The organism is Pseudomonas sp. X4, from assembly GCF_040784925.1.
GTDB lineage: Bacteria > Pseudomonadota > Gammaproteobacteria > Pseudomonadales > Pseudomonadaceae > Aquipseudomonas > Aquipseudomonas putida_Z.
The window spans coordinates 5,553,982-5,608,564 of sequence record NZ_CP160798.1; the positions used below are offsets into that span (position 1 = coordinate 5,553,982).

Sequence of the window (54,583 nt, forward strand, 5' to 3'; positions counted from 1 at the left end):
CATACCGGTGGCGATCTGGTACCCCACCCCACCTGTCGGCCCCCAGGCCAGGCCGCTGGCATCCAGTACCGGGGCGACCGAGGCCAGGGCCTGCAATGCAGGCCAAGGGCTTTCAGCTTGCCAGCGCAGCGCTTCGGGGCCTTGCTGATACTGGATATCGGCCAGCCGCATCAGTACACCCGACCGCTGCGCCCTGCCCTGGCCACGCAGCCCCACCGCCACCCAGCCGTCCGCACAAGTGGCACGGCGCACCACCACCGGCTGGCCGCTCAGCAGCGCATCCTGCGCCCAACGCGGCGCATCAGCAGGCAGGCCCGATACGGGCATGCCCCAGAGCAGGTCGTGCGGCCTTGGCGCGTTCATCTCAAGCGCCCTGCCACTGGCGGCGCAGCTGTTCACGCACCTGGCGCGAGGCGCTGCGGTTTTCGCCCGCCAGCCGCAACGACAGGTCGCTCGAACTGCCGATGTCGCGCACCGCATCAGCCAGGCAGGCACGTACCTGGGCGATGTCGGCACTGCTCGGCGTCTCGGCGTTGTCCACCGTCAGGCGGCGCCACAGCAGGCCCAGCGAGGCGTAGCTGACCAGGTCGTAGGCCATCGGCGGTACCTCGGCGGCCAGGGCTTCCAGTTGTTCGACGCTGCGCAGGGTGATGCGCGCCGCCGCCGCCTTGCCCATGGCGTGCACCATGACCCCGGCATCGTCCAGGGCGATCAGGCGCTGGGCCTGGTAACCGTGGGCCAGGAAGGCACCAGACATGGCCTTGCCGACCAGCAGGCCGATCACCGGGTGCCCGGCCAGCCGCGCCTGGGCATAGGCCTGCACCGCAGCGGCCAAAGCCTGGTGAATCCCCAACGCCTCCTCACGGCGGCCATAGGCCTGGCTGGGCACGTCGATCACCGCGACGATGGCGCGCTTCTGGCCATGGCGGTCAGCCTCGACCGCTTCGCTCACGGCCTTGGCCAGGCCCCAGCCTTCCAGCAGGCCGACCTCGCCCGAGCGCGCCCGGGGGAACGGGTTGTCGGCGTCCGGCACCACGGCGATGAAACGCGCCAGGCGGTTGTCCAGTTCGCCATCGATTACCCGCAACGACGCGGGGTAGCCGGGCAAGGCTTGCCCGCCGGCCAGGCCCGGCAGCCAGTTCAAGGCACGGTTCATTTGGCTTCTCCTTGGTAAAGGTCACGCACGGCAGCGGCATCCAGTTGCGGGCAGCCATCGCCCAGCCGAGCCAGGCGTTCGAGGAACCAGGCGTGTTGACCGGCGCGATCCCTTGAAGGCTCGTCGAGCAATTGCAGCAAGCGTTCGCGCAATGCCTCGATGTCATCGGCCACATAGGCATCGACCAGGCCGCTGGCGTGGCGCTGCTCGCCGCCGGTCAAGCTCCAGATGAAGGGGCGGTCCTTGGCGTCGTATTCACCGATGCCCGCTTCCTGCTCGATCACCTGCGGGCCGTTGAGGCCCAGGCGGGCTTCGCGGGTGACCAGCAAGTGGCTGCACAGGCCGGCGGCGATGGACATGCCGCCGAAACAGCCGACCGAACCTGCGACCAGGCCGACTACCGGCTGCCAGGCGCGCAGCTCGACAATCGCTGCCTGTATTTCGGCAATCGCCGCCAGGCCCAGGTTGGCTTCCTGCAGGCGTACACCGCCGGTTTCCAGCAGCAGCACGGCGCAGGTGGGGATGCCGTTGCGGTTGTCTTCGATGGCCAGCTCCAGCGCACCGGCGATCTTGGCCCCCCCCACCTCGCCCATGCTACCGCCCTGAAAGCCGCCTTCGATGGCGGCAACCACAGCGTTGCGCCCGTTCAGCAGGCCCTTGGCAATGACCACGCCATCATCGGCCTGGGGCACGATGCCCTGGCGCGCTAGCCAGGGTGACATCAGCCGGTCGAACGGGCCCAGCAGTTCACGGAAGCTGCCCGGGTCGAGCACGGCGCGGGCGCGCTGGCGGGCGCCCAGTTCGACAAAGCTGCGGCTGTGCAGCAGGCGTGCGATATCAGTCATGGGCGATCTCCTCGAAGCCTTGCTCCAGGCGCAGGCGCACCACACCTGGGGTGGCGCCGAAATCATGGATGTCGATGTTCACGGCCGGCCAGGTGCGGCCCTCGAACAGGCGCTGGAACAGCTGCGCCCAGCGGGCAGCGCTGCCGTTGACCGAGGTCACCACCTGGATTTGCAGGCTGCCGGCGGTGCCGGGTTCGATCAGCACTTCAAGGTCGCCGGAGCTGACGCAGCCCACCAGCGTGCGGCCACGCCCCGGGGCGGCAGCGGGGAATTGAAAGGTCAGGGTTTCCATGTCACAGGCTCCCGGCTTTGTCGAGGAACAGGCAGGCGGCCAGCAGATCGGCGGCGCCGCCCGGTGAGGCATTCAGGTGCAGCAGGTGCTGGTCCAGCCGGCGCAGCTGCCGGCGCCCGGCCAGCGTGGCGCTGCCGCCTTCGCTCAGCACAGTACGGGCGCCGTGCTGGACGGCAGCCAACCCGGTCGGGCCGCTGCGCCAGAGCACGCAGGTATCGTTGAGCACGGCCATGATCGCCAGCAGCGCGTCGAGCCGGGCGTGAGGTTCGCTGGCACCGGCGGCGCGGCTGCGCTGCAGTTGTGGCAGGCCGTGGCCGATAACCGCCGGAAAACCTTGTTGCGCCTGTTCGCGGGCGCCGCCAGTGCCATAGCGGCGGCGTACCTGCAGGCCATGGCTGTCTTGGGTGGTCATGGCGGGGTCGTCGAACAGTGCGATGCGACCGGCACGGGCAGCCAGGGTGTTGGCATCGGCCCGGGTGTCGAGGGCCTTGGATGCTACCAGCAGGCCGAGGGCCCAGATTGCGCCGCGGTGGGTGTTGACCCCGCCGGTGGCGGCCAGCATTGCCGCCTCGCCTTCGCGGCCGAGCTGGCCCAGGGTGGCGCGCAGGGGCTGGCCGAGGGTACCGATGGCCTGGGCGGCTTCGGCCATGTTGCGCAGGCATGGCCACAGGGCCAAGGCCGAGGCATGCATCAGGGCCAGGGTCATGTCGTGGTGGGCGCCGTTGCCACGGCGGTCGACCAGGCCGGGTTTGGGGGACAGGTCTGCTTCGTCGATCAGGGCTTCCACGGCCAGGTCGGCCAGGTGGTCGGCCAGGGGTAATTCGGTTGCCTGTGCTGGCCTCTTCGCGGGCACGCCCGCTCCCACAGGGACCGCGCAATCTTCAAGTGCATCACTTTCCCTGTGGGAGCGAGCATGCTCGCGAAGAAGCCCACGCGGTTGCAAGTCGAGTGCTTTCATCACCAGCTCCTGAACCGTGCAGGCGGGTTGTAGAGGCCACCGGACCATTCGACCAGGTCGGCGATGCTGCGCGCGGCCAGCAGCTCGCGGCTGGCGTCGGTGCGGCGGATACCGAGGTCTTCGGGCAAGGCGACCAGGCCTTGCTGGCGCAGGCGCTGAGTGTCCTTGGGGTCGTGCCGCAGGCCGATGGCGGTAACCCCGGCCACGGCGGCGATCATCTGCTGGCGCTCTTCCAGGCTGCGGGCCTTGTACAGGTAGGCAATGCCCTCCTCGGTCAGCAGGTGGGTGACGTCGTCGCCATAGATCATCACCGGCGCCAGCGGCATGCCGGCTTTCCTGGCCACTTCCACGGCATCGAGGGTTTCCACGAAGGTGGGCTTGCCGCCTTCCTGGTAGGTCTCGACCATCTGCACCACCAGCTTGCGACCGCGTTCGAGCATGGTTTCCGGCACGGTCATGTCGAGCCAGGCGGGGGTCGCATGGCGCCGACCACGGGGGTCGTGGCCCATGTTCGGGGCACCGCCGAAGCCGGCCAGGCGGCCGCGGGTCACGGTCGAGGAATGGCCATCGCCATCCACCTGCAGGGTGGCGCCAATGAACAGGTCGACGGCGTACTGCCCGGCCAGCTGGCACATCATGCGGTTGGAACGCAGCGAACCATCACGACCGGTGAAGAACACGTCCGGGCGCTGGGCGATGTAGTCCTCCATGCCCAGCTCGGTGCCGAAGCAGTGCACACTTTCCACCCAGCCGGTCTCGATGGCCGGGATCAGTGTCGGGTGCGGGTTGAGTGTCCAGTTGCGGCAGATCTTGCCCTTCAGGCCCAGGGACTCGCCATAGGTGGGCAGGATCAGCTCGATGGCGGCGGTGTTGAAGCCAATGCCATGGTTCAGCGACTGCACCTGGTGTTTTTCGTAGATGCCGCGAATGGCCATCATCGCCATCAGCACGTGCACCGGCTTGATATGGCGCGGGTCGCGGGTGAACAGAGGCTCTATATAGAAAGGCTGGTCGGCAACCACCACGAAATCGACCCAGGATGCCGGGATATCGACCCGTGGCAGGTCATCCACGCGGTCCACCAGCTGGTTGACCTGGGCAATGACGATGCCGTCGCTGAACGCGGCCGGCTCCACCAGTGCCGGGGTGTCTTCGGTGCTGGGGCCGGTGAACAGGTTGCCATCGCGGTCGGCCATGAAACCAGCCACCAGGGTGACGTTGGGGATCAGGTCGACCAGCAGCCGCGAGTACAGCTCGATATAGGTGTGGATGGCACCGACTTCGAGCAGGCCGTCTTCCAGCAGCTGGCCAATGCGCAGGCTCTGCGGGCCGGCGAAGGAGAAGTCGAGCTTGCGGGCGATGCCACGTTCGAACAGGTCCAGGTGCTCGGCGCGGCTGACGCTGGGCATGATCATGTGCAGGTCGTGCAGGCGCCCAGGGTCGACCTTGGCGAGCGCGCGGGAGAGGAAGTCGGCCTGCTTCTGGTTGTTGCCTTCGAGCACTACCCGGTCGCCGGGAGCCAGCAGCAGTTCCAAGGCTTCGACGATACGCTCGGTGGGCAGCACCACGCCGTCGGCGAGGTGTCGGACCCGGTCAAGGCGGCGCTGCTTTTCGGCGCGCCGCCGCGACCATTGCGGCGGTGGATTCTTGGTTGTTGTCATGGTGACTCCACGGGTTCGCTGTCGTGGGGGTCACCTTAGGGCTGGGGTGGTTGCGCATCAATCAAGCTCAGGCACTGATCGTTACGGTCAGGGTAACGATTTAGCCTATGCGCTGTCGCTCATGGCCCTATCGCCGGCAAGCCAGCTCCCACAGGTACAGCGCAGGCCTTGAAAGTTGTGCGGTAGCTGTGGGAGCTGGCTTGCCGGCGATAGGGCCAGCCCGGCCAACCTGAAACCTTGCTAGAGTGGCGTTATCGCCACACAAGACAAAAATGCAGAATCCGCCTGCAGATTTGTCGATTGTGCAAGGCAAATTCGCATGACAGGATCCTGCGATCCTCCAGCGAACTCCAGACTTCACTTGGAAAATCAATAACAAAGCAGGGAGAACGCAATGACTGCGCACGCTCATACCTCGGCAACCGACCATGTGCTGGCCGAGGTCCGCAACCAGATCGGCCATCTGACCCTGAACCGCCCCGCCGGCCTCAATGCCTTGACCCTGGACATGGTCCGCAGCCTGCGCCAGCACCTCGACCTGTGGGCCGAAGACCCGCACGTGCACGCCGTGGTACTGCGTGGCGAGGGCCCCAAGGGTTTCTGCGCCGGTGGCGATATCCGCTCGCTGCACGACAGCTTCAAGGCCGGCGAAACGCTTCATGAAAGCTTCTTCGTCGAGGAGTACGCCCTTGACCTGGCCATCCACCGCTACCGCAAGCCGGTGCTGGTGCTGATGGACGGCTTCACCCTCGGTGGCGGCATGGGCCTGGCCCAGGGCTGCGACCTGCGCGTGGTCACCGAGCGCAGCCGCCTGGGCATGCCCGAAGTGGCAATCGGCTACTTCCCGGATGTGGGTGGCAGCTACTTCCTGTCGCGCCTCCCCGGTGAACTGGGCATCTACCTGGGCGTCAGCGGCAGCCAGATCCAGGCAGCCGATGCACTGTACTGCGGCCTGGCCGACTGGTACCTGGCCAGCGACCAGCTGGCAGCCCTCGACAAGGGCCTGGACCAGCTGCACTTCGGCGACCAGCCACTCAAGGACCTGCAGAACCTGCTGGCCAGGCTCGGCACCCAGGTGCTCGACGATGCGCCGCTGGAAAAACTGCGCCCGGTCATCGACCACTTCTTCGCCCTGCCCGACATGCCTGCCATCGTCGAGCAACTGCGTGCGGTGAGCATTGGCGACAGCCACGCCTGGGCCGTGGCCACCGCCGACCAGCTGGAAAGCCGCTCGCCGCTGGCCATGGCGGTTACTCTGGAGATGCTGCGCCGGGGTCGCCACCTGAGCCTTGACGACTGCTTTGCCATGGAGCTGCACCTGGACCGCCAGTGGTTCCAGCACGGCGACATCATCGAAGGCGTGCGCGCGCTGATCATCGACAAGGACAAGCAGCCACGCTGGAACCCGCCGACCCTGGCCGCGTTGCAACGCCAGCGGGTCGACCAATTCTTCGAAGGCCTGTGAGCCCGGGAGTACACAGATGCAAGACCTGGAACTGAGCGAAGAACAGATCATGATCCGCGACATGGCCCGGGACTTTGCCCGTGGCGAGATCGCCCCGCATGCCCAGGCCTGGGAAAAGGCCGGCTGGATCGACGATGGCGTGGTACGCAAGATGGGCGAACTGGGCCTGCTGGGCATGGTGGTGCCGGAAGACTTTGGCGGCAGCTACACCGACTACGTCGCCTACGCCCTGGCGGTGGAAGAGATCGCCGCCGGCTGCGGTGCCACCGGAGCGATGATGAGCATCCACAACTCGGTGGGCTGCGGCCCGCTGCTGGCCTACGGCACGGCCGAACAGCAACAGCAGTGGCTGCCACGCCTGGCCACCGGCGAGGTGATCGGCTGCTTCTGCCTGACCGAGCCCCAGGCCGGTTCCGAGGCGCACAACCTGCGCACCCGCGCCGAGCTGGTGGATGGCCAGTGGGTGATCAACGGTGCCAAGCAGTTCGTCAGCAACGCCCGCCGCGCCGGGTTGGCCATCGTCTTCGCGGTGACCGACCCGGAGCTGGGCAAGAAGGGCCTGTCGGCGTTCCTGGTGCCCACCGACAACCCGGGCTTCAAGGTCGATCGCAGCGAGCACAAGATGGGCATCCGCGCTTCCGACACCTGCGCGGTCACCTTCGACAACTGCCGCATCCCTGCCGCCAACATCCTCGGTGAGCGTGGCAAGGGCCTGGCCATCGCCCTGTCCAACCTCGAGGGCGGCCGTATCGGCATTGCTGCCCAGGCACTGGGCATTGCCCGCGCCGCGTTCGAGGCGGCGTTGGCCTACTCGCGTGATCGGGTGCAGTTCGGCAAGCCGATCAACGAACACCAGAGCATCGCCAACCTGCTGGCCGACATGCAGGTGCAGGTGAATGCCGCGCGCTTGCTGATCCTGCATGCCGCGCGCCTGCGCAGCGCCGGCAAGCCGTGCCTGTCGGAGGCCTCGCAGGCCAAGCTGTTCGCCTCGGAGATGGCCGAGCGGGTGTGCTCGATGGCGATCCAGGTGCATGGCGGGTATGGCTACCTGGAGGATTACCCGGTGGAGCGTTACTACCGCGATGCGCGGATCACGCAGATCTATGAAGGGTCTAGCGAGATCCAGCGGATGCTGATTGCTCGGGAGTTGAAGCACTACCCGCTGTAGGAGCGGCCTTGTATCGCGATAGGGCCGCATGGCGGCCCCAGCAAATTGTGCATCGAAGCTGACATCCTGGGGCCGCGTTGCGGCCCTTTCGCGACACAAGGCCGCTCCTACAGGGACCGCGCATCTGTTACAAACCCAACCGCAACGCCTCTCCCACCCCCGCCCCGCGCACATCGTCCGCCGCGCTGACCAGGGCAAAGTTGTAGGCCCCATGCGACCAATACCGCGCCTCCAGCTGGCCATCTACCCGCTGCCCGTCCGGCATGCGCCGATACTGATCACCTGGTGAGCGCAGGAACAAGCTGATGCGCTGGCCCTTGCCATCCTCGAACACCAGCAGCGCCGCCGGCCCCTGCTCATTGCTCAGCAGGCGCGCGCCCACCGGCTTGAAGCCGTAGCCCGCCAGGTCCGGCAACTGGCCCACGCGGCTGAAGTGGCGCCCCAGCCAGTCGCGCAACTGGCCCGGGTCGCTGGCCTGGATATCCAGCGCCTGGCTGCCGGCAAACAAGCGGTGTGCCTGGACGGCATCGGCCATCGGCAGGTCGGCACGCGCCAAGGTCGCGTCGCGCACCTGCCACCCACCCAGGCCACCCACACCCAACGCCAGCAGCAGCACCGCCGCCGTGGCCCAGCGGCGCTGGCGGCGTTGGCGCAATTGCCGGCGCAACTGCCCCAGGTCCAGCTGCGCCGCCCCGGGCACTTCGCCAAACCCGGCCAGTGCCGTACGCAGGCGGCGGGCGTCGGCACGCCAACCCTCGACCTTGGCCGCGGCCTGTGGGTTGGCCGCCAGCCAGGCCTGCACCTCGGCCCGGCGCACAGGCTCCAGGCGCTCGTCGACGTAAGCGTGCAGTTCGTCTTCGCTGGGGATCAGGCGCGTCATTTCAGTCTCCGCAAGGCCGGGGGCTGGGGGCTGCCCTCGGTCAGTTCGCGCAAGGCATTGCGGGCGCGCGACAGGCGCGACATCACAGTGCCAATAGGGATACCCAGGGCCTGGGCGGCCTCCTTGTAGCTCAAACCCTCGATGCTGACCAGCAGCAACAGCGCACGCTGTTCTGCCGTGAGCCGGGCGAAAGCCTGCAGGTCGGCCTGGGCCAGGACAATGGCCTCAAGGTTGCCGCCAACCGGCTCGTCGTCGCGCTCAGCGCGGCCGAACCAGGACAGCCAGCGCGCATGCAGGCGCTCGCGGCGCTTACCGTCGAGGAACAGCCGATAAAGGATGGTGAACAGCCAGGCCCGCAGGGCATCGGCGTCGCGTTGCTGGTCGCGCCGGCTCAAGGCCCGCTCGACCGTGGCCTGCACCAGGTCGTCGGCGCTGCCCGGCTCGCGGGTCAGCCACACGGCAAAGCGGCGCAGGCGGGCCAGCAGCTCGCGCCACTGGTGGTCGTCCAGATCATGCATGGCAAAGTCCCGGCCTCTGGGGCTGTCAGTGTAAGAGGCAGACGCCTGTGAGGAAATTCTATTCCCGGCGAGGGAATAAGTTTTTCCCTGCGCCGTCGTACCGGCACCTTCACCGAACCGGACAATGACCATGAACTCACCCCTGCACGGCCCGGCCAAGGCCCTGCGCCTGGCCGCCATCGGCGCCGTGATACTGGGCGCCGGCGCCGCCTTTGCCTATGCCGCCGGCTGGCTTGGCGAAACCCGCCTGACCCCGCAGCGCATCATCGACACCTTCGAAGCCCAGGCCGGGCATTACCCGGGTTACCGCAAGAACCACGCCAAGGGCCTGTGCGTCAGCGGCTACTTCCAGCCCAGCGGGCAGGCCGCCAGCCTGTCCACGGCACGGGCGTTCAGCCAGCCGCGGGTGCCAGTGATCGGCCGCTTCGCCATCGGCGGCGCCAACCCGTTCGCGCCGGATACCGGCATACCGGTGCGCAGCCTGGCCATCGAGCTGAGCACCGACGACGGGCAGGTCTGGCGTACCGGCATGAACAACCCGCCGGTGCTGGCGGTAAGCACGCCACAAGCCTTCTATGAACAGGTACTGGCGGGGGCGCCAGACCCGGCCACCGGCAAGCCGGATCCGGGCAGACTGCAGGCGTTCTTCGCCGCCCACCCGGAAAGCGCGGCGTTTCGCCAATGGGCGGCAGGCTACAAGCCCAGCAACAGCTTCGCCAGCACGCAGTACCACAGCATCAACGCCTTCCGCCTGATCGACGCAAGCGGCGCAGCCCACCCCGTGCGTTGGCAACTGGAGCCGCAAACAGCGTTTGCCGCCCTGCCTGCCCAGGTCGATGACAAACAGTTCCTGCAGCACGACCTGCAGCAAAGGCTGGCCCAAGGCCCGCTGCGCTGGACCCTGCGCCTGGTGCTGGCGGAGCCTGGCGATGCAGTGGACGACCCTGCCAGCCCCTGGCCTGCCGAACGACGCAGCGTGGACGCCGGCACGCTGGTACTGGAGCAGGTCGACGGCCCCGAGCAAGGTGCCTGCCGTGACCTCAACTTCGACCCACTGATCTTGCCCCGGGGCATCCAGGCCTCCGCCGACCCGATCCTCGCCGCCCGTTCGGCCGCCTACTCGGAATCCTTCAACCGCCGCAGCCGCGAATCGCTCGGCACCGGAGCCCACCCATGAAAACCGACGCCTTCCACCCCCTCGCCCGCCTGTTGCACTGGCTGATGGCCGTGCTGATCCTGGCCATGTTGTTCATCGGTGTGAGCATGGTCGCCGACCTGTCGCCGCGCCACCCCGTGCTGATCGGGTTGCACAAGGCAACCGGCCTGGCCCTGCTGGTGCTGGTGCTGCTGCGCATCGCCGTTCGCCTGACCCTGCCCCACCCAGCCCTGCCGCACGACCTGCCCACACTGCAACGCTGGGCAGCCGGGGCCTCGCACCTGCTGCTTTATGGCCTGATGCTGGCCATGCCGCTGCTGGGCTGGGCCATGCTGTCGGCCGGTGGCTACCCCCGCCCGCTGGGCTTGCCGGCGATCGCCCCGCATGACCTGCAGTTGTACGCCGTGCTGCGCCAGGCCCACGGCTGGGCCGGCTACCTGCTGTTCGCCACGGTGCTGGTGCATGTGGGTGCGGCCTTGGTGCACGCGTGGGTGCGCCGCGATGGCGTGTTGCGTAGCATGTGGCCTGGCCCACTGCGCCGCAGCGAATGACGCTCGGCAGCCCAGGGGGTAGACAATCGATAATAATTCCCAACAAGATCGGCTTTCTATTTGCCGTACCGCCCTGGACTGCCCTATGAATGTCGCAAAGGATCCTGCCACACTCGCACCCGCCAGTACCCTGGACTTGCGCCCCCTGCTGCTGGCCAACATGGCCTGTACCATGTCGATGATGGCCTTCGTCGCCCTGATCGGCCCGATCGCCCGCCAGCTCGGCATGGCCACCTGGCAAGCCGGTGCCGCCGTGACCGTGGCGGGCGTGGTCTGGGTGCTGCTGGCCCGGCCCTGGGGGCGCGCCGCAGACCGCCTGGGACGTCGGCGCATCCTGCTGCTGGGCAGCGCCGGTTTCACCCTGGCCTACTGGCTGCTGTGCCTGTTCGTCGAAGGTGCGCTGCGCTGGCTGCCGGGGGCGACCTTGGCCTTTATCGGCCTGATGGTCGCGCGCGGCTGTATCGGCGCCTTCTATGCTGCCATCCCGGTGGGCTGCAATGCGCTGATCGCCGACCATGTCGAACCGCAACGCCGGGCCCGGGCCATGGCCTCGCTGGGGGCGGCCAATGCCGTCGGCCTGGTGGTGGGGCCGGCGCTGGCGGCGCTGCTGGCGCGGCATAGCCTGAGCCTGCCGTTCCATATCATGTCGCTGCTGCCGGCCAGTGCCTTTCTGGTCCTGCTGTTCACCCTCAAGCCGCAGACGCTGCCGCACAGCCATGCCCCCAGCCCGGTGCGGCTGAACGACCCGCGCCTGCGCCGACCTTTGCTGGTGGCGTTCAGTGCCATGCTCAGTGTCACGGTATCGCAGATCATCGTCGGCTTCTTTGCCCTCGACCGCCTGCACCTGGGCCCTGCCGAGGCGGCCCAGGCAGCCGGCATCGCCCTGACCACGGTGGGTGTGGCGCTGATCCTGGCGCAGGTGCTGCTGCGCCAGCTGGAATGGCCGCCGTTGAAGATGATCCGGGTCGGCGCCACGGTTTCGGCCCTGGGCTTTGCCTGTGGCTCGCTGGCCACCGCGGCGCCTTGGCTGTGGGCTTGCTACTTTGTCGCGGCGGCGGGCATGGGCTTCGTCTTCCCGGCGTTTTCGGCGCTGGCGGGCAATGCCATGCACGCCTCCGAGCAAGGCGCCACGGCCGGCTCCATCGGTGCTGCCCAGGGCATGGGCGCAGTGATCGGGCCGCTGGCCGGCACCCTGGTTTATGCCGTCGATCCACGCTTGCCGTTCCTGGCGGTGGCGGCGCTGTTGCTGCTGGTCGGGTCATGGCCGATGCCCCGCGATCAGCGGGCCTGACAAGCACAGCGCGCAAGCGCGCAGAGTGTGTTTTAATGCGCATCGCTCATTATTATTGACACCTCTGATTACAAGGCGGCTATGGACACGGGGACGCGACTCAAACTGGTGCGTGAACGCAACAACCTCTCCCAACGGGAACTGGCCCGCCGCAGCGGGCTGACCAATTCGACGATCTCGCAGATCGAGCAGAATCGTGTCAGCCCTTCGGTCAGCTCCCTGAAAAAACTGCTCGAAGGCATTCCGATGAGCCTGGCGGAGTTCTTCAGTTTCGACGAGCCGGTGCGCGAAGAGCGCTACGTGTTCCGTGGCGGCGAGCAGCCAGACCTGGGCCGCAACGGCCTGCGCATGCTGCTGGTCGGCGCCAGTGTCGAAGGCCGGCAGATGCGCATGCTGCGTGAACTGTATGCACCGGGCGCCGATTCGGGCGAACCGATCGTGCATGCCGAGGGTGAAGAGTGTGGCCTGGTCACCCGCGGCACCGTCGAGTTGTGGGTCGATGGCCAGGTGAGCGTGCTCAACTCGGGCGACGGGTACTACATCCCCACTACCCTGCCGCACAGTTTCAAGAACATCGGCCCGGACGAGGCCGAGATCATCAGCGCCAATACCCCGGCGAATTTCTGATTGCTTCATGCGTGCGGGATGGCACCGGCTTCGCCGGTGTTCGCGGCTGAAGCCGCTCCCACAGGGAAGGCGCCAACCCTGTGGGAGGGGCGCCTTCAGGTAAGGCTGCCGGCGCCCTGACGCAGGGCCTCTTCGACAAAGTCCAGGCGGTCCTGCCCGAAGAACATCTCGTCACCGACAAAACAGGTCGGCGCGCCGAACACCCCGCGCTCCACTGCCTCTTCCGTCGCGTGCCTGAGCGCGGCCTTCACCTCGTCATCACCCGCCAGCGCGCGAAAGGCCTGCGGGTCGAAGCCGCCTTGGCTCAGCGTGTCGTCGAGGACAGCGTTATCGCCCAGGTTGCGGCGCTGCGCAAACAGCCCATTGAACAGCACCGCCAGCAACGCCTCGAACCGCTCCGGCGAACGCAGCTGGGTGCCCACTGCCCCGCGCATCAGGGTCAAGGTATTGACCGGGAACCCCGGCGGCAACTCGAACGGCACCCCATAGCGGGCGGCGAAGCGCGCCAGGTCGGTGAACATGTAACGGCCCTTGGCCGGGATCATCACCGGCGAGGCGTTGCCAGTGGCCTGGAAAACCCCGCCCAGCAGCATCGGCCGGTAGCGCAGCGTGGCACCCTGGCGGGCACACAGGCCAGGCAGTTGGGTCCAGGCCAGATAGCTGGCCGGGCTGCCCAGGTCAAAAAAGAAATCGACAGTCTTGTGCATGGTTAGGGTCCTTGCTCGGAGAAAGGGGCTTACCAACGTTCCATCCAGGGGCGCAGGTCCAGCTCGAAGGTCCAGGCGTCGCGGGGCTGGGCGTGCAGGAACCAGTAGCTGTCGGCGATGTGGGCCGGGTCGAGGATGCCATCCTGGTCCTTGAGGGCGTAGCGCTCGGGGAAAGTGTCACGGATGAAGGCGGTGTCGATGGCCCCGTCAACCACCACGTGGGCGACATGGATGTTCCGCGGCCCCAGCTCGCGCGCCATGCTCTGGGCCAGGGCGCGCAAGGCGTGCTTGGCCCCGGCGAATGCCGCAAAGCCCGCCGCGCCACGGGTGCCGGCAGTGGCGCCGGTGAACAGGATGGTGCCGCGCTCGCGCTGGACCATGCGCCGGGCCACCGCCTGGGCGGTGAGGAAACCGGCAAAACAGGCCATCTCCCAGATCTTGAAGTATTTGCGCGGGGTTTCCTCGAGAATGCTACAAGGCACATTGGCACCGATATTGAACACAAACGCTTCGATCGGGCCGATATCACGCTCGATGGTTTCGACCAGCGCCGCCACCTCCTCCTCCTTGCGCGCATCGGAGCAAAAACCGTGGGCCTGGCCGCCGGCAGCGCGGATGTCGTCCAACAGCGGCTGCAACTTGTCAGCCTGGCGCCGGGTAACACAGGCAATGTAGCCCTCGCGGGCAAAGCGCTTGGCGATCTCGCCGCCGGTAGCATCCCCGGCGCCAATCACGAGCACCACTTTTTGTTGTTCTGTCATGCCTGCCTCCATTGGTGAATGATCGTTTAGTAAACGAACGCTATGTTATGATCGCCGCCACCGTCAAGCCCGCCTGCAGAGGCACCTGAATGCGCTACACCAACGAACACAAGCAGCAAACCCGCGAGCGGCTGCTGGCCAGCAGCGGCGCGCTGGCCAAACGCGGGGGCTTTTCCAGCACCGGCGTGGCCGGGCTGATGAAGGCGATCGGCCTGACCGGCGGCGCCTTCTACAACCACTTCCCGTCCAAGGACGACCTGTTCACCGAGGTAGTGCGACAGGAACTGTGCAACAGCCCGCTGGCGCGCCTGGCCAACCAGGGCGCCAGCCGCGAACGCCTGGGCCGTTGCCTGCAGCAGTACCTGAGCCTGGCCCACCTGCACAATGCCGAAGGTGGCTGCCCGCTGCCGCCATTGGGGGTGGAGATTGCCCGGGCCGAAGCACCCGTACGCGCCGTGGCCGAGCATTGGCTGGTGGAGCTGCACCAGGCATGGAGCGCGACCCTGGAAGACAGCGAATTGGCCTGGGTGCTGATCAGCCAGTGCGTCGGTGCCTTGCTGGTCGGGCGCATGTTGGCCACGGAAAGCGTGCAGTCGCAGGTACTGGACGCCAGCCGCCACTTTGTCGAGAAGGCCCTGCATGAAGCGGATTAGTCTACTGCTGGGGCTACTGCTGAGCTTGCCTGCACTGGCCGAACAGGCCTGCCCGCCAGGGCAGTACCAGGTGTGCCTGATGGGGTGTTTCTGTGCGCCCATCGACCCTGGGCAGGCCGGGCAGATTTTCAAGGACGTGGAAGTGCTGGCTTCGTCCAGCCTGACCTACGCCTTGCAGCAGGCCCGCGACGAAGCCACCGCCAGCGGCGTCGAGCCGATCCCGTTGCATATCCGTGCGCAACTCGAACCCTGGTACGACTTTGCCGTGCTCGACGCGGCGCGCTTCCGGGTGGGTGACGAACAGCAGATGAGCGCAGCCAATGCGCTGCTGCAGAACCCCGACGTGAACGCCGTGACGCTGATCGACACGATCATCTTCCGCCGCCCCGCCGATGCCGAGGACAACGTGGCGTTGTGGGCACACGAGCTCAAGCATGTGCAGCAGTATCAGCAACTGGGTGTGGAAGAGTTCGCCCGGCGCTACACGCGCAATTACGACGACCTGGAAGCGCCGGCCTACAAGATCGAGGGCGAGGTAAGCAAGGCGCTGCGCGAGCGTGGTTCGGGGCAGGCTAGATAAGCCAGGGGCTGCTTTGCAGCCCTTCGCCGGCAAGCCAGCTCCCACAGGGACTGCACAGGCCTTGAGAGCTGTGCGGTCGAGGTGGGAGCTGGCTTGCCGGCGATAGGGCCCTGTCAGGATGCCGCAGAAGCTTCTTCAGCCACCTGCTCACGGCTGGCATAACGCTGCGCCAGCACCGCACAGACCATCAGCTGGATCTGGTGGAACAGCATCAGCGGCAGGATCATCGCGCCAATGCCACTGCCGACGAACAACACCTGCGCCATTGGCACCCCGGTAGCCAGGCTCTTCTTCGAACCGGCGAACAGGATGGTAATGCGGTCCTCCAGGTCAAAGCCCAGCAGCTTGCCGAGCAGCCGGGTACCGTACAGCACCACTGCCAGCAAAATCCCGCACACGGCAAACAACCCGGCCAGGTGCTGCGGCGATACCGTGTGCCACAGCCCGGTGACCACCGCCTCGCTGAACGCGGTGTAGACCACCAGCAGGATCGAGCCCTGGTCCACCACCTTGAGCCAACGCGCATTGCGCTTGACCCACGCACCGATCCAGCGCCGGGCGACCTGCCCGGCCACGAACGGTACCAGCAGCTGCAGGGTGATCTTCAGCACCGCATCCAGGCCGGAACCGGTATCGCCGCTGGCCCCCAGCAACATCATCACCAGCAACGGCGTGAGGAAGATACCCAGCAGGCTGGATGCCGCCGCGCTGCAAATGGCCGCTGGCACGTTGCCACGCGCCAGCGAGGTGAAGGCGATGGCCGACTGCACGGTGGCCGGCAAGGCACACAGGTAGAGCACGCCCAGGTACAGCTCGTTGCCCACCAGCGGCACGAACAGTGGCTTGAACGCCAGGCCCAGCAACGGGAACAGCACGAAGGTGCAGGAGAACACCAGCAAGTGCAGGCGCCAGTGCCCGGCACCGGCGATGATCGCCTCGCGCGACAGCTTGGCGCCATGCAGGAAGAACAGCAGGCCGATGGCCAGGTTGGTCAGCCAACCAAAATACACCGCGCCGTCGCCCGAGCAAGGCAGCACGGTGGCAATCAGCACCACCCCGAGCAAGGCCAGGGTGAAATTGTCGAATAACATGCGCAAATACTTCATCACAGTTTCCGTCTTGTCATTGTGCAAGGGCAGACGATAAGGTCTTCGGTTTTTCGCCGCTAACGCCGGAACCCCCACCGGTGTCGCTCAACGGACACGCTCCAGCACAGGACCCGCTCATGCCCCTCTCCCGCCTGGCTGCACTTGCAGCCGCCATCACTCTCACCCTGGGCTACAGTGCCGCCCAGGCCGACGACCAGTTGCAGGCCAAGGTCGACCAGATCATCCGTCCGCTGATGCAGGAGCAAGGCATCACCGGCATGGCCGTGGCCATCTATGCTCGCAACCACGCGCACTACTTCAGCTATGGCGTGGCCAGCAAGGCCGACAATGTGCCGGTCAGCCGCGACACGCTGTTCGAGATCGGCTCGCTGAGCAAGACCTACACCGCCACTTTGGCCGCACTGGCCAGCGCCGAAGGCAAGCTGGACCTCGATGCCCCGGCCAAGCGCTATCACCCTGCCCTCGCCGGCGCCCCCATCGGCGACGCAAGCGTGCTGGAACTGGGCGCCTACAGTGCCGACTGCCTGCCGTTGCAGTTCCCGGATGCGGTGCAGACGCCGCAGCAGGTGGTCGATTTCTTCCGTCACTGGCAACCCCGCGCCAAACCTGGCACCCAGCGCTGCTACTCGAACCCCAGCCTGGGCCTGTTCGGTGACCTGGCCGCCCGCGCGCAGCATCAGCCGTTTTCCACGCTGATGAGCGAGGGCCTGCTGAAACAGATGGGCCTGGAAAACACCTATCTGCAGGTCCCGGCCAGCGCCCAGGGGTTGTATGCCCAAGGCTACGACAGTGCCGACAAACCGGTGCGTGTCGGCCCCGGCCCCTACGCCGACGAAGCCTACGGCATCAAGACCAGCGCCAGCGACCTGCTGCGCTATGTGCGCCTGCACATGCAGCCGGAGGGGCTGCCGCCGGCGCTGGCGCAAGCCACGGCCATCACCCAGCGGGGCTACTTCCAGGTCGGCGCCATGACCCAGGGCCTGGGCTGGGAGCGTTACCCCTACCCGGTCACGCTGGGCACACTGGTCGATGGCAACGGCCCGCAGCTTATCCGTGAACCGCAAGCAACCACGCGCTTGCATCCAGCCCTGCCGCCGCTGCCGGCAGCCTGGTACAACAAGACCGGCTCGACCAATGGTTTCGGCGCCTACGCCGCGTTCGTGCCCGCCGAACAGCTGGCCGTGGTGTTGCTGGCCAACCGAAATTACCCGAACGAAGCCCGGGTGCGCGCGGCCTTCGACATTCTGTCCGGGCTTTAGTGCGGGCAGCGATTGTCGAACAAAACGACACAATGTAGTGACCAAAAATATTCACTACAAAATGGTTGACGCCGTTCATCGCCCTTGGGCATGATGAGGCCGTCTCCCTGATCGGGAGCGGTGGCAAGGGTGTTCCAGACGGCCTGCGCGGTAACGCAGGCCGTCCGTGGAGAGGGAAACTGTCCAAAAGGCAGCGTGAGAAAGCCCCTGTTGCGATGCTGCTGTAGCAGCCTTGGTAGTGCGCTACACCGTGGTAGCGCCAACTGTGAAAAATCACCTACGAATGGGTAATGGGGGCTTTATGATGAACTTGAACAACAATCCGACTATCGACCAATTGGCTCAGCTGTTCGCCGTACGCAAGGACAGCCTTGACGACCATCTGCTGTGGGTCAGCCAGACCGGTGAAGTGCGCCTCGACCGCCTGCCACCGAACACCGTCGAAGATGAATTCGAAGAGCACCTGCCCAGCATGCGTGCCCGCTTCAAGGTCTACCGCCGTGGCCAAGGCTACGTCGGCAAGAAGGCCGCCGCCGACACCGAGTTCGTTGGCCGCGTCCTGCAGACCCTGCAACAAGAATGGCCCGCTGCCCGTGAGCAGCAGGCAGTCAAGGTGATCGAACCGCTCAACTGAGGGTTCCCACCCTTACCTGAGCCCGGCCCGCATAGGCCGGGCTTTTTCATGCCTGGCGCCGCTGGCTGCGGGGCGCTGGCAGCGGCAAGGCGCCGGTTGCCATCGCCCGGGCACGGTCGACACCCCACACCAGGGCGCGGGTCATGGTCTCGCCTGGCCGTGCGGGGTAATACTCCTCCAGCAATGCTCGCCCATCCCCGGCATACAGCCCCAGGAACAGCTGGGTCGCCCCCAGGCGCGACAAGCGCACCTGCACGTCCAGCGTGGTGCCGTCACTGAGTGCTTCGTCGTGGCAGCGGCTGTGCAGCTGGGCGTCGGCCCATTGCCAATAGGTCTCTTCCCTGACTCGCATGAGCATTCAATCCTCCGTTGCTGGAATGCCGCGCAAGAAAACCACAGCCTCGGCCATCCTGCGAGCGCTACCCGGCAATGCCATGAGGCGGATCAAGAAATGGCAATAAAAACCCCGCCATTCGGCGGGGTTGTGCTGGAGCGGGATCACTTCTTCAGCGGAACCCGCGGCATGAAGCGGCCTTTTTTGCTGCGCTGCAGGTGTGCAGGCTGGAGCTGTTCGGAATCATCCAGCGTCATGTGGGCGAAGCCAAGGCGGAATGCCGCCTGGCCGCAACGCACCTGGCTGTTGATGGGGAACGCGTCGTTCAGGTCTTCGAAAAAGGATTCGCTCATGCCCTGTCTCCCTCCAGTGGCGGACGCGCCGGCAACCAGAACAGTTGCTCCACCAAACGCGACCTGTGAAGGTGAGACTAGCTGGTCATTTGCGGACCGCCCGGACCGAAGCCCTGGACCCGACCAGCGGCAGACGCTCTACTTCAGGCGCACCGCTGTGCCGGTAGCAAATACCACGACCATGCCGCCCTGTACCGACGGCATGCTGATCTCGAAATCCACCCCCACTACCGCATCGGCTTGCAACTGGCGTGCCCGCGCCTTCAGTTCTTCGGTGGCCTGTTCCCGGGCTTCGCGCAGTGCGCTTTCCAAGGTTTGCGAACGGCCACCGAAGAAGTCGCGAAAACGTGCAAAGAAATCGCGCACGAAGTTGATGCCCTGCACCGATTCGGAGCTGACCACGCCCAGGTATTCGGCAATCGGGCGGCCTTCGAGCTGGCTGGTGGTGGTAATGATCATGGGGTGCACTCCATTGGCCTGGCAAAAGAGGCCGATTCTAACAGAGCGCCCTGTTTGCAACGCGCATTTGTGGGAGCGGCCTTGCGTCGCGAAAGGGCCGCAACGCGGCCCCAGGATCTCAACAGCATGCAAAAACCCGGGGCCGCTTCGCAGCCCTTTCGCGACGCAAGGCCGCTCCCACAGAGTCAGCTACGCGCTGACAGCTTTTAACCGGCGCCCAAGCCTTGCGCCGAACACGTTCACCAGCAACCCTGCCATCACCAGCAATGCGCCCCAGCCCTGGGTCGCGGTCAAACGCTCGCCCAGCAACAACGCCGACGAACTCAGGCCAATCACTGGCACCAGCAGCGAGAACGGCGCCACCTTGCCGGCCGGGTGGCGCGACAGCAGCTTGCTCCACAGGCTGTAGCCGAGCATGGTGGCGACAAACGCCAGGTAAGCCAGGGCCAACACCGAACTCCAGCTGATATTGGCAAGGGCATGGCCAATACGCTCCGGCCCCTCCAGCCACCAGGACAATGCCAGGAACGGCAGTGGCGGAATCAACCCGCCCCAGATCACCAGCGCCACCAGGTCAACCGAGCCAAAGCGCCGGGTAATGATGTTGCCCATGCCCCACATGGCGCCGGCACACAGGGTCAGCACCAGCGCCAGCATCGGCACATGCCCGCCGTCTTCGCTGCCGATAAGCGCCAGGCCGCTGGCGGCCACCAGCAGCCCCAGCACGCTGGCCAGGCGCAGCCGCTCGCCAAGGAACAGCGCGGCAAAGCCGAGGGTGAAGAACGCCTGCGACTGCAGGATCAGCGAGGCCAACCCTGGCGGCATGCCGCTGTACATGGCCTGGAACAGGAAAGCGAACTGGCCCAACGAAATGGTCGCACCATAGGCGATCAGCCAGCGCCAGGGCAGCTTGGGCCGCTTGACCAGCAGGATCGCCGGGAACGCCACCAGCAAGAAGCGCAATGCCCCCAGCAGCATCGGCGGCAACCCATCGAGGCCAACCTTGATGACCACGAAGTTGACTCCCCAGGCAACAATCACCACCAGGGCGATGAGCAGGTCCTTGAGCGGCATTGCGACATCCTTCTTCAAGCTTTCTAGACATATTTCGTTACAGCATAAGGCTATTCCTTCGACAGGGACCAGCACAGTTGCAACCCATCATTGCGCAACAGCACGACTGTTTCACTCGCAAGAGATGGCTTGACCGCACTTGTATATACATGCTCATATCATGCGAGGTCATCCGCCTTGCGTCCCGCCGATGACTGACTCGCTTACACAAAAACAATGAAGCGGAGCCACTGAATGTCCAGCAAACCCGTACTCGAGCGGCGCTCGATCGACTACATACCCGAGACTGAACGCCATGGACGCGTGTACAGTCAGTTCACCCTGTGGCTCGGAGCCAACCTGCAGATCACGGCAATCGTGACCGGCGCCCTGGCCGTGGTGCTCGGTGGCGACGTGTTCTGGTCGCTGATCGGCCTGCTGCTCGGTCAATTGATCGGCGGCGCGGTCATGGCCCTTCATGCCGCTCAAGGTCCTCGTCTGGGGCTGCCGCAGATGATTTCCAGCCGCGTGCAGTTCGGGGTCTACGGCGCGGCCATACCGATGGTGCTGGTATGCCTGATGTACCTGGGCTTCACCGCCACCGGCACGGTGCTCTCCGGACAGGCAATCGGCCAATTGCTCGACGTCAGCGACAGCACTGGCATCCTGATATTCGCCAGCATAATCGTGCTCGCCACCCTGGCCGGATACCGGGTGATCCACTGGATCGGCCGAATCGCCAGCGTGCTGGGCATCATTGCCTTCGTCTACCTGTTCAGTCGCATCATGATGCTGGCCGACATCGGGCAGTTACTCGACAACCGCCACTTCAGTTGGGCATCGTTCCTGCTCGCCGTATCACTGGCTGCGTCCTGGCAGATCGCCTTCGGCCCCTATGTAGCCGACTACTCGCGCTATCTGCCAAGCAGTACATCGCCAGTGAGGACCTTCCTCGCCGCAGGCCTGGGCTCGGTGATCGGTGCCCAGGCATCCATGATCCTCGGGGTGTTCGCCGCCGCCATCGCCGGTGCCCAGTTCTCCGGTCACGAAGTGGCCTACATCGTCGGCCTGGGTGGCGCCGGTAGCACCGCAGCGCTGCTGTATTTTTGCATCGCCTTTGGCAAGGTCACCATCTCGACGCTGAACTCTTATGGCAGCTTCATGTGCATTGCAACCATCATCAGTGGCTTCCGCGGCCACTTGGCGATCAGCCGTGCGCAACGCCTGCTGTTCGTACTGGGCATCGTCGGCGCCGCCACCCTGGTGGCCTTGCTTGGCCAGCATTCGTTTCTCAGCGCGTTCAAGTCCTTCATCCTCTTCCTGCTGACGTTCTTCGTGCCATGGAGCGCGGTCAACCTGGTCGACTACTACTTCATCACCAAGGAGCGTTACGACATCCCCGCCCTCGCCGACCCGCAAGGCCGATACGGCCGCTGGAACTGGCCTGGAATCATCGTCTACACCTTGGGCGTGCTGATACAGATGCCGTTCATCGACACCAAACTGTACACAGGGCCGCTGGTCGCGCACCTGGGCGGTGTGGATATCTCGTGGCTGATCGGCCTGGTAGTGCCGAGCGTGCTGTACTACTGGGTGGCGCGGCGTCGGGCGCAAGAGGCACCGCCAGCGATGATCGTGCCTGACGCACACTGAGCCCTCTCGCCATCAACGTAGAAACGTCTTGCCCTCGCGCCGCAAACGCGATGCGAGGGCAAGACGGCTTTCACCGCGAGCACGCCAATGTCAACGACGATAGTCCGGCGCGACTCGCTCCAGCATCCGCAACAACGCCGCCCACGCCAGCTGCAGCGCATCCGGATCCGCCAGCTCGCCCTGCTTCAACCCCCGCCCCGGATCATTGAACTGCCGCTCGGTATGCCTACACACTTCGGCGGGCGGTAACATCACCTGCCCGGCACTCTGTGCCGCCAACTGGATCTCGCACGCCTTCTCCAGGTAGTACATGCGCAGGAACGCTTCGGCCACGCTGCGCCCGGTGGTCAGCAGGCCATGGTTACGCAGGATCATCACCGGCTTGTCGCCCAGGTCGGCTACCAGCCTTCGCTGCTCATCCATGTCCAGCGCAATCCCTTCATAGGCGTGGTACGCGACCTTGCCATAAAACTCCATGGACATCTGGTTGAGCGGCAGCAGCCCACATTCCAGCGCCGCCACCGCACAACCTGCCCGGGTGTGGGTGTGCAGCACACAACGGGCATCCTCGCGGGCAGCATGGATGGCGCTGTGGATGACGAAACCGGCCGGGTTGACCGGGTGCGGCGTCGCTTCCACTGGCCGGCCTTGCAGGTCGATCTTCACCAGGCTGGAGGCCGTGATCTCATCGAACAGCAAGCCGTACGGGTTGATCAGGAAGTGGTGCTCCGGCCCCGGCAGGCGCAGGGAAATATGGGTGAATATCAGGTCGCTCATGCGGAAATGGGCGATCAGCCGATAGCAGGCGGCCAGCTCCTGGCGCAGGCTTTGTTCCGTTGCGGTCATCATTGTTATTCCTTTGCAGAACGCTATTTGCTGGCCCACGCATTGAAGCGCTGTTCCAGCTCTTCGCCATGGTCGACCCAGAATTCCACATTCATCGCCAACGCCCCCTGCAGGTTCTGCGGCGAAGTGGGCACCCAACTGGCCAGGGACGGGTCGAGCTTCGCTGCCGCCTGGGTGTTGGTCGGCCCATAGGGGATCTGCTGCACATAACGCACCTGGGTGTCCGGCTGGTTGGCGTAGGCAATCAGCCGCTTGGCCTGGTCGACATGCCGCGAGCCCTTGATGATCGCCCAGTAATCCATGCCATACAGGCTGCCAGGCCAGACCACTGCCAGCGGGCTGCCCTGCTGGGCCGCCACGGCGATGCGCCCGCTGTAGGTCGAGGTCATCACCACGTCACCCGCCGCCAGCCACTGGGCAGGCTGGGCCCCGGCGTCCCACCATTGGATATGCGGCTTGAGTTCGCTGAGTTTGGCAAAGGCACGCTCGACCCCGGCCGGAGTGGCCAGTACCTTGTATACATCCTCGATCTTGACCCCGTCGGCGAGCAGGGCGAACTCCAGGTTGTACACCGCACGCTTGCGCAGGCCGCGCTTGCCCGGGTACTTGTTCACGTCCCAGAAGTCGGCCCACGACGCAGGCGCCTGGGCCAGCTTGCTGCGGTCATAGGCAATGGCCACGCTCCATACCAGCGCGGCCGAGCCGCAGGCTTGTGCCGCGTCGGCAATCAGTTCACCCGCATGGCCCATGCGCTGCCAGTCCAGCTGCTCGTAAATGCCCTCGTCGCAGCCACGCATCAGGTCAGGCCCTTCGATCTGCACCACATCCCAGTCGACATTGCCGGTGTCGGCCATTACCTGGATCCGTGCCATTTCGCCGTTGTACTCGCTCTGGATCAGCTTGCTGCCATCCTGGGCACTGAACGGTTTGAAGATCGCCTCGTCCTGGGCTTTCTGGCCGGCACCACCATAGCCGACCACGACCATCTGCGGCGCCGCTTGCGCACTGCCCAGGCCCATGGCCAGCAACGCTGCACAAAGGCTGCTTACACGTGGTAATACCTGCATCGTAGTTGCCTCCTGCCGGTGCCCGAGGGGCCCGTTTTCTTGTTGTTGTGAGGTCACGCCCTCGCCATGAGGGTGAGAAAAACCTAGTCGTCGACCAGTAAAAAAACAAGTTGATTTTTTACTGACGCTACACTTTCATACAAAAACAAGAACAACACCGCACCGGAGCCGCCTGTATGCAGACCGCCTTCCCTCACCTGTTCGAAGCCTTGCAGATCCGCGGCAAACGCTTGAAGAACCGCATCATGTCCACCGGCCACGACACCTGCCTGCCTACCGACAATTTGGTCAACGACAAGCTCATCGCCTACCAGCGCGCCCGCGCCGCCGGTGGCGTCGGCCTGATCGTGCTGCAGGTGGCCGGGGTGCATGACAGCGCCCGCTACACCTCGCATGTGCTGATGGCCACCGACGATGCCTGCATCGACGGCTATCGCCAGCTTGCCGAGGCCTGCCATGAGCATGGCACCGTGGTGCTGTCGCAACTGTTCCACCCCGGGCGGGAGATCATGGAGTCGGCGGACGGCTTGCTGGCGGTGGCCTACTCGGCGTCCGCGGTGCCCAATGAACGCTTCCGGGTGATGCCGCGCGCGCTGGACCAGGCAATGATCGACGAGATCGTCCAGGGCTATGCCAGCGCTGCCCGCCGCCTGCACCAGGCCGGGCTGGATGGCGTTGAAGTGGTGGCCAGCCATGGCTACCTGCCTGCGCAGTTCCTCAACCCGCGGGTGAACCAACGCACGGATGGCTACAACGGTGAGCTCGAACAGCGCCTGCGGTTCCTGCGCGAAGTGCTGGCTGCCGTACGCGCGGCCACCGACGAGCAGTTCATCATCGGCCTGCGCATCAGTGCCGACGAACGCGACAGCCAGGGGTTGAGCGAGGACGAATCGCTGGCTGCAGCGGTTGCCTTGCAGGGCCAGCTCGACTACCTGCACATCGTGGCCGGCACGTCGGCATCCCTGGGCGGCGCCGTGCATATCGTGCCGCCGATGGCCATTCAGCCGGCCTACCTGGCCCGGGAGGCCGGCACCTTCAAGCAGCACCTGGGCATCCCGCTGTTCGTCACCGGGCGTATCAACCAGCCCCAGGAAGCCGAACTGATCCTGGCTCGTGGCCAGGCCGATGTCTGCGGCATGACCCGTGCGCTGATCTGTGACCCGCAGATGCCGAACAAGACCGAGCAGGGCCAGGTCGAGGACGTACGTGCCTGTATCGCCTGCAACCAGGCTTGCATCGGGCACTTCCACCGTGGCCTGCCCATTTCCTGCATCCAGCGGCCGGAAACCGGCCGCGAATTGCAGTACGAGCAACTGTCCATCACCACCCACCCCAAGCGCATCCTCGTGGCCGGTGGCGGGCCCGCCGGCATGAAAGCCGCCGCCGTGGCCGCTGCGCGCGGGCATCAGGTCACGCTGTACGAGGCTGGCCCGCAGCTCGGTGGCCAGGTGCTGCTGGCCCAGTTGCTGCCACGGCGCAGCGAGTTCGGTGGCGCCAGTACCAACCTGCAGCGGGAAATGGCCCTGGCAGGCGTGGAAGTAGTGCGCAACACCCGGGTCGACCGCGCACTGGTCGAACGAGAACGCCCCGACCTGGTGATCGCGGCCACCGGTGCCACCCCCTACTGGCCGGCCTTCGAGCGCACCGGTGAGCTACAGGTGGTGGATGCCTGGCAAATACTGCGCAATGAAGCAAAACCGGGGCGCTCGGTGCTGGTGATCGACTGGCGCTGCGACTGGATCGGCCCAGGCATCGCCGAACGCCTGGTACGCGAGGGCCACCAGGTGCAACTGGCGGTCAATGGCACCCATTGCGGCGAAAGCCTGCCGCTGTACGTGCGCGACCAACTGGCCGGCGAGCTGCATCGCCTGGGTATTCCCGTCACACCATATGCCCGCCTGTATGGCAGCGACGACAACACGGTGTACCTGCAGCACACCGCCAGCGGCGAACCGATGATCTTCGAAGGTATCGACACCCTGGTACTGTGCCTGGGCCATCAACCGGAAGACCGCCTGGCCACGGAGCTGGCCGGCCTGGTCGAGGTGCGCCGCATTGGCGACTGCCTGGCGCCGCGTACCGCCGAAGAAGCGATTCACGATGGCCTGACGGTTGCCTGGGCGCTCTGAGGCTGTACATACTGCGGCTTTTCACGATGGACCGACGTGCATGAGCCAACTCCCCCAGCCCCCCGCCAGCGAAGCCGGGGGCGCCGCGCCGCAGTTTCTCGGCAGCCGCATTCGCGGCCTGCGCAAACGCCGTGGCATGACCCTGGCGGAGCTGGCCACGCACAGTGAACTGACTGCTGGCTACATCAGCCAGCTGGAGCGCAACCTCTCCTATCCATCGATTCCGGCGCTGTTCAACATCGCCCGCAGCCTGGGGGTGACTATCCAGTGGTTCTTCGCCAGCGAAGCCACCACTGCGCCCGAGGACCAGGGCTATGTGGTACGCCGCAACAGCCGCCTGAGTGTGCATTACGAAGATGGCATCGTCGATCAACTGCTCACGCCCCAGCCCAACCGCCAGCTGGAAATCCTGCATTCGCGCTTCCCTCCGGGCAGCTACAGCCAGCAGAGCTACAGCCACGACGGTGAGGAGGCCGGCTACATCCTCAGCGGCAGCTTCGAGCTATGGGTAGGCGAGCGGCATTTCCAGCTGGGTGAAGGGGACAGTTTCAGCTTCTCGAGCCAGGAACCGCACCGCTATGGCAACCCCGGCGAGGTGGATGCCGTGGTGATCTGGGTGATCACGCCGCCAACATTCTGAAGCATGCTCGCTCCCCAACATCCAGCAACAGGGTCTACCTTGTTACCCGAACTTCAGAGGAGCACAACCATGAAGCAGATCCTGATCATTGGCGCGGGCTTTGCCGGCCTGTGGAGCGCGCTCAGCGCCGTCCGCCAGCTTGACCTCCATGGCCGCAAGGATGTCGAGGTCACCTTGCTTGCACCCCAGGCCGAGCTGCATGTGCGCCCGCGCTTCTACGAGCCCGACGTCCATGCCATGGCCGCGCCGTTGCAAGAGCTGTTCGATGCCGTCAACGTCCGCTTCGTGCAGGGCACGGCCTTCCACATCGATGAAGCAGCCCGCCGCGTCAGCTACCGCACCCGCAGCGGTACCCAGTGCGCCCTGCCCTACGACCGCCTGATCATGGCCTGCGGCAGCGTGCTCAACCGGCCCGACATGGTCGGCATCGAGCATGTGTTCGATGTCGACAAGCTCGACAGCGCCGCGCGCCTGGAAACCCACCTGAAGTCACTGGCGAACCTGCCCGACACACCGGCGCGCAATACCGTGGTGGTGGCCGGCGGTGGCTTTACCGGCATCGAGACCGCCACCGAACTGCCGGCCCGCCTGCGCGAAATCCTCGGCGAGGACGCGGCGTTGCGCGTGGTGGTGGTCGACCGTGGGGCGAGGATTGGCGCGGCCCTGGGTGACGGTATCCGCCCCGCCATCGAGCAGGCCTCCGAGGCCCTGGGCGTGGAGTGGATCTGTGGCGCCACGGTAGCCTCGGTCGACCCTGCCGGCGTGCTGCTGGACAACGGCCAGCGCATCGACACCAGCACGGTTATCTGGACCGTGGGCTTCAAGGCCAACCCGCTCACCGAGCAGATCAGTGGCGAGCGCGACCGCCAGGGCCGTTTGCATGTCGATGGCAATCTCAAGGTGAAAGGCAATGATGCCGTGTACGCGGCAGGTGATGTGGCCTACGCCGCCTGCGACGAGGCTGGCAATTACGCGGTGATGTCCTGCCAGCATGCGATTCCGCTGGGGCGTCATGCGGGCAACAATGCGGCGGCCGAGCTGATTGGCGTGGCACCGAAGACCTACAGCCAGCCCAAGTACGTGACCTGCCTGGACCTTGGGGCCTGGGGGGCGGTGTATACTGAAGGGTGGGAACGCACGGTGTCGCCACCGGAAAACAAGGCCGAGGCCAAGGTGTTGAAGGCGCAGATCAATACAGTGTGGATCTATCCGCCGGCAGCCGAACGTGCTGCAGCGCTGGCAGCGGCTGACCCAGCTATTCCGGTGGCCTGAGGTTGATTGTGGGAGCGGCCTTGTGTCGCGAAAGGGCCGCGTAGCGGCCCCAGGATGTCAGCGTTTACACCGAGATCTCTGGGGCCGCTTTGCGGCCCTTTCGCGACACAAGGCCGCTCCCACAGAGTTCGCGCAAGCCTTTGACGCTTGCGCAAGACAGCAGGATCAGGCAGCAGCGAACAGCTCGTTGGCAATCTGCGCCTGGGCAGCATCGATCGCCTGGCTGCGGTGCTCAGGGCCATAGGCCAGGCCATGGGCGCGGACGATTTCCAGGTCGGTGACACCGATGAAGCCCAGGAATACCTTGAGGAAGTCCTCATGCCCGGCGCCAGTCGGCTGGCCAGCGTGCAGGCCACCGGCGGTGGACACCAGCACTACCTTCTTGTTGCCGCACAGGCCTTCCGGGCCGGCTTCGGTGTAGCGGAAAGTCTTGCCGGCGACGGCAACGCGGTCGATCCAGGCCTTGAGCTGGGTCGGCACGGTGAAGTTGTACATCGGCGCACCAATCACCACGGCATCGGCAGCCAGGAACTCTTCCAGGGTTTCCGCGCTCAGCTTGGCTTCGAAGGCCTGGGCTGCGTCGCGCATGTCTTCCGGGGTGCCAGCCGCTACCAAGGTAGCCGCGGAGAAGTGGGCGATGGCGTCAGCGGCCAGGTCGCGGTACACCACTTCCACGCTCGGGTCGGCGGCTTTCCAGGCTTCGACCACTTCGCGGCTCAGTTGGCGGGAGGCGGAATTGTCGCCCAGGATGCTCGAATCGATATGCAACAGTTTCATGGGACTCTCCTGTGAATGAAGACCGCGACGTTGGGCGATCACGATGGGGAGAATCCTACCGACATCAACAATAGCTGATAAGGCAGCAAAAATGCGTTAGTTTGTCCTATAGGTGGAACAGTGAGACATTCCCATGCAAGACCTCAACGACCTTTTCTACTTCGCCCGCGTGGTCGAAGCCGGCGGTTTCGCCGCAGCCGGCCGCCAGCTGGGCATCCCCAAGTCGCGCCTGTCGCGGCGTATCGCCGAGCTTGAAGAACGCCTGGGCACGCGCCTGCTGCAACGCACTACAAGGCAACTGAAGCTCACCGCGGTGGGCGAGCGCTACCTGCACCACTGCCAGGCCATGCTGCTGGAAGCCGAAGCCGCCGACGAGGCCGTGGCCAGCATGAGCAGCGAACCGCGCGGGCGCTTGCGGGTGTCCTGCCCGGTGGCATTGGCCCACGCCTTTCTGCCGGATGTGATCAGCCGCTTTCTCGCGCAGTACCCGCTGGTGCAGCTGGACATGGTGCTGCTCAACCGCCGGGTCGACCTGATTTCCGAAGGTATCGACGTGGCGCTGCGGGTACGCGACCTGGGCGATGAAGACCCGGCCCTGGTCACCCGCCGCCTGCGCCAGGCGCAGATGCAGCTGGTTGCAGCGCCCGGTTTCGCCGACCACATCCGCGAACCGGGCCAACTGGCATCATTGCCGGTGCTGGGCGCTGCCGAGGCGGACCGGCTGGTACACTTCCGCCTGTTCGGCCCCCATGGCAAACAGCAGGAAATCGCCCTGGAACCGCGCCTCGCCATCGATGATTTCGTAGTACGTAATGCTGCTGTACGGGCAGGCCTCGGGTTTACCGCGCTGCCCAGCATGTTCTGTGAAGAAGAACTGGCGCGCGGCGAACTGGTGCGCCTGCTGCCGGACTGGTCGCTGCCGGGTGGCTACCTGCAGGCGGTGTACCCGCACCGGCGCGGCTTGCTGCCTGCGGTACGGGTATGGATCGACCACCTGGCGGCGTCGTTCGAGGCCTGTGGAGAAAAGTATGTCTGAGCGGAACATGAGCGAAGCCCAGGTGGCAGCGTTCTGCCTGAGCCTGCCGGGTGCGCGGGAAGACTACAAATGGGGCGGCATCCGGGTGTTCTCGGTGGCGGGCAACAAGATGTTCGCGGTGCTCGACCTGGCGGGTGCGGGGCTGTCGTTCAAGGTGGCCGACGAACTGTTTCTCGGCTATTGCGATCGCCCGGGGGTGCGGCCTGCGCCGTACCTGGCGCGGGCGCGGTGGATCAGCATGGCATCGCCCTACCCCATGGGGCGTGAGGAGCTGTGTGATCTGTTGCAGCGCTCGCACCAGCTGGTGGTGCGGCGGTTGCCTAAGCGGTTGCAGGTGGGGCTGGTGTTGTGAATTCCCTGTGCTGGCCCTTTCGCGGGTAAACCCGCTCCCACAGGTACAGCACAAGTCTTGAGGCCAGTGGAGAACCCTGTGGGAGCGGGTTTACCCGCGAAAGGGCCAGCACAGTCAAACATCAACTGAAAGGCAGATACCGCCCACCAAGAAACAGCCAGTCCGCCCAGAACACCTGGTGCACCAGCACAATCCCCCAGAACACCAGCTGATACGACACCTTGCGCGTCTTGTGCCGATACAGCTGCTGCGCCAGCAGTGCCCCCGGCCAGCCGCCCAGCAGCTCACTGGCATGCAGCACCTTCTCGGGCGTACGCCAGGCCTGGGTACGCGCCTGCTGTTTGTCCTGCCAATACAGCAACAGGCTGATCAGGCTCATTGCCGGGTACAGCGCCAGTGGCCACCAGGCCTGGTCGACCCAGGCCATGCGCGCCGCGCCCAGGCCCGGCAGCAGGCACAGCAGGCCCAACAGCAGCAGCTTCAGGCGCACATTACGTACGCCCTCCCCCCTTTGCCCCCGCGCTGCCTCAGCCATGAGCCGTCGCCCAGTCAACCCAGCCGAACTGCCAGGTCGCCAGGATCAGCAGGCCAAAGGCAATGCGGTACCAGGCGAACACCGCGTAGCTGTGGTTGGCAATGAACTTGAGCAAGCCACGCACAGCAATCATGGCAAAGATGAACGAGGTCACGAAGCCGATGGCAAATACCGGCAGGTCGCCGGGCTGGAACAGGTCGCGGTACTTGTAGCCCGAATACACCGCCGCACCGACCATGGTCGGCATCGCCAGGAAGAACGAGAACTCGGTCGCTGCCTTGCGCGACAGGCCGAACAGCAGGCCACCGATAATGGTCGAGCCGGAGCGCGAAGTGCCCGGGATCATCGCCAGGCACTGGATGAAGCCGATCTTCAGCGCGTGGCTCCAGCGCATGTCGTCCACTTGGTCCACCTCCACACGGTGCTCGCGGCGCTCGGCCCAGAGCATGATCACCCCGCCCACCACCAGCGCAGCCGCCACGGTGATCGGGTTGAACAGGTATTCGTGAATCAGGTCGGCGAACAGCACGCCCAGCACCACTGCCGGCAGGAACGCCAGCAACAGGTTACCGGTGAAACGCCGCGCCGTGGGCTGGCTGGTCAGGCCGAAGACCACATCGAAGATCTTGCCGCGAAACTCCCACACCACCGCCAGGATCGCCGCCAGCTGAATGATGATGTTGAAAGCCATGGCCCGTTCGCCACCAAACCCGATCAGGTCGGCGACGATGATCTGGTGGCCGGTACTGGAGATCGGCAGAAACTCCGTCAGCCCTTCGACCACGCCTAAGATGATTGCCTGGAAGGCAGTCCAAAAATCCATCGTTCCCCCGATGGAGCGCTGCTCGTGCAGGCCCCTTGTTCTTGATTTGCTTGAAGTTGCCGCACGCGGCCCGGCTGTTTTACAGCGACTGTTGGGCGCAATGCCAGTAGAAAAGTTCACGCCGCCTAAAGGTTTCATCTTGCGCGGCCGAAATCCTGACAGAGCGCCTTTGCAATCGCCTTGTACAAACTGCTGCAGACTATTGGATGGATAGCACTTAGCCATTAGTCGAGTGGGGGCGTGGCGCAAAGCATGCTTGGATGCGCCTGAATAAAAAGAACAATGCGGGAGCTGTGGTATGAAAACCCTGAGATCGATGTCTATCAGCCGCCGTCTGTGGCTGATCCTTTTGGTGGCGGTGGCCATGCTGGTGGTATTGGGCCTGCTGATGCTGCGCCAGATCCACGGTGACCTGTACCAGGCCAAAGCGGAAAAGACCCGCCACGTGGTACAGACCGCAGCCGGTGTGTTGGCCTACTACCAAGGCCTGGAAGCAGCCGGCACACTCAGCCGCGAAGCGGCCCAGCAACAGGCGCTGCAAGTGGTACGCGCGCTACGCTACGACCAGAACGACTACTTCTGGATCAACGACCTGGGGCCGAAGATGATCATGCATCCGGCCAACCCCAAGCTCGACGGCCAGGACCTGTCGGCCATCCGCGACCCCGACGGCTTTGCCGTGTTCAACGAGATGGTCGCCCTGGCCCGGCAGCAGGACGCCGGGCCGGTCAACTACCGCTGGCCCAAGCCCGGTGCCAGCGAGCCGGTGGCCAAGACGTCCTACATCCAGCTGTTCAAGCCCTGGGGCTGGATCATCGGCTCAGGCGTGTATGTCGACGATGTACAGGCCGAATTCGCTCGCCAGTTGCGTGACGCCTCGCTGGTGGGCGTGGCCATTGCCCTGCTGATGGCGCTGGTGGTCATGCTGATTGCCCGCAGCATCGCCCGCCCGTTGCAGGAAGCGGTGCAGGCCATGGGCAACATCGCCAGCGGCGAAAGCGACCTGACCCGGCGCCTGGACACTCACGGCCGTGACGAAATCACCCACCTGGGCGAACACTTCAACCGCTTCAACGGCAAGCTGCAAGGGGTGGTCGGCCAGTTGCAAGGGGCGGCCCATGCCCTGGCCCGGTCCGCCGGGCATGTCGGCGACAATGCCGGTGCCGCGCAACAGCACAGCGCCCAGCAATCGCTGCAGATGGACCAGGTGGCCACTGCGGTCAACGAAGTGACCTACGCCGTGCAGGACGTGGCCAAGACCGCCGAACAGGCCGCTGGCGAAATGCGCACCGCGCAACAGCAGGTAGCACACGGCCAGGAAGCCATTCACGGCAGCCTGGCGCAGATCGACCGGCTGTCGCTGACCATCGACCAGGCCGTGCAGGTGATCCGCGACCTGGCCGGGCACAGTACGCGCATCGGTGGTGTGCTGGACGTGATCCGCTCCATCGCCGAACAGACCAACCTGCTGGCGCTGAACGCAGCCATCGAGGCGGCGCGGGCCGGCGAGCAAGGCCGTGGCTTTGCCGTGGTCGCCGATGAGGTGCGCCTGCTGGCCCAGCGCACGGCGCAGTCGACGGCCGAGATCCATACCATGATCGAGCACCTGCAAAGCCAGTCGGACGCTGCGGTCAAGGCCATCGACACCAGCAGCGAGGCCTCACGCCAGACCGTCGAGCAGGCCCGCGAGGCCGGTGCCAGCCTGGATGCCATCAACCAGTCGCTGAACAACCTCACTGCGTTGAATGCTTCCATTGCCAGCGCCACCTTGCAACAGTCGCACGTGGTCGAAGAGATCAACCGCAACGTGCTGGATACTGCCGGGTTGTCCCAGCAGACCGCCGATGCGGCGAGGCAGTCCAGCGATGCCGGGATGGCGCTGGGGCAGCTGAGCGAAGAGCTGGAGCAGTTGTTGCGGCAGTTCCGGGTATAAGACCAGCCCCTGTGGGAGATGGCCGAGCCCTTTGGGCTGCGCTGTCGCCTAGATAACTGAAATTGCAAGCAATCCGCGTACCCTGTGGGAGCGGCTTTAGCCGCGAAGAATCCAGCGCGGTGCTTGGCACCGGCTGCGCCGGTGTTCGCGGCTAAAGCCGCTCCCACAGGATCCCTGCTGACTCAAAGCTATGTGCAGTCCTATGGGAGTGGCCTCAAAGGCCCCAACGCCCTACACCTTCGCCGGCCGACCCGCTACAATCGCGCCCCTCCCCCGCAGTCTCCAAGGATCGCCGATGTCCGGCCTTGAACTCATCGCCGCCGTCCTCGGCGTCACCGCTGTCTGGCTCACGGTCAAGCAGAACGCCTGGTGCTGGCCGATCGGCCTGGTCATGGTGCTGATCTATGGCTGGCTGTTCTACGAGGTGAAGCTGTACTCGGGCATGCTGCTGCAAGTGGCCTATGCCATCCTGCAGGTCTACGGCTGGTGGCAATGGAAGCGCCCGGGCCATGCTGAAGACGCCCGCCAGGTCACCCGCCTGCAGCGCCCGGCATTGCTCGCCGGCCTGGCCGGCGGGGTGCTGCTGAGTGCCGCCCTGGGCGCGGCGATGGCCACCTGGACCGACGCCGCCCTGCCCTGGCTGGACGCTACCCTGACCGGCTTCAGCCTGGTGGCACAACTTTGGATGGCGCAGAAGCGCCTGCAGTGCTGGCCGCTGTGGGTGGTGGTAGACATCATCTACGTGGGCCAGTACCTGCACCAGCAGCTGTACTTCACCGCAGGCTTCTTCGCCGTGCTCACCCTGATTGCCGTGCGCGGCTGGCTGGAATGGCGCCGTGACCCGGCGTTGGTGCAGCCATGAGCGCGGCACAATCCATGAAAGTAGTGGTGCTGTGCGGCCCGGAATCCAGCGGCAAGAGCTGGCTCAGCGGGGTGATCCAGGCGCATTTCGGCGGCGTGGTGGTGGCCGAATACGTGCGCCACTTCATCGACCAGGAATGCCGCGACACCTGCTATGCCGACATCCCTGCCATCGCCCGCGGCCAGCTGGCCTGGGAAGACCACGCCCGCGAGCAGGCACCGCCGCTGCTGATTCTCGACACCCATCTGCTCAGCAACATGCTCTGGAGCCACGCCCTGTTCGGCGACTGCCCGGCCTGGCTGGAGCAGGCGCTGCTGGCACGGCATTACCACCTGCACCTGCTGCTGAGCCCGCAAGGGGTGGATTGGGTTGCCGATGGCCAGCGCAGCCAGCCCGAACTGCGCGACCGCCAGCGCTTTTTCGATGACAGCCTGCACTGGCTGCAACGGCATGACCAGGCGTACAAAATAATTGAGGGCAATTGGCCACAACGCCAGTTGCTGGCACTGCAAACAGTGGCTACGCTCATTGGTAGCGATGCGCCATCCTGCCCCACCGAGTGTTAATCTACCGACACACCCCTGTGGGGCGAAGCCCCTGAAAACATGGGGTTTTGCGGAGCGTCGGAGGTAGTGTCAAGGCGCTGAAACACTCCTGCAAAAACCCTTCCAATCAAGGCCAACACGGGCTTTGCCTGCACCGCTCGCCGCTGCCTGTTTCAACCCTGAGACAGAATACGCCGCAGCTTGTCATGGTACTCACCTTAAGCTTTTGATCTGAAAACGCTTCTCAAAAGCGGCACACCTTCTGCTGCCTGGTTCGCATCGCTGAACCGGGCCAGCGCTCATTGAAGGAGTTGCCGTCGTGAGGAAAACTGACAAACGCCTCTATCACCTGTTGCTGATGGGCTCTGTGCTGGGCTCGTTGAGCCTGACGGCCCAGGCCGACAACGGCATCATCGTGATAACCCGTGACGTGCAGACACGCAACGCCGTTGTCCCGCCGTTGCGACCCGACCCCAACCCCACCACCGTCAATGCCAACCCTTCCGCCCACATCCTCAAGCAAACCAACGAACTGAGTGATGGCGACTTCGCCAACATCACCAGCGGTGCGGGTATCAGCACCTTGATTACCCAGCAGACCAACAACCTGGGCGGCAACCTAAACAACCAGACCCAACTGCCCAACCTGGCCGGTGGCCGAGGCACGGGCTCGGGCAATGGCATCTCGAACATGGTCAATTCGAGCGTGCAGCGCGGCCTGGCGCCGCTGCAGATCCTGACCGGAGGCAAGTGAGATGAAGCACACGCTGCTGATCCTGATCACGCTGTGCAGTACATCGACCTTCGCGCAATCCCCGGTTCCCGTGATCAACAATGCCGAAATCGACAGCTCGGGCAGCCGTTACCTGGGCAACCTGTCGGTCAACCAGGCGGCTGGCGACCAACAGCAACAGGCCAACGCACGCGCCTTCGCCGTTGGGCCCGAGGCCAGTGCCACCACGCAGATCCGCCAGCGCCTGAACACCCCTGCAGACCCCGCAATGAACGCACGCTCGACCATACAGGGCGACGCCTTCAGCAACGGTAGCGGCGCCCTCGGGATCAACCAGAGCGCCGGCGCCAACACCCAGCAAGCGAACGCACTGAGCATCAGTATCGGTGCCCAGCCGCAAAGCATCGACGACAGCGTCCTCATGCAGCAGAACGTGGCGCTGCTCAACAACTCCGGTCCGATTGACACTTCAACTGGCCATCGCCAGGTCACCACCAGTGACCAGGCCTTCACCGGTAGCCGTGGAGTGATTCAGTTGAACCAGAGTGCCGGGGTGGGAAACCGCATGGCCAACACCCTGAGCATCCGGGTCGCGGATTGACCCTGCCAGTCAAGAACGACACTTAACCTAAACGTACGGAGAATCACCATGAAACCCTCGATGGCAATCAAGCCTCTGGTTTTCGCAATTGCTGCGGTCATGGCTGTTGCTGTACAAGCTGATCAGAACGACCGGCGTGGCGGGCACCACAATGGTCACCACAACAACGGGCAGCACACGCCTCCTCCCACCAGGATCCCTGTGTATGCCACTGCCAATGCCATTGACAGCCAGAGCAGTACGGGCAATACCATCACCAACCAAGGCACCATCAACGAAGCCGAGATGAGCAGCTCGGCTTCGGGTGCCAGCGGCAACGTAGGTGTCAACGTGGCGGCCGGTAACGGCAACCAACAGGACAACGCTGCGGCCATTGCCAACGCATCGTCCGAATCCAGCCTGGACAACAGCTTCGTGTTCGGCTCCGCCGAAGCCACCGCTGACGTTCGCCAGTTCAGCAACAACAACCGTGTCGACAACTGGTCCACCCAGAACTCGGCGGTCATGACTGGCTCGGCCGATGGTGCAGAGGGTAACGTCGGCGTCAACATCGCTGGCGGCGACCTGAACCAGCAGAAAAACACCATGGCCATCGCCAACACCGGTGCCCCGCTGGGCAATGCCACTGCCACCGCCTCTGCCGACCAGAACGGCCCAGGCCTGACGGTGAACAACGGCGCCGACCGCACCTACCGGGTAGATACGCTGACCATCACCACCACCAAGAGCGGCTCCAGCTCGCGTGAGGGCACGTTCAACTCGACCGACGACCGCAGCTCGTCCTCGAGCTTCAGCGTGGCCGGCTCGCAAAGCGCCAGCTCCAGTGGGTCCAGTGGCTGGAACTCCAGCGGTTCGAGCAGCATGAACGCCAGTGGTTCGCGCAGCTCCACTGCCAGCGGCTCCAATAGCTGGAATGCCAGTGGTTCCATGGCCAGCAACGCCAGTTCGTCCAGCAGTTCCAGCCTGAACGCCACCCTGGCCGCTGCTGCCGATGCGACCCGTACCGTGACCACCGATGACGGCCGTCGCGAGCGCACCCGCACCGATAGCTTCGATGCCTCGCTCAATGCCTCGCTCAATGTAGATGTCGACCGTTCGCGGGAAAGCTCGCACGACGCGTCGTTCGAGAAGGCGTTCGACTCGTCGTACGACAAGGCCCGCCAATCGAGCTACGAGAAGTCTCGCGACTCCTCGTATGAGAAGGCTCACGAGTCGTCCTATGCCAATGCATCGGAATCGGCGTTTGAAAAGTCTGGCGAGAAATCGTCTCAATCGTCGAACGACGTGTCGAAGAGCTACAGCGAAAGCAGTGCCTACGACTTGAGCAATACCGTGTCCTTCCAAGTGCTGACCCCGACCGGCTGGGCCAACCCTGTTACCAACACTGCAACCCTTAGCGGTTCGGTGAACGGTGGCAGCGGCAACCTGGGTGTGAACGTGGCGGCCGGTGTGGGCAACCAGCAGAGCAACTCGCTGGCCATCTCCAACACCTCGTTCTGATCGCTGTGCTTGAGGCCCCCTTCGGGGGGCCTTTCTTCAACAGAACCGGAAGGCATCCGATCATGCGCATCATTGCCCTGGCGTTTTTGCTGTGCCTGGCCAGCGTGAGCGAAGCGGCACAAATGCCGCTGTCCGTCCTGCCGGGTGGCGCCGTTGTGTTCAAGCCCATCCAGAGCGTACGCGAGCGCAAGTTCGCCGACCTGGTGCAACAGAAGACCGACTTCAGCTGCGGCGCCGCCGCGCTGGCCACCATCCTGCGCCAGGCCTACTGGCTGGACGTAGACGAGCAACAGATCATCGAAGGCATGCTGGCCCACGCCGACCAGGCCCTGGTGCGAACGCAAGGCTTCTCGATGCTCGACATGAAACGCTACGTGGAAAGCCTGGGGATGCGTGCCCGCGGCTACCGGGTGGCGCCCGAGACCCTGCACAGCGTGCGCATCCCGGTCGTGGTGCTGATGGATGTGCGCGGCTACAAGCACTTCGTGGTCATGCAGAAGGTCGACAAGGGCTGGGTGTATATCGGCGACCCGGTACTGGGCCACAAGCGCTACAAGGTCGACGACTTTCTCAAGGGCTGGAACGGCATCATCTTCGCCGTGATCGGCCAGGGCTACGACAAGAACAATGTGCTGCTTGACCCGCCCCTGCCCCTGACCGCCAAGGGCCGGGTGAGCAACTTCACTCCGGTACGCGATGCAGAACTGCTGGACTTCGGGTTCATCAAAAGCGACTTCTTCTAACGACGCTTGCAACGACAAGGAGCACGAGGCTCCGGGGAGCACCCCAATGAAGAATGCATTCTGGCTTGCAATCGCATGCCTGACCGTCAGCCTTCCTACCCAGGCCGAAACCTTCAAGCCCATCGAGCTGAAGGACCATGAGCTGGCGACCTTGCGTGGCCGCTACGTGATGCCGGGGCGGATCGTGAGTTTCGGTATTGTCATGTCCAGCACCTGGCAGAATGCCAAAGGGGACGTGATCGGTGCGACGAGCACGATGCAGATTCAGCAGTCGACCATCAAACCGCAATTCTACGTGTCGTTGATCGACGAAAGCGGCACTGGCACAGCGTCAGCTGGAGCCACGGCACCGGGCACCGGTACCGTTACAGGCGGTGCCGGCCTCAACACCACAGAGGGTGTTACCCAGGTGGTACGCGCAGCTGGCGACAACAATACCGCCTACAACAATGTCGCCATCAATGTTTCCAAGGCCGACCAGGCGCCCACCGTGCAGCCACAGGGCCAGGCACTGGCCAACGGCCAGACACTGACAGGCGCAAACGGCGCAGGGGCGCTGAGTGTGTCCGCCAGCGGCGTAGGGGTGCAGTTCAATATCAGTGCCAGTAACAACCAGGGCAGCAGCGTGCAGCGCCTGGCGCAGGGTGGCCTGATGCAGAACTCGACGCTGCTGGGCAATGGCAACCGGGTCAATAACGTCACCACGCTCAATGTGGTGATGCGCGAAAGCGTGCCGACAGCCGCTTCGCTGAACGGTAGCCTCGATCAGCTCAAAGGTCTTCGCACATTTGGATACTGATCTACGCTCAGTCTCATCAAAAGTAGTCGGCAGGGACGGCAATTCCATGCACCGATCTTTATCGCTCAAAGCTTTTGTGTGTTTGACCACCTTGACCCCGGCCACATTGCTTTACGCCGCAGCCGACCCTCAGGTCGAGGCTCTCAAGCAGGAACTGATGGAACTGAAACAACGCTACGAAGCCCAGCAGCAAGCGCTGATGGTGCTGGAGCAGCGCGTGCGCCAGGTAGAAGAAACCCCGGCAGCCCCCCCACCCAAACGCCTGGTCAGGTCCCCGGCCGAAGGGGTCAAGGGCGCACAGACGGTGGCTTCGGGCGCACCGGGCACCACCGGCAGCTCCTATGGCCAGGCACTGACCGACGACGCGGAGCCTGCGCAAAGCGTGTCCAACCTGTACGACGAGGCCAGCGGCTTCTTCGGCGGCGGCAAGTTCAGCTTCGAAACCGGTGTCACCTATACCCACTACGATACCCGGGCGCTGGTGCTCAACGGCTTCCTGGCACTGGACTCGATCTTCCTCGGCAGTATCAACCTTGACCGGGTGAAGGCAGATAACTGGACCCTGGACATGACTGCCCGCTACAACCTCGCCCAGCGCTGGCAGTTCGACATCAACGTCCCGGTGGTGTACCGCGAATCCACCTACTCTTCCGGCGGTGCGGGCGGCGCCGGGGCAAGCACCTCGGACGAAACCGTAACCCGCGACCCGGAAATCGGCGACGTCAACGTCGGTGTCGCCTACAAGTTCCTCGACGAAGACGAGACCTGGCCTGACGCCGTCGCTACCTTGCGCATCAAGGCGCCGACCGGCAAAGACCCCTATGGCATCAAACTGCGCCAGGTAGAGGGCAACGACAACCTGTCGGTACCGGAAAGCCTGCCGACCGGCAACGGCGTCTGGTCGATCACGCCGGGCATCTCGCTGGTCAAGACCTTCGACCCCGCCGTGCTGTTCGGCAGCCTGTCCTACACCTACAACATGGAAGACTCGTTCAGCGACATCAGCCCACAGGTCAACAGCAAGGTGCCGGGCGATGTGAAGCTGGGCGACTCGTGGCAGATCGGCGGCGGTATCGCCTTTGCCCTGAACGAGAAGATGAGCATGTCTTTCTCGGTGTCCGACCAGTTCGCCCGCAAGAGCAAGATAAAACCGGATGGCGGCGACTGGCAGTCGATCTCCAACAGCGACTACAACGCGGCCAACTTCAACATCGGCATGACCTTCGCCGCCACCGACAACCTGACCATCGTGCCCAACCTGGCCATTGGTCTGACCGATGACGCGCCGGACTTTTCCTTCAGCCTGAAATTCCCCTACTACTTCTGATACTTGCCATCGGCCGGGCTCGCGCGAACGGGCCCGGCTTTTGGTTACCAGCCTTGTCCCGGACCGCCTTCCCTGCCACGGCCTGTTATCATCAAGCACAGTTGCATGACGATTTAATGGCAAAAGGGATGTTTTTGTGAAGAACCTGTCAGACCACCCACGTACCCGGCTTGTCGCCCTGGCGACCCTGGTACTGGTGATCCCACTGGGTACGCGCGCCATGCTGGGCTGGTCCAACCCACTCGGTTACCTGTCCGACCTCGCCCTCGGCAGCTTGCTGGTCTTGCTGCTGCACCGTCGGCCGTGGTGGCTGGCGTTTCCCGTATTGCTGGCCTGGGCGGCCCTCTGGGTGGCTTCGGCTGAACTGGTGAGCGCGGTGGGCCGGTTGCCCACCAGCGCCGACCTGACGTACCTGCTCGACCCGCAGTTCATGGAAAACTCGACCGGTGGCGGCCTGGCCCATGCCTGGCTGCCGTGGGCCATGGGCGCCGGCCTGCTGGCCTGGCTGGCCAGCGCCTGGCGCAGCCGCACCCAACCCAGCCAGCCGCTGCCACGCACGGCCTGGGCCATTCCGCTGCTACTGTTCGGCGCCCATTGGGGCAGCCAGCAACTGGTACCTTCCGACGCCGACCAATGGCGGCAATACAACCTCACCCACCAGCTGCTGTCGGCCGGGGCCGGCAACCTGCAGCGCCAGGTCGAAGGCTGGATGGGCCGTACGCAAACCTTCACCCCTCTGGCCAGCACCGGCCTGACCCAGTCCGACCTGCATGGCCAGCGCCTGCTCGCCGGGCCAGGCAACGCCCGCAACCTGCTGGTCATCACCGTGGAAGGCATCCCCGGGGCCTACCTGCGGCCCAACCGCCAGGCCCTGCACAGCCGCTTCGACGAAGAGCTGATGCCCAAACTCAGCCAGTGGGCCGAGCGCGGCATGAACACCCCGGACTACGTGCTGCATACCCATCAGACCATCCGTGGCCTGTACGCAATGCTGTGCGGTGACTACGACAAGCTGGCCAACGGCACGCCCAAGGGCGTGGAACTGCTGACCCAGAACGAACGCAACCAGGCCTGCCTGCCGGCGCAGTTGCGCCAGGCCGGCTTCACCACCCACTACCTGCAGGGCGCCGGCCTGCGCTTCATGGCCAAGGACCGCATCATGCCGCACATCGGCTTTGACGCGGTGCACGGCCAGGAGTGGTTCCGCAACAGGAACTACCTGGACTTCCCCTGGGGCAAAGATGACCGCGCCTTCTTCGAGGGTGCGCTGGATTACGTCGGCCAGCTGCAAAAGCAGGACAAGCCATGGATGCTGACCCTGCTCACCGTGGGCACCCACCAGCCCTACTCGGCACCGGCCGAGTACCTGGAGCGCTACGACACGCCGAAACAGGCGGCAGTCGCCTACCTGGACGACGCACTCGGTGCATTCCTCGACAACCTCGAACGCCAGGGCGTGCTCAAGGACACCCTGGTGGTGGTGACTTCCGACGAGTCCCACGGCATCGACGGTGTGCGCCTGGCCTCGTCCTGGGGCTTCAACCTCACCCTGGCGCCGGAGCAGGCACAGTTGCCACGGATCAAGCGCGGTACCTATGGCCATATCGACCTGGCCACCTCCCTGCTCGACTACTTTGCCCTGCCCATCCCCATGGCGCTCGGCGGTCGCTCGCTGTACCGCGACTACGACAGCGGTCGCGAGATGATCTCCTACACCAACGGCATGCTGCGTTATCACGACGGCCAGGGTGTGTTCACCGAATGCGACTTCCAGCAGCGCTGCCGGCGTTACGCCAGCGAGGGCTTCATCGCCGACCAGGCACGTTACCTTGGCCCGGGCGACAGCCTGCTCGGCCAGCAGATCGGTGCCCTCGCCGGGGTGCTCGACCAGTCCCTGCTGCAAACACCGCTCAACCTGCGTTACCAGTTCGGCGGCCCATCGCCGATCCAGCTGCGCAAGCGCATCAAGGATGACTGGGCCGATAACCTGATCGGCGCCCAGTACCTGGAAATGCCCGAGGGTTCGCATACCCGCGTACGGGTCAAGGTACGTTCGCTGGACCCCAAGCGCGCAGCCTATATCCAGCTCAAGGCCAAGCAGCTGGAGCAGGACGTACCGCTGGGCTTGCCTGACGAAGTGAAAGTCACTGCCGACGAGCCGCTGGAGATGGAGTTCAGCTTCGACAACCCTACCGCGCGCAAGGCGTTTTCCTTCCATTTGCTGGGCTATGGCGGTGGCCAGGTGGAAGTCAGCGACTTCAGCGTGATCACCGCGCTGCCTGGGGAAGATGAAGCAGCGGATGAACTGACTGAAGGGCATATCGCCCATTCGGGCTGAGCAATACCACTCATCGCCCGGCCGCCGCGGCCTGTCGATTCGACCCGCCCGTGCTCGACTAGAGTGTGAATCCCCCAATGTGGAGACAGCACCATGAGCACGAGCGAAAGCAGGCACCCGGTGGCTTCGCGCAGCCAGTGGCTGGCGGCCCGTCGGCAGCTGTGGCTGCACGAAAAGGCCTTCACCCACCACCGCGACGCGCTGTCCGCAGCCCGTCGCGCCCTGCCCTGGGTCAAGGTGGAGCACGACTATCGCTTCGAGGGGCCGGACGGCGAACTGAGCCTGGCCGACCTGTTCGCGGGCCGCAGCCAGTTGCTGGTTTACCACTTCATGTTCGCCGAGGGCTGGAGCGAAGGCTGCCACGGCTGCTCGTTCCTGGCCGACCACTTTGACGGCGCCAACCTGCACCTGGCGCATCACGACGTGTCGCTGGTGGCGGTGTCGCGGGCACCGTATGCCGAGTTCCAGGCCTTCCGCCGGCGCATGGGCTGGCAGTTCCCCTGGTATTCGTCACATGGCAGCGGGTTCAACGAGGACTTTGGCGTCAGCGTTGGCAGCGAGGGCCAGCGGCAGTACAACTATGAGCCATACGAGGGCGATGAAAGCGAGCTTCCCGGGCTGAGTGCGTTCTATCGCGAGCCGGATGGCAGCGTGTACCACACCTATTCGACCTATGCCCGCGGGCTGGACATCCTGGTCAACACCTACAATTTCCTCGACATTGCGCCACTGGGGCGCAACGAGGCCGGGACCATGGACTGGGTGCGGCACCATGACCGTTATGAAGGGCAGCCGGACAAGCCCAGCTGCTGCCATAAGTGATACTCAGCCCGTACGCGGTCGTTGTAGGAGCGGCCTTGTGTCGCGAAAGGGCCGCAAAGCGGCCCCAGCAATTTCAACTGTTGTGAATCAACCCTGGGGCCGCGTTGCGGCCCTTTCGCGACACAAGGCCGTATAGCGACAACCTCGAGAGCAACGCTGTACCTGTGGGAGCGGCTTTAGCCGCGAAGAAGCCAACACGGTGGGTGGCACCGGCTGCGCCGGTGTTCGCGGGTAAACCCGCTCCCACAGGAATTGCGCCATGGTCCAGACTGCGTTCAACCCGTTACATCACCCGCGCACGCCCAGCATCCCGCGCTCGACGATGAAGTCGATCACCGCCTGCAGCCCCTCGCCCTTCTTCAGGTTGCTGAAGGTCCATGGCCGCTGCGGGCGCATGCGCTGGGTATCGCGCTCCATCACTTCCAGCGAAGCCCCCACATAGGGCGCCAGGTCGGTCTTGTTGATCACCAGGAAATCCGACTTGGTAATCCCCGGCCCACCCTTGCGCGGGATCTTCTCGCCTTCGGCCACGTCGATCACGTAGATGGTCAGATCGGCCAGCTCCGGGCTGAAAGTGGCACTCAGGTTGTCACCGCCGCTTTCGACGAAGATCACCTCGAGGTTGCCAAACTTGCGCGCCAGGGCTTCGACTGCCGCCAGGTTCATCGAGGCGTCCTCACGTATCGCCGTGTGCGGGCAGCCGCCGGTTTCCACACCGACGATGCGCTCCGGCTCAAGGGCCCCGGCTTCGGTGAGGATACGCTGGTCCTCCTTGGTGTAGATGTCGTTGGTGACCACTGCGATCTGGTAGTGGTCGCGCATGGCCTTGCACAAGGCTTCGAGCAGCGCCGTCTTGCCGGAGCCGACCGGGCCGCCGACACCGACGCGCAGGGGTTGTTGATAGCTTTGCATGCAGGCAGTCCTCAGGAACGGAACAATCGGGTGTATTGGGTTTCGTGTCGCGATGAGGCAATGGCCAGCAACGGCAGGCCGCCGCCAAGCTGGTCATCGCCCAGGCCCAGTGCCTGGTCGAGGGCCGCGGGCAGCCCTGCCCCCAGGTCGCGCAGCAAGGTCTGGGCAGCCTGCTGGCCGAACGGCACCAGCTTGACCCCGGCCATTACCGCGCCCTCAAGCCAGGCAAAACCATGGCCCAGGGCTAACTGGCGCAGTGGGATCGCCCAGTGCGCAGCCAGCCAGGCCATACCGCCCAGCTGGGTGAGTTCGAGGCTGGCCCGCCAGGCCGGTGCCTGGCCCAGTTGCCAGCCGTCCAGCAGCCGTGCCAGCGCCGCGCCGCGCTGCTGTTCTTCCAGGCGCAGCTCGGCGGTTTCGCGGTTGGCCAGCAGAAAGCGGCTCCAGTGGCCGAAGGCCTCGGCGTCCTCGGCCTGGCAGGCGTGGTACAGGCGCGCCAGCACCGGCCAGTCGAGGCAGGCCAGGGTGTCGTCGATCTGCTCGCGCTGCCAGGCAGCGAAACCATCCACGCCCCGTACCCAGCCCGCCTCGACCGCCCACTCCAGGCCTTGCGAGTAGGTGAAGCCACCCACCGGCAAGCCAGGGCTGGCCAGCTGCAGCAGGCGCAACAACGCCAGGTCGCTGTCCATCAACCGGCCAGTACCAGCGCGGCGCCGGCCAGCAGGCCACCGCCAAAGGCCTTCTGCAGGCCGCTATGCCTGCGCAACAGGCAACCGACCGCAAAGCCGGCCGCCAGCAACAGGCCGCTGACCGTGACGAAGCCGGCGCTGAACTGCCAGAACGCGCTTGGCGTGGCTTCCACGCCATGGGCCCAGCCATGGAACAGGGCGAACACCGGCATGGCCATGGCCAGCAGCAGTTGGCGGCTGGGCAGTAGCACGGCACCGGCAGCCACCAGCAGCGACACGGCAATCAGGGTTTCCATGCCCAGCACATCGCCGAACAGGTGGCCGCACACCGCGCCGCCGAACATCGCCGCCAGGGTTGCCAGGGGTAGCGTCAGGCTGCGCCGGGTCAACGCGGCGAGTACACCGGTGCCCAGCAGCATCAGCAGGTGGTCAAGGCCGGTCAGCGGGTGCAGCAGGCCGTCCTGCAGCGGGTTGGCGTCGTGCCCGGGGTGGGCGAAGGCAGGCAGAGCCAGCATCAGCAGAAACAGGGCGAAAGTCTTTTTCATCGGTTGCTCCAGGCAGTTCAGGAATGGGCAGGCAGGCGCACGAACGGGTGATCGTGGCCGTGGGCATGGCTGTGGCTGTGCGGCGCGCTCTGGTAGGCGCCCGCTTCAGGCTCGAACGGCGCTTGTTCGGCCTCTACCGTCAGGCCCAGGCCACGCAACATGTCGCCCAGCACGTGGTCATGCTGGAAGCGCAACAGGCCGGGTTCGATCTGCAGAGGCACATGGCGGTTGCCCAGGTGATAGGCTGCGCGGGCCAGCAGGTGCGGGTCGGCGCAACGCACCGTGGACACCGCTTCGGGCGCCGCCAGCACGCGGATCAGCTGGGTGCCCTCGGCATCGGCCAGCAGTTCGCCCCCGCGCAGCAGGTGGCCGCGCTCGAGCATCAGCCCGGCCTCGCGACCATCATCCAGGGTCACCCGCAGGCGGCTCTTGATGCGGCTGTCCACGTCCAGGGTAACGGTGCCGGTTTCGCCCAGCTGGCCGGGGTCGGTGATACGGCGGGTCAAGACAATCATCGGTGCTCCTTCAGAACAGGAAGTAACGCTGGGCCAGCGGCAGTTCGCGGGCCGGCTCGCAGACCAGCAGTTCGCCGTCGGCACGCACCTGGTAGGTCTGCGCATCGACCTCGATCAGCGGCTGCAGGGTGTTGTGGACCATGTCGGGCTTGCGCACCCGGCGGCAGCCGTGGGCCACGCCGATCAGGCTGCGCAGGTTCAGCTCCTCGGCCAGGCCACGGTCCATCGCCGCCTGGGGCAGGAAGGTCATGCGCGTGGCATGCCGTGCCGCGCCCAGGGCGCCGAACATCGGGCGGTAATGCACCGGTTGCGGCGTGGGGATGGAACCGTTGATATCACCCATGGGCGCGGTGACGATCATTCCGCCCTTGATCACCAGGGCCGGCTTGACCGCAAAGAACGCCGGCGCCCACAACACCAGGTCGGCCAGCTTGCCGACTTCCACCGAGCCCACTTCGTGGCCGATGCCGTGGGTCAGTGCCGGGTTGATGGTGTACTTGGCGATGTAGCGCTTGACCCGGAAGTTGTCGCTGTAGCTGGTGTCCGGCGCCAGTGGCCCGCGGCGCAGCTTCATCTGGTGGGCCACCTGCCAGGTGCGCAGCACCACCTCGCCAACCCGGCCCATGGCCTGGGAATCGGACGAGGTCATGGCAAAGGCGCCCATGTCGTGGAGGATGTCCTCGGCGGCGATGGTTTCGCGGCGGATGCGCGACTCGGCAAAGGCCACGTCTTCGGCGATGCTCGGGTCCAGGTGGTGGCAGACCATGAGCATGTCCAGGTGCTCGTCCACGGTGTTGATCGTGTACGGCAGGGTCGGGTTGGTCGAGGACGGCAACACGTTGGCCTGCCCCGCCGCGCGAATGATGTCCGGGGCGTGGCCGCCACCAGCGCCCTCGGTGTGGAAGGTGTGGATGGTACGGTCGCCGATGGCCGCCAGGGTGTCTTCGATGCAGCCGGACTCATTGAGGGTGTCGGTGTGGATCGCCACCTGGATGTCCATTTCCTCGGCCACGCCCAGGCAGCAGTCGATGGCAGCTGGTGTCGAACCCCAGTCTTCGTGCAGCTTGAGGCCCACGGCGCCGGCCGCGATCTGCTCGCGCAGTGCTTCCGGCCGCGAGGCGTTGCCCTTGCCCAGCAAGCCGATGTTGATCGGCAGGCTGTCGGCGGCCTGGAGCATGCGCGCCAGGTACCAGGGGCCGGGCGTGCAGGTGGTGGCGTTGGTGCCGGTGGCCGGCCCGGTGCCGCCGCCGATGAAGGTGGTGACACCGCTGTTCAGCGCCTCGTCCACCTGCTGCGGGCAGATGAAGTGGATGTGCGAGTCGACGCCACCGGCGGTGACGATCTTGCCCTCGGCCGCGATCACCTCGGTGCCGGGGCCCACGGGCACGTTCACGCCCGGCTGCACATCGGGGTTGCCAGCCTTGCCGATCACCGCGATACGCCCGTGCTTGATGCCGATATCGGCCTTGACGATACCCCAGTGGTCGATGATCAGGGCATTGGTCAGCACCAGGTCCATGGCTTCGGCGGCCAGCATCTGGCCTTGCCCCATGCCATCGCGGATGACCTTGCCGCCACCGAACTTCACCTCTTCGCCGTAGATGGTGAAGTCGCGCTCCACCTCGACCCACAGCGCGGTGTCGGCCAGGCGTACGCGGTCACCTACCGTGGGGCCGAACATGTCGGCATAGGCCTGGCGGGAAATGCGGCTCATGCCCTGCCCTCCAGCGCGCCCATCACCTTGCCCTGGAAGCCGTAGACCTCGCGCTTGCCGGCGTATGCCACCAGTTGCACGGTACGCGCCTGGCCAGGCTCGAAGCGCACGGCGGTACCCGCGGGGATGTCCAGCCGAAAGCCCAGCGTAGGCGCGCGCTCGAACACCAGCGCCTCGTTGACTTCGTAAAAGTGGTAGTGCGAGCCGACCTGCACCGGCCGGTCGCCATGGTTGGCCACGCTGACGCTGACCGTCGCGCGGCCGCTGTTCAGCTCGATGTCGCCGGCGGCGACCTGGATTTCACCTGGGATCATGCGGGGCTCCTGGGCAGTTTCAGACGATGGGGTCATGCACGGTCACCAGCTTGGTGCCATCCGGGAAGGTCGCTTCGACCTGCACGTCGTGGAGCATTTCGGCGATGCCAGGCATCACCTGCTCGCGGCTCAATACTTCGCGCCCCAGGCTCATCAGCTCGGCGACGGTGCGGCCATCACGGGCGCCTTCGAGCACGGCGGCACTGATCAGCGCCACCGCTTCCGGGTAGTTGAGCTTCAGGCCACGGGCCAGGCGCCGCTCCGCCAGCAACGCGGCGGTGAACAGCAGCAGTTTGTCTTTCTCTCTCGGGGTCAGCTCCATGGCGCTCTCTCAGGTGGCCCAGATACGCGGCGGGCAGGCCGGCAGGCCGAGGACGGCCGGGCGCAGCACATGCCACAGGCGTTGCAGGGTGCGTTGCAGGTGTTGGTTGTCATGGTCGAGCACGCGGATCACCAGCAACGACCCAAGCAGGGTCGCGCCGGCCGGGTTGGCCATCTCGTCGAGTAGCGGCCGCACCAGATCCAGCACGGCCTGGTCGGCGGGTGCGGCGCAGAAGGTGGCCAGCAGCGGACGCCCGCCAAGCTTGTCCAGGCGCCCGCCTTCGACGCGCAGGCGCTCGTGCAGGCCCACTTCGTCAGGCAGTTCGATATGCAGGCGGCTGTCGAGGGCACCCTGCTCGAAACGCTCGTTCATCACCGGGCGCCCCAGGCACAGGGTTTCCCAGGCCAGCAGCCGCGCCCCCGGTTCGAGGGTGAAACGGCTGTCGAGGCTGGCGCGGGCGCCGGAGAAGAAGATGCTGTCCTGCGGCAGCCACTCCAGGGTGCTGCCGGCGGCCAGGTGAAAGCGCTGGGCCAGCCGCGCGGTCGGGCCGATGCTGCGGTAGAACTTGCTGGCGCCTGGCATGGTCAGCAGCGCGTGGCTGCCCGGCTCCAGCTGGATATCCAGCTCCAGGCGGTCGCCGGCGACGATCCCACCGGGTGGGTGCAGCACGTAGACATGGCACGGTGCACCTTCCGGATAGAACGGTCGTTGCACCAAAAGAGGTCCGAAATGCCGCCACGCACCAAGGCGGGTCACCTCGTCACGCCTGACGAAACGCAACTGCAGGTGAGCGCTCCAGCCGGCATCGTCTTGTTGTTGTTCGATCTGCTCCGCGAGCGACATCCTGCGGCCCCTGAAATCCGTGGCCTGCTGGCCGTTTAGAGGGGCAGGCACGCACGGCTACGGCGCGCGCGGCCTGACCACTCGATCAAATTCGCAGGCTGGATATAGCAGGTTGCGGGCCAACTCCGCAGGTGAACGAAGATGAAACTTTTGCCCAAGCCGCTCTGGCATCGGGCATACAGGGGGATGGCGCACAAAGTGGGGGCGCACTCAGGCCCTGTTTAGGTGCTGGACTGAGAGAATGCTGGGGCCGCTACGCGGCCCATCGCCGGCAAGCCAGCTCCCACAGGGATCGCGCATGGCTTGAGGTCAGCGCGGTCGGCGTGGGAGCTGGCTTGCCGGCGATGGGCTGCACAGCAGCCCCAAGTGTGACGAAACTCAGTAATCGAAGCGGTCCACCGCACGCCGGCGTTCGTTGTCATCACGCCGGTCATAGATGGCGGTGGTCTGGATATTGGCGTGATGCGCCAGCTTCTGCGCAATGGACAGGTCGTGCTCTTCGATCACCCGGGTGATGAACGCCCGGCGGAAATCGTGCGGCATGATCTTTACGCCCACCTGCGCACCACGCTGGCGGGCGATGTAGTAAATGGCATGCTTGGTGATGCGCGCCCGGGTGATATGGCTGCCACGGCGGATGCGGTTGAACAGGAACGGGTCGTCTTCGGCCCCTGCCGGCAACTCCTGACGGCGCAGGTCCAGCCACGCCTGCAACTTCTCGAACGCCCATGGCGGGGCGTACTTGATCAGCTGGCGGTTGCCCTTGCCCAGCACCTGCAGGCTGCGCGCCTCGAAGTCGACCTGGTCCAGGTCGATGTCCACCGATTCCGACTTGCGCATGCCGGTGCCGTACAGCAAGGCGATGATCGCCGCGTCACGCACACCCTGCGGCCGTGGGTCGGCCGCGCACACATCCATCAGCTCGCGAATCAGGCTGCGGCGCAGGTTGCGCCCCGGTGGCAGGCGGCTGCCGGTGGCCGGTTTGACCTCGCGGATGCGCAACAACTGCTCGTGATCGATCAGGCCCTGGCGCCAGGCTTCGTTCATCACACCGCGGATGGCGTTGACGTACAGCGACGAGCTGTTGGGTGCGTAACCGTCGGCACGCAGCGCCGCCACCAGGGCGATCACATGGCCGGGCTCGAGCCGATGCCAGGGCACATCGACGATATTGCAGTCGACAAACCCCAGCCGGTCGGCAGCGTCCTGAAGGATGTAGCGCATGGTTTGCTGGCTGGATGGGGCCAGGCGGGCCATGTACTGCAGCAGTGGATTTTTCGAGAGGTCGGACAAAACGTGAATCCTGTAGCGAAGCGTTGGCCAGCGGCGAACCGGCCAGACCCTGAAGCAAGTCAATACGACATACAAGCAGGTCCAAATAACAGCAGAAAACGCATGTCATTCGGACCCGGAGAGGTGCCATCACCTTGATATACAAGGGGTTCGGAGCTGGCACGGATCGTGATCTTACCCCAATTGAGCCTACTGAACGAACGAAGGTCCGCCCATGCTTGTGCAGCCGATCGATTCACGCCCACGCCAGGCCGTCTGGGGCCTGGGTTTCCGCCCATTCTTCCTGGGTGGCAGTTTGTTTGCGCTACTCGCCTTGCTGTTGTGGGCCGGCGTACTGGCCGGGGTGCTGGAGCCAACGCCCCCCGGCGGCATGCTCGCCTGGCACCGCCACGAGATGCTCTATGGCTTCACTGCCGCCATCATCGCCGGCTTCCTGCTGACCGCCGTGCAGAACTGGAGCGGCACCCCAGGCTTGAGCGGGCGTGCGCTGCAGGGTTTGTTCCTGCTTTGGCTGCTGGGCCGGGCAAGCTGGTTCCTGCCATTACCGGGCAGCTTGCTGGTTGTGATCGAGGGCAGCTTTCTGCCACTGGTGGCACTGGCCCTGGCGCGGCCGATCGTGCAACGGCGCTTGCGTAACAACTACCCGATCGTCGGCCTGGTGCTGTTGATCGCCGCCTGCCAGTGGCTGACCCTGGTCGGCTGGCTGCGCCAGGAGGAACTGTGGCAGCGCCGCGGGGTGTTTGCCGGGTTGTGGCTGGTAGCCGCGATGATGAGCGTGCTTGGCGGGCGGGTGATCCCGTTCTTCACCCGACGCGGCCTGGGCAACATGGCCCCGTCCCCTGCCCGCCCCTGGCTGGACCGGGCCTGCCTGCTGCTGAGCGTGGCGGTACCGCTGGCCTTCGCCTCGGGCTTGGCCGATACGCCACGTATCGGCCTGGCCGCGCTGTTCGGCGCCTTGTTCGCCCTGCATACCGCCCGCCTGGCCTTGTGGCATGACCGTGGCTTGTGGCGGGTGCCCCTGCTGTGGTCGCTGCACCTGGCCTATGCCTGGATTGCCATTGCCTGCCTGGGCATGGCGCTGTGGCATGCCGGGGTGGCACTGAGCCCGAGCCTGGTGACCCACGCACTGACCGTGGGCGCCATGAGCGGCTTGATCCTGGCGATGATGGCACGGGTCAGCCTGGGCCACACCGGCAGGCCGCTGCAGGTGCCGACCAGCATTGCCTGGGCCTTTGCCTTGATACAACTGGCGACGCTGGCGCGGGTGGTGCTGCCGCTGTTCACGCCGCTGGGGGTGAGCCTTTCGGTACTGTGCTGGAGCCTGGCGCTGCTGCTGTTCCTGCAACATTACCTGCCCATCTTGCTGCGGCCACGGGCTGACGGTATGCCTGGCTAGCCTTGATGCCCAGATTGCCGAGGCCGCGTTAACCTCCCGGCGCTGGCCACCACCCCGGGAACATCTGCTGCACCCGGGGTTCGGCGAAGCGCTCGTCGATCAAGATCAGAACGCCACGGTCCTGGTCGCCCCGAATGACCCGGCCTGCCGCCTGGATGACCTTGCGCACGCCTGGGTAGAGATAGGCGTAATCGAACCCCGCACCAAACTGCCGCCCCAGGCGCTGCTTGAACTGCTCGTTGACCGGGTTGACCTGGGGTAGCCCGAGGGTGGCGACAAACGCGCCGATCAGCCGTGTGCCTGGCAAGTCCACCCCCTCCCCGAATGCACCACCCAGCACCGCAAAACCCACCCCACGGCCATCCGCTACAAAACGGTCGAGAAAGCCTTGGCGAGCCGCTTCGTCCATGCCCGGTTCCTGGGCCCACATGGGTATCTGTGCATGCCGCTCGGCCAGCAGCCCGGCCACCTGTTGCAGGTACTCGAAACTGCTGAAGAACGCCAGGTAGTTGCCCGGCATGCGCTCATATTGCCGGGCGATCAGCTCGACGATCGGCGCCAGCGACGCCTGGCGTTGCTGGTAACGGGTGGATACCTGGCTGGCGATGTGCACTTCCAGCTGTTCGGCGCGAAACGGCGCGGCCACTTCCAGCCAGGCGGTATCGGCCGGCATGCCCAGGAGGTCGCTGTAGAAGTGCCGTGGGCTCAGGGTGGCGGAAAACAGCGTCACGCTGCGCGCCGCCTGCATGCGTGGGCCCAACAGGCGCGCCGGGGTGACATTGCGCAGGCACAGGGTGGCCAGCCGCCGCTTGCGCGGGCCCTGGCGCTGGCTGATGTCGAACAGGAAGTGCTCGTCGAACAGCTCGGCAACCCGGCTGAACTGCAACGCCTGGTAGAAGAACTGCAGCACCTGCGGGTCCATTTGCGCAGGCGTCTGGTTCATTTGTTCCTGGATCAGCCCGATGCATTGCTGCAGGGCGCGCAGCAAAGCGTCCGGCAGCGACTCGCTGGCCTGGTACGGCGCACGCTGCTCCTTGTAGAGGGCATTCCACTGCCGGTTCAGCCGGTCCAGCGCACTGACCAGCCCGGGCGGTTTGCTCTGGCGCAGGGCCTGCAACTGGCCCTGGTCGAGGCTGGCGCTGTACATGCCGCGGCCGCGCTCGACCAGGTTGTGCGCCTCGTCCACCAGCACGGCGACCCGCCACTGATTGGCCTGGGTCAGGCCGAACAACAAGGCATGGGCATCGAAGTAGTAGTTGTAGTCCGCCACCAGCACATCTACCCAGCGCGCCATTTCCTGGCCGAGGTAATACGGGCATACCTGGTGCGCCAGGGCTACCTCGCGCAGCTGGGCACGGTCGAGCAAGGGCAACGCTGCCGCTGCCTGCCGCGCGGCCGGCAGGCGGTCGTAGAAGCCTGCGGCCAAGGGGCAGGATTCGCCATGGCAGGCCTTGTCGGGGTGCTCGCAGGCTTTGTCGCGGGCGATCAGCTCCAGCGTGCGCAAGGCCGGCTGCGGCGTGGCATCGGTGATCTGGCGCATGGCATCCAGGGCCAGGGCCCGGCCCGGGGTCTTGGCGGTGAGAAAGAACAGCTTGTCCAGCTGCTGCGGCACCATGGCCTTGAGCAGGGGGAACAAGGTACCGACGGTCTTGCCAATTCCGGTGCTGGCCTGGGCCATCAGGCAACGGCCGGTACTCACGGCCTTGTACAGGGTTTCCGCCAGTTGTCGCTGGCCCTGGCGGAACGCCGGATAGGGGAAGCCCAGTGCTTGCAGGCCCCGGTTACGCTCGGCCAGGCGCTGCTCCTGCCCTTGTGCCCACGCCAGAAAGCGTTGGCACTGGGTTTCGAAGAAGGCCTGCAGTTCGGCAGCCGTGCAGTGTTCACTGATCAGCGTCTGGCCATCGCTGTCCACGTCCAGGTAAACCAGCGCTACCTCGATGGCCGGCAGTTGCCGTGCCTGGCACATCAACCAGCCGTAGACCTTGGCCTGCGCCCAGTGCAACTGGCGATGGTTGGCCGGTTGGCGCGACAGGTCGCCACGGTGGGTCTTGATCTCTTCCAGGCGGTTGCAGGCAGGGTCGTAACCGTCGGCGCGGCCACGTACCGTCAGGGTTTCGAACTGGCCTTCAAGGGCAATTTCCGACTCATAGCCCGCAGCGCGTCGCGCCACCACCCGCCGATGCCCCTCGATCCCCTCCTGGGCGGTGGGTGATGGCGTGAAGCGCAGGTCCAGGTCGCCG

The 54,583-nt window shown here is 65.2% G+C and carries 58 protein-coding genes (2 of these 58 running past the window's edge); 28 read left to right on the top strand and 30 right to left on the bottom strand.

Annotated elements, in window-relative coordinates:
• The 6 genes in view from ABX298_RS24675 to mdcA are tightly spaced (at most 1 nt apart) and all read right to left on the bottom strand, a layout consistent with a single transcriptional unit that may run on beyond the window.
• A protein-coding gene (locus ABX298_RS24675; protein WP_075045369.1) for a malonate decarboxylase holo-ACP synthase crosses the window boundary here: on the bottom strand, positions 1 to 363 show its 5' portion. 252 nt of this gene lie to the left of the window's left edge; 363 of the gene's 615 nt are visible here — the first part of the coding sequence; the start codon lies at positions 361 to 363; its stop codon lies off the left edge, out of view.
• A 1-nt stretch (position 364) separates the two neighbouring features.
• The gene (gene mdcE, locus ABX298_RS24680; RefSeq protein WP_075045370.1) at positions 365 to 1,156 is read right to left on the bottom strand and encodes a biotin-independent malonate decarboxylase subunit gamma; all 792 of its coding nucleotides are present in this window, start codon (positions 1,154 to 1,156) and stop codon (positions 365 to 367) included.
• Entirely contained in the window at positions 1,153 to 2,001 is an 849-nt protein-coding gene (locus ABX298_RS24685; protein WP_075045371.1) for a biotin-independent malonate decarboxylase subunit beta, read from the bottom strand. Before ABX298_RS24685 ends, mdcE begins: the two co-directional genes overlap by 4 nt.
• Complete coding sequence (locus tag ABX298_RS24690; RefSeq protein WP_024087234.1) at positions 1,994 to 2,293, bottom strand: malonate decarboxylase subunit delta; 300 nt, start codon at positions 2,291 to 2,293, stop codon at positions 1,994 to 1,996. The genes ABX298_RS24685 and ABX298_RS24690 overlap by 8 nt, the downstream gene beginning before the upstream one ends.
• Position 2,294: 1 nt before the next feature.
• On the bottom strand, positions 2,295 to 3,251 hold the full coding sequence (locus ABX298_RS24695; RefSeq protein WP_367393778.1) for a triphosphoribosyl-dephospho-CoA synthase: 957 nt from the start codon (positions 3,249 to 3,251) through the stop codon (positions 2,295 to 2,297).
• Positions 3,251 to 4,912 carry a malonate decarboxylase subunit alpha gene (gene mdcA, locus ABX298_RS24700; RefSeq protein ID WP_015270609.1) on the bottom strand — a complete coding sequence of 554 codons (1,662 nt, stop codon included), beginning with the start codon at positions 4,910 to 4,912 and terminating at the stop codon, positions 3,251 to 3,253. Before mdcA ends, ABX298_RS24695 begins: the two co-directional genes overlap by 1 nt.
• 394 nt (positions 4,913 to 5,306) lie before the next feature.
• Here mdcA and ABX298_RS24705 point away from each other — a divergent pair, with 394 nt between their 5' ends.
• Together ABX298_RS24705 and ABX298_RS24710 are read left to right on the top strand one after the other, a co-directional pair.
• A complete protein-coding gene (locus ABX298_RS24705; protein ID WP_367393779.1) occupies positions 5,307 to 6,377 on the top strand; it encodes an enoyl-CoA hydratase/isomerase family protein in 1,071 nt (356 codons plus the stop codon).
• Positions 6,378 to 6,393: 16 nt separating this feature from the next.
• Positions 6,394 to 7,545 carry an acyl-CoA dehydrogenase family protein gene (locus ABX298_RS24710; RefSeq protein ID WP_003258582.1) on the top strand — a complete coding sequence of 384 codons (1,152 nt, stop codon included), beginning with the start codon at positions 6,394 to 6,396 and terminating at the stop codon, positions 7,543 to 7,545.
• A 127-nt stretch (positions 7,546 to 7,672) separates the two neighbouring features.
• Here the strand turns inward: ABX298_RS24710 and ABX298_RS24715 are convergent, their stop codons facing one another.
• Together ABX298_RS24715 and ABX298_RS24720 are read right to left on the bottom strand one after the other, a co-directional pair.
• A complete protein-coding gene (locus ABX298_RS24715; protein ID WP_025339389.1) occupies positions 7,673 to 8,425 on the bottom strand; it encodes an anti-sigma factor in 753 nt (250 codons plus the stop codon).
• Positions 8,422 to 8,943, bottom strand: coding sequence for a sigma-70 family RNA polymerase sigma factor (locus tag ABX298_RS24720; protein ID WP_075045376.1), 522 nt, complete (start codon positions 8,941 to 8,943; stop codon positions 8,422 to 8,424). The genes ABX298_RS24715 and ABX298_RS24720 overlap by 4 nt, the downstream gene beginning before the upstream one ends.
• 124 nt (positions 8,944 to 9,067) lie before the next feature.
• Between ABX298_RS24720 and ABX298_RS24725 the strand changes: the two genes are divergently transcribed.
• The 4 genes from ABX298_RS24725 to ABX298_RS24740 all read left to right on the top strand — a co-directional run bounded on the left by ABX298_RS24725 (position 9,068) and on the right by ABX298_RS24740 (position 12,568).
• Positions 9,068 to 10,120 carry a catalase family peroxidase gene (locus ABX298_RS24725; protein WP_367393780.1) on the top strand — a complete coding sequence of 351 codons (1,053 nt, stop codon included), beginning with the start codon at positions 9,068 to 9,070 and terminating at the stop codon, positions 10,118 to 10,120.
• Positions 10,117 to 10,650, top strand: a complete 534-nt coding sequence (locus tag ABX298_RS24730; RefSeq protein WP_367393781.1) for a cytochrome b — start codon at positions 10,117 to 10,119, stop codon at positions 10,648 to 10,650. Before ABX298_RS24725 ends, ABX298_RS24730 begins: the two co-directional genes overlap by 4 nt.
• Before the next feature lie 85 nt (positions 10,651 to 10,735).
• Complete coding sequence (locus ABX298_RS24735; RefSeq protein WP_367393782.1) at positions 10,736 to 11,941, top strand: MFS transporter; 1,206 nt, start codon at positions 10,736 to 10,738, stop codon at positions 11,939 to 11,941.
• A gap of 81 nt (positions 11,942 to 12,022) precedes the next feature.
• Complete coding sequence (locus tag ABX298_RS24740) at positions 12,023 to 12,568, top strand: cupin domain-containing protein (RefSeq protein WP_003248033.1); 546 nt, start codon at positions 12,023 to 12,025, stop codon at positions 12,566 to 12,568.
• A 95-nt stretch (positions 12,569 to 12,663) separates the two neighbouring features.
• Here ABX298_RS24740 and ABX298_RS24745 read toward each other — a convergent pair whose 3' ends face one another.
• Both ABX298_RS24745 and ABX298_RS24750 read right to left on the bottom strand, forming a co-directional pair.
• A complete protein-coding gene (locus tag ABX298_RS24745) occupies positions 12,664 to 13,275 on the bottom strand; it encodes a 2-hydroxychromene-2-carboxylate isomerase (RefSeq protein ID WP_367393783.1) in 612 nt (203 codons plus the stop codon).
• A gap of 29 nt (positions 13,276 to 13,304) precedes the next feature.
• Positions 13,305 to 14,036 (bottom strand): SDR family oxidoreductase, encoded by a 732-nt coding sequence (locus tag ABX298_RS24750; protein WP_367393784.1) that lies wholly within the window; start codon positions 14,034 to 14,036, stop codon positions 13,305 to 13,307.
• 89 nt (positions 14,037 to 14,125) lie between these two features.
• Between ABX298_RS24750 and ABX298_RS24755 the strand changes: the two genes are divergently transcribed.
• Positions 14,126 to 14,689, top strand: a complete 564-nt coding sequence (locus ABX298_RS24755) for a TetR/AcrR family transcriptional regulator (RefSeq protein WP_054573115.1) — start codon at positions 14,126 to 14,128, stop codon at positions 14,687 to 14,689.
• Entirely contained in the window at positions 14,676 to 15,269 is a 594-nt protein-coding gene (locus tag ABX298_RS24760) for a DUF4157 domain-containing protein (protein WP_085616665.1), read from the top strand. The genes ABX298_RS24755 and ABX298_RS24760 overlap by 14 nt, the downstream gene beginning before the upstream one ends.
• Positions 15,270 to 15,382: 113 nt before the next feature.
• Here ABX298_RS24760 and ABX298_RS24765 read toward each other — a convergent pair whose 3' ends face one another.
• Positions 15,383 to 16,375 (bottom strand): bile acid:sodium symporter family protein, encoded by a 993-nt coding sequence (locus ABX298_RS24765; RefSeq protein ID WP_015270181.1) that lies wholly within the window; start codon positions 16,373 to 16,375, stop codon positions 15,383 to 15,385.
• 119 nt (positions 16,376 to 16,494) lie between these two features.
• Between ABX298_RS24765 and ampC the strand changes: the two genes are divergently transcribed.
• Complete coding sequence (gene ampC, locus ABX298_RS24770; RefSeq protein ID WP_085663680.1) at positions 16,495 to 17,637, top strand: class C beta-lactamase; 1,143 nt, start codon at positions 16,495 to 16,497, stop codon at positions 17,635 to 17,637.
• A 301-nt stretch (positions 17,638 to 17,938) separates the two neighbouring features.
• Entirely contained in the window at positions 17,939 to 18,271 is a 333-nt protein-coding gene (locus tag ABX298_RS24775; protein ID WP_003253895.1) for a hypothetical protein, read from the top strand.
• Between the two features lie 46 nt (positions 18,272 to 18,317).
• Here the strand turns inward: ABX298_RS24775 and ABX298_RS24780 are convergent, their stop codons facing one another.
• The 4 genes from ABX298_RS24780 to ABX298_RS24795 form a co-directional block, all read right to left on the bottom strand.
• Positions 18,318 to 18,629, bottom strand: coding sequence for a hypothetical protein (locus tag ABX298_RS24780; protein WP_025339398.1), 312 nt, complete (start codon positions 18,627 to 18,629; stop codon positions 18,318 to 18,320).
• 140 nt (positions 18,630 to 18,769) lie between these two features.
• Entirely contained in the window at positions 18,770 to 18,958 is a 189-nt protein-coding gene (locus ABX298_RS24785) for a hypothetical protein (RefSeq protein ID WP_003253897.1), read from the bottom strand.
• A gap of 138 nt (positions 18,959 to 19,096) precedes the next feature.
• A complete protein-coding gene (locus ABX298_RS24790; RefSeq protein WP_016394960.1) occupies positions 19,097 to 19,417 on the bottom strand; it encodes a YbjQ family protein in 321 nt (106 codons plus the stop codon).
• Positions 19,418 to 19,606: 189 nt separating this feature from the next.
• The gene (locus tag ABX298_RS24795; protein WP_075045384.1) at positions 19,607 to 20,491 is read right to left on the bottom strand and encodes an EamA family transporter; all 885 of its coding nucleotides are present in this window, start codon (positions 20,489 to 20,491) and stop codon (positions 19,607 to 19,609) included.
• A gap of 234 nt (positions 20,492 to 20,725) precedes the next feature.
• Here ABX298_RS24795 and ABX298_RS24800 point away from each other — a divergent pair, with 234 nt between their 5' ends.
• A complete protein-coding gene (locus ABX298_RS24800; protein WP_075045385.1) occupies positions 20,726 to 22,123 on the top strand; it encodes a cytosine permease in 1,398 nt (465 codons plus the stop codon).
• Between the two features lie 90 nt (positions 22,124 to 22,213).
• Here ABX298_RS24800 and ABX298_RS24805 read toward each other — a convergent pair whose 3' ends face one another.
• Positions 22,214 to 22,969 carry a class II aldolase/adducin family protein gene (locus ABX298_RS24805; RefSeq protein ID WP_354316086.1) on the bottom strand — a complete coding sequence of 252 codons (756 nt, stop codon included), beginning with the start codon at positions 22,967 to 22,969 and terminating at the stop codon, positions 22,214 to 22,216.
• Positions 22,970 to 22,992: 23 nt separating this feature from the next.
• On the bottom strand, positions 22,993 to 24,036 hold the full coding sequence (locus tag ABX298_RS24810) for an ABC transporter substrate-binding protein (protein WP_367393785.1): 1,044 nt from the start codon (positions 24,034 to 24,036) through the stop codon (positions 22,993 to 22,995).
• 176 nt (positions 24,037 to 24,212) lie between these two features.
• Between ABX298_RS24810 and ABX298_RS24815 the strand changes: the two genes are divergently transcribed.
• From ABX298_RS24815 to ABX298_RS24825, 3 genes are all read left to right on the top strand, one after another.
• Entirely contained in the window at positions 24,213 to 26,165 is a 1,953-nt protein-coding gene (locus tag ABX298_RS24815; RefSeq protein WP_367393786.1) for an FAD-dependent oxidoreductase, read from the top strand.
• A 40-nt stretch (positions 26,166 to 26,205) separates the two neighbouring features.
• Complete coding sequence (locus tag ABX298_RS24820) at positions 26,206 to 26,805, top strand: helix-turn-helix domain-containing protein (protein WP_025339404.1); 600 nt, start codon at positions 26,206 to 26,208, stop codon at positions 26,803 to 26,805.
• A 69-nt stretch (positions 26,806 to 26,874) separates the two neighbouring features.
• Complete coding sequence (locus ABX298_RS24825; protein WP_367393787.1) at positions 26,875 to 28,077, top strand: NAD(P)/FAD-dependent oxidoreductase; 1,203 nt, start codon at positions 26,875 to 26,877, stop codon at positions 28,075 to 28,077.
• A 165-nt stretch (positions 28,078 to 28,242) separates the two neighbouring features.
• Here ABX298_RS24825 and ABX298_RS24830 read toward each other — a convergent pair whose 3' ends face one another.
• Complete coding sequence (locus ABX298_RS24830) at positions 28,243 to 28,854, bottom strand: FMN-dependent NADH-azoreductase (RefSeq protein ID WP_049277030.1); 612 nt, start codon at positions 28,852 to 28,854, stop codon at positions 28,243 to 28,245.
• A 133-nt stretch (positions 28,855 to 28,987) separates the two neighbouring features.
• Between ABX298_RS24830 and ABX298_RS24835 the strand changes: the two genes are divergently transcribed.
• A complete protein-coding gene (locus tag ABX298_RS24835) occupies positions 28,988 to 29,890 on the top strand; it encodes a LysR substrate-binding domain-containing protein (protein ID WP_013972466.1) in 903 nt (300 codons plus the stop codon).
• Positions 29,883 to 30,242 (top strand): MmcQ/YjbR family DNA-binding protein, encoded by a 360-nt coding sequence (locus ABX298_RS24840; protein WP_084785196.1) that lies wholly within the window; start codon positions 29,883 to 29,885, stop codon positions 30,240 to 30,242. Before ABX298_RS24835 ends, ABX298_RS24840 begins: the two co-directional genes overlap by 8 nt.
• A 121-nt stretch (positions 30,243 to 30,363) precedes the next feature.
• On the opposite strand, the gene ABX298_RS24845 is transcribed toward ABX298_RS24840, so the two are convergent.
• On the bottom strand, positions 30,364 to 30,777 hold the full coding sequence (locus tag ABX298_RS24845) for a DUF1294 domain-containing protein (protein ID WP_025339409.1): 414 nt from the start codon (positions 30,775 to 30,777) through the stop codon (positions 30,364 to 30,366).
• The gene (locus ABX298_RS24850; RefSeq protein WP_367393788.1) at positions 30,770 to 31,600 is read right to left on the bottom strand and encodes an undecaprenyl-diphosphate phosphatase; all 831 of its coding nucleotides are present in this window, start codon (positions 31,598 to 31,600) and stop codon (positions 30,770 to 30,772) included. The genes ABX298_RS24845 and ABX298_RS24850 overlap by 8 nt, the downstream gene beginning before the upstream one ends.
• A 298-nt stretch (positions 31,601 to 31,898) precedes the next feature.
• Here ABX298_RS24850 and mcpP point away from each other — a divergent pair, with 298 nt between their 5' ends.
• The 11 genes from mcpP (at position 31,899) to ABX298_RS24905 (ending at position 43,803) form a co-directional block, all read left to right on the top strand.
• On the top strand, positions 31,899 to 33,533 hold the full coding sequence (mcpP, locus tag ABX298_RS24855; protein WP_025339411.1) for a methyl-accepting chemotaxis protein McpP: 1,635 nt from the start codon (positions 31,899 to 31,901) through the stop codon (positions 33,531 to 33,533).
• 295 nt (positions 33,534 to 33,828) lie between these two features.
• Positions 33,829 to 34,395: a nicotinamide riboside transporter PnuC gene (gene pnuC, locus ABX298_RS24860; RefSeq protein ID WP_025339412.1), complete on the top strand. Its 567-nt coding sequence runs from the start codon at positions 33,829 to 33,831 to the stop codon at positions 34,393 to 34,395.
• The gene (locus ABX298_RS24865) at positions 34,392 to 34,961 is read left to right on the top strand and encodes an AAA family ATPase (RefSeq protein ID WP_137164173.1); all 570 of its coding nucleotides are present in this window, start codon (positions 34,392 to 34,394) and stop codon (positions 34,959 to 34,961) included. Before pnuC ends, ABX298_RS24865 begins: the two co-directional genes overlap by 4 nt.
• A 298-nt stretch (positions 34,962 to 35,259) precedes the next feature.
• Positions 35,260 to 35,694: a hypothetical protein gene (locus ABX298_RS24870; RefSeq protein WP_367393789.1), complete on the top strand. Its 435-nt coding sequence runs from the start codon at positions 35,260 to 35,262 to the stop codon at positions 35,692 to 35,694.
• A 1-nt stretch (position 35,695) separates the two neighbouring features.
• The gene (locus tag ABX298_RS24875) at positions 35,696 to 36,274 is read left to right on the top strand and encodes an adhesin (RefSeq protein ID WP_286919080.1); all 579 of its coding nucleotides are present in this window, start codon (positions 35,696 to 35,698) and stop codon (positions 36,272 to 36,274) included.
• Positions 36,275 to 36,322: 48 nt separating this feature from the next.
• Positions 36,323 to 37,774, top strand: a complete 1,452-nt coding sequence (locus tag ABX298_RS24880; protein ID WP_075045394.1) for a heme utilization protein — start codon at positions 36,323 to 36,325, stop codon at positions 37,772 to 37,774.
• A gap of 62 nt (positions 37,775 to 37,836) precedes the next feature.
• Complete coding sequence (locus ABX298_RS24885; RefSeq protein ID WP_286919079.1) at positions 37,837 to 38,517, top strand: C39 family peptidase; 681 nt, start codon at positions 37,837 to 37,839, stop codon at positions 38,515 to 38,517.
• A 46-nt stretch (positions 38,518 to 38,563) separates the two neighbouring features.
• A complete protein-coding gene (locus tag ABX298_RS24890; protein WP_085591262.1) occupies positions 38,564 to 39,316 on the top strand; it encodes a hypothetical protein in 753 nt (250 codons plus the stop codon).
• Positions 39,317 to 39,362: 46 nt separating this feature from the next.
• The gene (locus ABX298_RS24895) at positions 39,363 to 40,643 is read left to right on the top strand and encodes a hypothetical protein (RefSeq protein ID WP_286919078.1); all 1,281 of its coding nucleotides are present in this window, start codon (positions 39,363 to 39,365) and stop codon (positions 40,641 to 40,643) included.
• A 136-nt stretch (positions 40,644 to 40,779) separates the two neighbouring features.
• Positions 40,780 to 42,981, top strand: coding sequence for an LTA synthase family protein (locus tag ABX298_RS24900; RefSeq protein WP_367393790.1), 2,202 nt, complete (start codon positions 40,780 to 40,782; stop codon positions 42,979 to 42,981).
• Positions 42,982 to 43,074: 93 nt separating this feature from the next.
• Positions 43,075 to 43,803, top strand: coding sequence for a DUF899 domain-containing protein (locus ABX298_RS24905; RefSeq protein WP_367393791.1), 729 nt, complete (start codon positions 43,075 to 43,077; stop codon positions 43,801 to 43,803).
• A gap of 288 nt (positions 43,804 to 44,091) precedes the next feature.
• Here ABX298_RS24905 and ureG read toward each other — a convergent pair whose 3' ends face one another.
• The 9 genes from ureG to xerC form a co-directional block, all read right to left on the bottom strand.
• The gene (gene ureG, locus ABX298_RS24910; protein ID WP_010953755.1) at positions 44,092 to 44,715 is read right to left on the bottom strand and encodes an urease accessory protein UreG; all 624 of its coding nucleotides are present in this window, start codon (positions 44,713 to 44,715) and stop codon (positions 44,092 to 44,094) included.
• An 11-nt stretch (positions 44,716 to 44,726) separates the two neighbouring features.
• On the bottom strand, positions 44,727 to 45,401 hold the full coding sequence (locus tag ABX298_RS24915) for an urease accessory protein UreF (RefSeq protein WP_075045400.1): 675 nt from the start codon (positions 45,399 to 45,401) through the stop codon (positions 44,727 to 44,729).
• Positions 45,401 to 45,946 (bottom strand): HupE/UreJ family protein, encoded by a 546-nt coding sequence (locus ABX298_RS24920; RefSeq protein WP_025339423.1) that lies wholly within the window; start codon positions 45,944 to 45,946, stop codon positions 45,401 to 45,403. Before ABX298_RS24920 ends, ABX298_RS24915 begins: the two co-directional genes overlap by 1 nt.
• Before the next feature lie 17 nt (positions 45,947 to 45,963).
• Positions 45,964 to 46,461, bottom strand: a complete 498-nt coding sequence (ureE, locus tag ABX298_RS24925; RefSeq protein WP_367393792.1) for an urease accessory protein UreE — start codon at positions 46,459 to 46,461, stop codon at positions 45,964 to 45,966.
• A gap of 10 nt (positions 46,462 to 46,471) precedes the next feature.
• A complete protein-coding gene (gene ureC, locus ABX298_RS24930) occupies positions 46,472 to 48,175 on the bottom strand; it encodes an urease subunit alpha (RefSeq protein ID WP_367393793.1) in 1,704 nt (567 codons plus the stop codon).
• Complete coding sequence (locus ABX298_RS24935; RefSeq protein WP_015270155.1) at positions 48,172 to 48,489, bottom strand: urease subunit beta; 318 nt, start codon at positions 48,487 to 48,489, stop codon at positions 48,172 to 48,174. Before ABX298_RS24935 ends, ureC begins: the two co-directional genes overlap by 4 nt.
• A 19-nt stretch (positions 48,490 to 48,508) precedes the next feature.
• A complete protein-coding gene (locus ABX298_RS24940) occupies positions 48,509 to 48,811 on the bottom strand; it encodes an urease subunit gamma (protein WP_003256923.1) in 303 nt (100 codons plus the stop codon).
• A gap of 9 nt (positions 48,812 to 48,820) precedes the next feature.
• Positions 48,821 to 49,654 carry an urease accessory protein UreD gene (locus tag ABX298_RS24945; protein ID WP_367393794.1) on the bottom strand — a complete coding sequence of 278 codons (834 nt, stop codon included), beginning with the start codon at positions 49,652 to 49,654 and terminating at the stop codon, positions 48,821 to 48,823.
• Between the two features lie 378 nt (positions 49,655 to 50,032).
• Positions 50,033 to 50,947, bottom strand: a complete 915-nt coding sequence (gene xerC, locus ABX298_RS24950) for a tyrosine recombinase XerC (RefSeq protein WP_085663697.1) — start codon at positions 50,945 to 50,947, stop codon at positions 50,033 to 50,035.
• 214 nt (positions 50,948 to 51,161) lie between these two features.
• Between xerC and ABX298_RS24955 the strand changes: the two genes are divergently transcribed.
• Positions 51,162 to 52,343, top strand: coding sequence for an NnrS family protein (locus tag ABX298_RS24955; RefSeq protein WP_238066158.1), 1,182 nt, complete (start codon positions 51,162 to 51,164; stop codon positions 52,341 to 52,343).
• A 28-nt stretch (positions 52,344 to 52,371) separates the two neighbouring features.
• Here ABX298_RS24955 and ABX298_RS24960 read toward each other — a convergent pair whose 3' ends face one another.
• On the bottom strand, positions 52,372 to 54,583 hold the 3' portion of the coding sequence (locus tag ABX298_RS24960) for an ATP-dependent DNA helicase (RefSeq protein ID WP_367393795.1). The gene runs 50 nt beyond the window's last position; only the last 2,212 of its 2,262 coding nucleotides appear in the window; the start codon falls outside the window, past its right edge — the gene reads right to left on this strand; the stop codon is at positions 52,372 to 52,374.

Excerpts from the sequence above, each read along its gene's own strand:
- mdcA (WP_015270609.1), bottom strand. The coding sequence starts at position 4,912 with ATGACAACAACCAAGAATCCACCGCCGCAATGGTCGCGGCGGCGCGCC.
- ABX298_RS24800 (WP_075045385.1), top strand. The coding sequence starts at position 20,726 with ATGTCCAGCAAACCCGTACTCGAGCGGCGCTCGATCGACTACATACCC.
- ABX298_RS24780 (WP_025339398.1), bottom strand. The coding sequence starts at position 18,629 with ATGCTCATGCGAGTCAGGGAAGAGACCTATTGGCAATGGGCCGACGCC.
- ABX298_RS24765 (WP_015270181.1), bottom strand. The coding sequence starts at position 16,375 with ATGAAGTATTTGCGCATGTTATTCGACAATTTCACCCTGGCCTTGCTC.
- ABX298_RS24790 (WP_016394960.1), bottom strand. The coding sequence starts at position 19,417 with ATGATCATTACCACCACCAGCCAGCTCGAAGGCCGCCCGATTGCCGAA.
- ABX298_RS24810 (WP_367393785.1), bottom strand. The coding sequence starts at position 24,036 with ATGCAGGTATTACCACGTGTAAGCAGCCTTTGTGCAGCGTTGCTGGCC.
- ureC (WP_367393793.1), bottom strand. The coding sequence starts at position 48,175 with ATGAGCCGCATTTCCCGCCAGGCCTATGCCGACATGTTCGGCCCCACG.
- ABX298_RS24955 (WP_238066158.1), top strand. The coding sequence starts at position 51,162 with ATGCTTGTGCAGCCGATCGATTCACGCCCACGCCAGGCCGTCTGGGGC.
- ABX298_RS24920 (WP_025339423.1), bottom strand. The coding sequence starts at position 45,946 with ATGAAAAAGACTTTCGCCCTGTTTCTGCTGATGCTGGCTCTGCCTGCC.
- ABX298_RS24710 (WP_003258582.1), top strand. The coding sequence starts at position 6,394 with ATGCAAGACCTGGAACTGAGCGAAGAACAGATCATGATCCGCGACATG.
- ABX298_RS24735 (WP_367393782.1), top strand. The coding sequence starts at position 10,736 with ATGAATGTCGCAAAGGATCCTGCCACACTCGCACCCGCCAGTACCCTG.
- ABX298_RS24725 (WP_367393780.1), top strand. The coding sequence starts at position 9,068 with ATGACCATGAACTCACCCCTGCACGGCCCGGCCAAGGCCCTGCGCCTG.
- ABX298_RS24805 (WP_354316086.1), bottom strand. The coding sequence starts at position 22,969 with ATGACCGCAACGGAACAAAGCCTGCGCCAGGAGCTGGCCGCCTGCTAT.
- ABX298_RS24815 (WP_367393786.1), top strand. The coding sequence starts at position 24,213 with ATGCAGACCGCCTTCCCTCACCTGTTCGAAGCCTTGCAGATCCGCGGC.
- ABX298_RS24750 (WP_367393784.1), bottom strand. The coding sequence starts at position 14,036 with ATGACAGAACAACAAAAAGTGGTGCTCGTGATTGGCGCCGGGGATGCT.
- ABX298_RS24760 (WP_085616665.1), top strand. The coding sequence starts at position 14,676 with ATGAAGCGGATTAGTCTACTGCTGGGGCTACTGCTGAGCTTGCCTGCA.
- ABX298_RS24775 (WP_003253895.1), top strand. The coding sequence starts at position 17,939 with ATGATGAACTTGAACAACAATCCGACTATCGACCAATTGGCTCAGCTG.
- ABX298_RS24830 (WP_049277030.1), bottom strand. The coding sequence starts at position 28,854 with ATGAAACTGTTGCATATCGATTCGAGCATCCTGGGCGACAATTCCGCC.
- ABX298_RS24850 (WP_367393788.1), bottom strand. The coding sequence starts at position 31,600 with ATGGATTTTTGGACTGCCTTCCAGGCAATCATCTTAGGCGTGGTCGAA.
- ABX298_RS24915 (WP_075045400.1), bottom strand. The coding sequence starts at position 45,401 with ATGGACAGCGACCTGGCGTTGTTGCGCCTGCTGCAGCTGGCCAGCCCT.
- ABX298_RS24695 (WP_367393778.1), bottom strand. The coding sequence starts at position 3,251 with ATGAAAGCACTCGACTTGCAACCGCGTGGGCTTCTTCGCGAGCATGCT.
- ureG (WP_010953755.1), bottom strand. The coding sequence starts at position 44,715 with ATGCAAAGCTATCAACAACCCCTGCGCGTCGGTGTCGGCGGCCCGGTC.
- ABX298_RS24730 (WP_367393781.1), top strand. The coding sequence starts at position 10,117 with ATGAAAACCGACGCCTTCCACCCCCTCGCCCGCCTGTTGCACTGGCTG.
- ampC (WP_085663680.1), top strand. The coding sequence starts at position 16,495 with ATGCCCCTCTCCCGCCTGGCTGCACTTGCAGCCGCCATCACTCTCACC.
- ABX298_RS24875 (WP_286919080.1), top strand. The coding sequence starts at position 35,696 with ATGAAGCACACGCTGCTGATCCTGATCACGCTGTGCAGTACATCGACC.
- ABX298_RS24935 (WP_015270155.1), bottom strand. The coding sequence starts at position 48,489 with ATGATCCCAGGTGAAATCCAGGTCGCCGCCGGCGACATCGAGCTGAAC.
- ABX298_RS24685 (WP_075045371.1), bottom strand. The coding sequence starts at position 2,001 with ATGACTGATATCGCACGCCTGCTGCACAGCCGCAGCTTTGTCGAACTG.
- ABX298_RS24795 (WP_075045384.1), bottom strand. The coding sequence starts at position 20,491 with ATGCCGCTCAAGGACCTGCTCATCGCCCTGGTGGTGATTGTTGCCTGG.
- ABX298_RS24880 (WP_075045394.1), top strand. The coding sequence starts at position 36,323 with ATGAAACCCTCGATGGCAATCAAGCCTCTGGTTTTCGCAATTGCTGCG.
- ABX298_RS24825 (WP_367393787.1), top strand. The coding sequence starts at position 26,875 with ATGAAGCAGATCCTGATCATTGGCGCGGGCTTTGCCGGCCTGTGGAGC.
- ABX298_RS24945 (WP_367393794.1), bottom strand. The coding sequence starts at position 49,654 with ATGTCGCTCGCGGAGCAGATCGAACAACAACAAGACGATGCCGGCTGG.
- ABX298_RS24905 (WP_367393791.1), top strand. The coding sequence starts at position 43,075 with ATGAGCACGAGCGAAAGCAGGCACCCGGTGGCTTCGCGCAGCCAGTGG.
- ABX298_RS24820 (WP_025339404.1), top strand. The coding sequence starts at position 26,206 with ATGAGCCAACTCCCCCAGCCCCCCGCCAGCGAAGCCGGGGGCGCCGCG.
- ABX298_RS24785 (WP_003253897.1), bottom strand. The coding sequence starts at position 18,958 with ATGAGCGAATCCTTTTTCGAAGACCTGAACGACGCGTTCCCCATCAAC.
- ABX298_RS24715 (WP_025339389.1), bottom strand. The coding sequence starts at position 8,425 with ATGACGCGCCTGATCCCCAGCGAAGACGAACTGCACGCTTACGTCGAC.
- ABX298_RS24865 (WP_137164173.1), top strand. The coding sequence starts at position 34,392 with ATGAGCGCGGCACAATCCATGAAAGTAGTGGTGCTGTGCGGCCCGGAA.
- ABX298_RS24720 (WP_075045376.1), bottom strand. The coding sequence starts at position 8,943 with ATGCATGATCTGGACGACCACCAGTGGCGCGAGCTGCTGGCCCGCCTG.
- ABX298_RS24755 (WP_054573115.1), top strand. The coding sequence starts at position 14,126 with ATGCGCTACACCAACGAACACAAGCAGCAAACCCGCGAGCGGCTGCTG.
- ABX298_RS24740 (WP_003248033.1), top strand. The coding sequence starts at position 12,023 with ATGGACACGGGGACGCGACTCAAACTGGTGCGTGAACGCAACAACCTC.
- mcpP (WP_025339411.1), top strand. The coding sequence starts at position 31,899 with ATGAAAACCCTGAGATCGATGTCTATCAGCCGCCGTCTGTGGCTGATC.
- ABX298_RS24940 (WP_003256923.1), bottom strand. The coding sequence starts at position 48,811 with ATGGAGCTGACCCCGAGAGAGAAAGACAAACTGCTGCTGTTCACCGCC.
- ABX298_RS24690 (WP_024087234.1), bottom strand. The coding sequence starts at position 2,293 with ATGGAAACCCTGACCTTTCAATTCCCCGCTGCCGCCCCGGGGCGTGGC.
- ABX298_RS24705 (WP_367393779.1), top strand. The coding sequence starts at position 5,307 with ATGACTGCGCACGCTCATACCTCGGCAACCGACCATGTGCTGGCCGAG.
- ABX298_RS24835 (WP_013972466.1), top strand. The coding sequence starts at position 28,988 with ATGCAAGACCTCAACGACCTTTTCTACTTCGCCCGCGTGGTCGAAGCC.
- ABX298_RS24895 (WP_286919078.1), top strand. The coding sequence starts at position 39,363 with ATGCACCGATCTTTATCGCTCAAAGCTTTTGTGTGTTTGACCACCTTG.
- mdcE (WP_075045370.1), bottom strand. The coding sequence starts at position 1,156 with ATGAACCGTGCCTTGAACTGGCTGCCGGGCCTGGCCGGCGGGCAAGCC.
- ABX298_RS24745 (WP_367393783.1), bottom strand. The coding sequence starts at position 13,275 with ATGCACAAGACTGTCGATTTCTTTTTTGACCTGGGCAGCCCGGCCAGC.
- ABX298_RS24840 (WP_084785196.1), top strand. The coding sequence starts at position 29,883 with ATGTCTGAGCGGAACATGAGCGAAGCCCAGGTGGCAGCGTTCTGCCTG.
- ABX298_RS24845 (WP_025339409.1), bottom strand. The coding sequence starts at position 30,777 with ATGGCTGAGGCAGCGCGGGGGCAAAGGGGGGAGGGCGTACGTAATGTG.
- pnuC (WP_025339412.1), top strand. The coding sequence starts at position 33,829 with ATGTCCGGCCTTGAACTCATCGCCGCCGTCCTCGGCGTCACCGCTGTC.
- ureE (WP_367393792.1), bottom strand. The coding sequence starts at position 46,461 with ATGATTGTCTTGACCCGCCGTATCACCGACCCCGGCCAGCTGGGCGAA.
- ABX298_RS24885 (WP_286919079.1), top strand. The coding sequence starts at position 37,837 with ATGCGCATCATTGCCCTGGCGTTTTTGCTGTGCCTGGCCAGCGTGAGC.
- ABX298_RS24890 (WP_085591262.1), top strand. The coding sequence starts at position 38,564 with ATGAAGAATGCATTCTGGCTTGCAATCGCATGCCTGACCGTCAGCCTT.